The organism is Bordetella genomosp. 5, from assembly GCF_002261315.1.
Classification (GTDB): domain Bacteria; phylum Pseudomonadota; class Gammaproteobacteria; order Burkholderiales; family Burkholderiaceae_B; genus Bordetella.
The window spans coordinates 336,711-391,620 of sequence record NZ_NEVP01000006.1; the positions used below are offsets into that span (position 1 = coordinate 336,711).

The 54,910-nt window shown below is 69.0% G+C and carries 53 protein-coding genes (2 of these 53 only partly in view); 29 read left to right on the plus strand and 24 right to left on the minus strand.

Features of this window, described 5'->3' with window-relative positions; translation table 11 throughout:
• Both CAL25_RS10345 and CAL25_RS10350 read right to left on the minus strand, forming a co-directional pair.
• On the minus strand, positions 1–733 hold the 5' portion of the coding sequence (locus CAL25_RS10345; RefSeq protein ID WP_094799879.1) for a c-type cytochrome. Its footprint begins 107 nt before the window's first position; only the first 733 of its 840 coding nucleotides appear in the window; it begins with the start codon at positions 731–733; its stop codon lies beyond the left edge, outside the window.
• Positions 734–740: 7 nt separating this feature from the next.
• On the minus strand, positions 741–1,178 hold the full coding sequence (locus CAL25_RS10350) for a c-type cytochrome (RefSeq protein ID WP_249279018.1): 438 nt from the start codon (positions 1,176–1,178) through the stop codon (positions 741–743).
• 143 nt (positions 1,179–1,321) lie between these two features.
• On the opposite strand from CAL25_RS10350, the gene coxB reads away from it, so the two are divergent.
• From coxB to CAL25_RS10370, 4 genes are all read left to right on the plus strand, one after another.
• Complete coding sequence (gene coxB, locus CAL25_RS10355; protein ID WP_094799880.1) at positions 1,322–2,326, plus strand: cytochrome c oxidase subunit II; 1,005 nt, start codon at positions 1,322–1,324, stop codon at positions 2,324–2,326.
• A complete protein-coding gene (locus tag CAL25_RS10360) occupies positions 2,323–4,887 on the plus strand; it encodes a cbb3-type cytochrome c oxidase subunit I (RefSeq protein WP_249279019.1) in 2,565 nt (854 codons plus the stop codon). Before coxB ends, CAL25_RS10360 begins: the two co-directional genes overlap by 4 nt.
• Positions 4,888–4,889: 2 nt before the next feature.
• Positions 4,890–5,234: a hypothetical protein gene (locus tag CAL25_RS10365; protein ID WP_094799881.1), complete on the plus strand. Its 345-nt coding sequence runs from the start codon at positions 4,890–4,892 to the stop codon at positions 5,232–5,234.
• A 73-nt stretch (positions 5,235–5,307) separates the two neighbouring features.
• Entirely contained in the window at positions 5,308–5,937 is a 630-nt protein-coding gene (locus CAL25_RS10370; protein ID WP_094799882.1) for an NAD(P)H-binding protein, read from the plus strand.
• Positions 5,938–5,941: 4 nt separating this feature from the next.
• On the opposite strand, the gene CAL25_RS10375 is transcribed toward CAL25_RS10370, so the two are convergent.
• Positions 5,942–7,102, minus strand: coding sequence for a cystathionine beta-lyase (locus tag CAL25_RS10375; protein WP_094799883.1), 1,161 nt, complete (start codon positions 7,100–7,102; stop codon positions 5,942–5,944).
• A gap of 92 nt (positions 7,103–7,194) precedes the next feature.
• Here CAL25_RS10375 and CAL25_RS10380 point away from each other — a divergent pair, with 92 nt between their 5' ends.
• The 8 genes from CAL25_RS10380 (at position 7,195) to CAL25_RS10415 (ending at position 16,201) form a co-directional block, all read left to right on the plus strand.
• Positions 7,195–7,680: an Lrp/AsnC family transcriptional regulator gene (locus tag CAL25_RS10380; protein WP_094799884.1), complete on the plus strand. Its 486-nt coding sequence runs from the start codon at positions 7,195–7,197 to the stop codon at positions 7,678–7,680.
• Between the two features lie 125 nt (positions 7,681–7,805).
• Positions 7,806–10,088, plus strand: coding sequence for a molybdopterin-dependent oxidoreductase (locus CAL25_RS10385; protein WP_094800233.1), 2,283 nt, complete (start codon positions 7,806–7,808; stop codon positions 10,086–10,088).
• A 191-nt stretch (positions 10,089–10,279) separates the two neighbouring features.
• Positions 10,280–11,767: an ABC transporter substrate-binding protein gene (locus tag CAL25_RS10390; protein WP_094799885.1), complete on the plus strand. Its 1,488-nt coding sequence runs from the start codon at positions 10,280–10,282 to the stop codon at positions 11,765–11,767.
• Positions 11,754–12,701, plus strand: coding sequence for an ABC transporter permease (locus CAL25_RS10395; RefSeq protein WP_249279020.1), 948 nt, complete (start codon positions 11,754–11,756; stop codon positions 12,699–12,701). The genes CAL25_RS10390 and CAL25_RS10395 overlap by 14 nt, the downstream gene beginning before the upstream one ends.
• Positions 12,698–13,633, plus strand: a complete 936-nt coding sequence (locus tag CAL25_RS10400; RefSeq protein WP_094799886.1) for an ABC transporter permease — start codon at positions 12,698–12,700, stop codon at positions 13,631–13,633. The genes CAL25_RS10395 and CAL25_RS10400 overlap by 4 nt, the downstream gene beginning before the upstream one ends.
• Entirely contained in the window at positions 13,630–14,652 is a 1,023-nt protein-coding gene (locus tag CAL25_RS10405; RefSeq protein WP_094799887.1) for an ABC transporter ATP-binding protein, read from the plus strand. Before CAL25_RS10400 ends, CAL25_RS10405 begins: the two co-directional genes overlap by 4 nt.
• A complete protein-coding gene (locus CAL25_RS10410) occupies positions 14,649–15,650 on the plus strand; it encodes an ABC transporter ATP-binding protein (protein ID WP_170948459.1) in 1,002 nt (333 codons plus the stop codon). The genes CAL25_RS10405 and CAL25_RS10410 overlap by 4 nt, the downstream gene beginning before the upstream one ends.
• A gap of 83 nt (positions 15,651–15,733) precedes the next feature.
• Positions 15,734–16,201 carry a YybH family protein gene (locus CAL25_RS10415; protein ID WP_094799889.1) on the plus strand — a complete coding sequence of 156 codons (468 nt, stop codon included), beginning with the start codon at positions 15,734–15,736 and terminating at the stop codon, positions 16,199–16,201.
• A gap of 81 nt (positions 16,202–16,282) precedes the next feature.
• On the opposite strand, the gene CAL25_RS10420 is transcribed toward CAL25_RS10415, so the two are convergent.
• From CAL25_RS10420 to CAL25_RS10430, 3 genes are all read right to left on the minus strand, one after another.
• Complete coding sequence (locus CAL25_RS10420; protein WP_094799890.1) at positions 16,283–17,269, minus strand: alpha/beta hydrolase; 987 nt, start codon at positions 17,267–17,269, stop codon at positions 16,283–16,285.
• Between the two features lie 114 nt (positions 17,270–17,383).
• Positions 17,384–18,049 (minus strand): lysozyme inhibitor LprI family protein, encoded by a 666-nt coding sequence (locus CAL25_RS10425; protein ID WP_094799891.1) that lies wholly within the window; start codon positions 18,047–18,049, stop codon positions 17,384–17,386.
• Entirely contained in the window at positions 18,046–19,275 is a 1,230-nt protein-coding gene (locus CAL25_RS10430; RefSeq protein WP_094799892.1) for an SMI1/KNR4 family protein, read from the minus strand. Before CAL25_RS10430 ends, CAL25_RS10425 begins: the two co-directional genes overlap by 4 nt.
• Before the next feature lie 123 nt (positions 19,276–19,398).
• On the opposite strand from CAL25_RS10430, the gene CAL25_RS10435 reads away from it, so the two are divergent.
• The 4 genes from CAL25_RS10435 to mobB all read left to right on the plus strand — a co-directional run bounded on the left by CAL25_RS10435 (position 19,399) and on the right by mobB (position 23,093).
• Positions 19,399–20,601 carry a putative sulfate/molybdate transporter gene (locus CAL25_RS10435; protein ID WP_094800236.1) on the plus strand — a complete coding sequence of 401 codons (1,203 nt, stop codon included), beginning with the start codon at positions 19,399–19,401 and terminating at the stop codon, positions 20,599–20,601.
• Between the two features lie 84 nt (positions 20,602–20,685).
• Entirely contained in the window at positions 20,686–21,279 is a 594-nt protein-coding gene (gene mobA / locus CAL25_RS10440) for a molybdenum cofactor guanylyltransferase MobA (protein ID WP_094799893.1), read from the plus strand.
• Positions 21,276–22,556 (plus strand): molybdopterin molybdotransferase MoeA, encoded by a 1,281-nt coding sequence (gene moeA / locus CAL25_RS10445; RefSeq protein WP_094799894.1) that lies wholly within the window; start codon positions 21,276–21,278, stop codon positions 22,554–22,556. Before mobA ends, moeA begins: the two co-directional genes overlap by 4 nt.
• Before the next feature lie 12 nt (positions 22,557–22,568).
• Entirely contained in the window at positions 22,569–23,093 is a 525-nt protein-coding gene (gene mobB, locus CAL25_RS10450; RefSeq protein ID WP_094799895.1) for a molybdopterin-guanine dinucleotide biosynthesis protein B, read from the plus strand.
• Between the two features lie 141 nt (positions 23,094–23,234).
• On the opposite strand, the gene CAL25_RS10455 is transcribed toward mobB, so the two are convergent.
• Genes CAL25_RS10455 through CAL25_RS10465 form a run of 3 tightly spaced genes read right to left on the minus strand, consistent with a single transcriptional unit; the run spans position 23,235 to position 25,491 of the window.
• The gene (locus CAL25_RS10455) at positions 23,235–24,053 is read right to left on the minus strand and encodes an extracellular solute-binding protein (protein WP_094799896.1); all 819 of its coding nucleotides are present in this window, start codon (positions 24,051–24,053) and stop codon (positions 23,235–23,237) included.
• Positions 24,050–24,751: an ATP-binding cassette domain-containing protein gene (locus CAL25_RS10460; protein ID WP_094799897.1), complete on the minus strand. Its 702-nt coding sequence runs from the start codon at positions 24,749–24,751 to the stop codon at positions 24,050–24,052. Before CAL25_RS10460 ends, CAL25_RS10455 begins: the two co-directional genes overlap by 4 nt.
• Positions 24,748–25,491, minus strand: coding sequence for an ABC transporter permease (locus tag CAL25_RS10465; protein ID WP_094799898.1), 744 nt, complete (start codon positions 25,489–25,491; stop codon positions 24,748–24,750). The genes CAL25_RS10460 and CAL25_RS10465 overlap by 4 nt, the downstream gene beginning before the upstream one ends.
• A gap of 293 nt (positions 25,492–25,784) precedes the next feature.
• On the opposite strand from CAL25_RS10465, the gene CAL25_RS10470 reads away from it, so the two are divergent.
• Positions 25,785–26,906, plus strand: a complete 1,122-nt coding sequence (locus tag CAL25_RS10470) for a substrate-binding domain-containing protein (RefSeq protein WP_094799899.1) — start codon at positions 25,785–25,787, stop codon at positions 26,904–26,906.
• 87 nt (positions 26,907–26,993) lie between these two features.
• Here CAL25_RS10470 and CAL25_RS10475 read toward each other — a convergent pair whose 3' ends face one another.
• From CAL25_RS10475 to CAL25_RS10530, 12 genes are all read right to left on the minus strand, one after another.
• Positions 26,994–27,392 (minus strand): hypothetical protein, encoded by a 399-nt coding sequence (locus tag CAL25_RS10475; protein WP_094799900.1) that lies wholly within the window; start codon positions 27,390–27,392, stop codon positions 26,994–26,996.
• A gap of 19 nt (positions 27,393–27,411) precedes the next feature.
• On the minus strand, positions 27,412–28,572 hold the full coding sequence (locus tag CAL25_RS10480; RefSeq protein WP_094799901.1) for a formate dehydrogenase subunit gamma: 1,161 nt from the start codon (positions 28,570–28,572) through the stop codon (positions 27,412–27,414).
• A 13-nt stretch (positions 28,573–28,585) separates the two neighbouring features.
• The gene (locus CAL25_RS10485; protein ID WP_094799902.1) at positions 28,586–28,810 is read right to left on the minus strand and encodes a hypothetical protein; all 225 of its coding nucleotides are present in this window, start codon (positions 28,808–28,810) and stop codon (positions 28,586–28,588) included.
• Positions 28,807–29,442 (minus strand): formate dehydrogenase FDH3 subunit beta, encoded by a 636-nt coding sequence (gene fdh3B / locus CAL25_RS10490; RefSeq protein WP_094799903.1) that lies wholly within the window; start codon positions 29,440–29,442, stop codon positions 28,807–28,809. The genes CAL25_RS10485 and fdh3B overlap by 4 nt, the downstream gene beginning before the upstream one ends.
• A gap of 10 nt (positions 29,443–29,452) precedes the next feature.
• On the minus strand, positions 29,453–32,419 hold the full coding sequence (locus CAL25_RS10495; RefSeq protein ID WP_094799904.1) for a formate dehydrogenase subunit alpha: 2,967 nt from the start codon (positions 32,417–32,419) through the stop codon (positions 29,453–29,455).
• A gap of 17 nt (positions 32,420–32,436) precedes the next feature.
• Positions 32,437–32,640, minus strand: a complete 204-nt coding sequence (locus CAL25_RS10500) for a twin-arginine translocation signal domain-containing protein (RefSeq protein WP_094799905.1) — start codon at positions 32,638–32,640, stop codon at positions 32,437–32,439.
• Between the two features lie 157 nt (positions 32,641–32,797).
• Positions 32,798–33,427, minus strand: coding sequence for a TorD/DmsD family molecular chaperone (locus CAL25_RS10505; protein WP_094799906.1), 630 nt, complete (start codon positions 33,425–33,427; stop codon positions 32,798–32,800).
• Positions 33,424–35,520 (minus strand): 4Fe-4S binding protein, encoded by a 2,097-nt coding sequence (locus tag CAL25_RS10510; RefSeq protein ID WP_094799907.1) that lies wholly within the window; start codon positions 35,518–35,520, stop codon positions 33,424–33,426. Before CAL25_RS10510 ends, CAL25_RS10505 begins: the two co-directional genes overlap by 4 nt.
• Positions 35,521–35,531: 11 nt before the next feature.
• Positions 35,532–36,209 (minus strand): DUF3306 domain-containing protein, encoded by a 678-nt coding sequence (locus CAL25_RS10515; RefSeq protein ID WP_094799908.1) that lies wholly within the window; start codon positions 36,207–36,209, stop codon positions 35,532–35,534.
• Positions 36,206–36,793, minus strand: coding sequence for a DUF3305 domain-containing protein (locus tag CAL25_RS10520; RefSeq protein WP_432759236.1), 588 nt, complete (start codon positions 36,791–36,793; stop codon positions 36,206–36,208). The genes CAL25_RS10515 and CAL25_RS10520 overlap by 4 nt, the downstream gene beginning before the upstream one ends.
• Positions 36,794–36,801: 8 nt before the next feature.
• Positions 36,802–37,890: an iron-sulfur cluster carrier protein ApbC gene (gene apbC / locus CAL25_RS10525; RefSeq protein WP_094799909.1), complete on the minus strand. Its 1,089-nt coding sequence runs from the start codon at positions 37,888–37,890 to the stop codon at positions 36,802–36,804.
• Positions 37,891–38,051: 161 nt separating this feature from the next.
• The gene (locus tag CAL25_RS10530) at positions 38,052–39,266 is read right to left on the minus strand and encodes an MFS transporter (RefSeq protein ID WP_094799910.1); all 1,215 of its coding nucleotides are present in this window, start codon (positions 39,264–39,266) and stop codon (positions 38,052–38,054) included.
• Positions 39,267–39,447: 181 nt separating this feature from the next.
• Here CAL25_RS10530 and CAL25_RS10535 point away from each other — a divergent pair, with 181 nt between their 5' ends.
• Entirely contained in the window at positions 39,448–39,954 is a 507-nt protein-coding gene (locus CAL25_RS10535; RefSeq protein ID WP_094799911.1) for a ferritin-like domain-containing protein, read from the plus strand.
• Positions 39,955–40,223: 269 nt separating this feature from the next.
• Here CAL25_RS10535 and CAL25_RS10540 read toward each other — a convergent pair whose 3' ends face one another.
• Together CAL25_RS10540 and CAL25_RS24380 are read right to left on the minus strand one after the other, a co-directional pair.
• Positions 40,224–40,592: a DUF1488 family protein gene (locus CAL25_RS10540; protein ID WP_094799912.1), complete on the minus strand. Its 369-nt coding sequence runs from the start codon at positions 40,590–40,592 to the stop codon at positions 40,224–40,226.
• Positions 40,593–40,669: 77 nt separating this feature from the next.
• Positions 40,670–41,683: a DUF2243 domain-containing protein gene (locus tag CAL25_RS24380; protein WP_141217913.1), complete on the minus strand. Its 1,014-nt coding sequence runs from the start codon at positions 41,681–41,683 to the stop codon at positions 40,670–40,672.
• A gap of 175 nt (positions 41,684–41,858) precedes the next feature.
• On the opposite strand from CAL25_RS24380, the gene CAL25_RS10550 reads away from it, so the two are divergent.
• The 11 genes from CAL25_RS10550 (at position 41,859) to CAL25_RS10600 (ending at position 54,788) form a co-directional block, all read left to right on the plus strand.
• Positions 41,859–44,603, plus strand: a complete 2,745-nt coding sequence (locus CAL25_RS10550; protein WP_094799913.1) for an ATP-binding cassette domain-containing protein — start codon at positions 41,859–41,861, stop codon at positions 44,601–44,603.
• A gap of 376 nt (positions 44,604–44,979) precedes the next feature.
• Positions 44,980–46,251: a glycosyltransferase gene (locus CAL25_RS10555; protein ID WP_094799914.1), complete on the plus strand. Its 1,272-nt coding sequence runs from the start codon at positions 44,980–44,982 to the stop codon at positions 46,249–46,251.
• Positions 46,252–46,262: 11 nt separating this feature from the next.
• Entirely contained in the window at positions 46,263–46,991 is a 729-nt protein-coding gene (locus CAL25_RS10560; protein WP_094799915.1) for an SDR family oxidoreductase, read from the plus strand.
• Positions 46,982–47,581 (plus strand): D-glycero-alpha-D-manno-heptose-1,7-bisphosphate 7-phosphatase, encoded by a 600-nt coding sequence (locus tag CAL25_RS10565; protein WP_094799916.1) that lies wholly within the window; start codon positions 46,982–46,984, stop codon positions 47,579–47,581. Before CAL25_RS10560 ends, CAL25_RS10565 begins: the two co-directional genes overlap by 10 nt.
• A complete protein-coding gene (locus CAL25_RS10570; protein ID WP_249279021.1) occupies positions 47,578–48,741 on the plus strand; it encodes a glycosyltransferase family 9 protein in 1,164 nt (387 codons plus the stop codon). The genes CAL25_RS10565 and CAL25_RS10570 overlap by 4 nt, the downstream gene beginning before the upstream one ends.
• A 9-nt stretch (positions 48,742–48,750) precedes the next feature.
• Positions 48,751–50,490 carry a carbamoyltransferase family protein gene (locus CAL25_RS10575; protein WP_094799917.1) on the plus strand — a complete coding sequence of 580 codons (1,740 nt, stop codon included), beginning with the start codon at positions 48,751–48,753 and terminating at the stop codon, positions 50,488–50,490.
• Positions 50,487–51,491 (plus strand): glycosyltransferase family 2 protein, encoded by a 1,005-nt coding sequence (locus tag CAL25_RS10580; protein ID WP_094799918.1) that lies wholly within the window; start codon positions 50,487–50,489, stop codon positions 51,489–51,491. Before CAL25_RS10575 ends, CAL25_RS10580 begins: the two co-directional genes overlap by 4 nt.
• Positions 51,488–52,549, plus strand: a complete 1,062-nt coding sequence (locus CAL25_RS10585; RefSeq protein ID WP_094799919.1) for a glycosyltransferase family 9 protein — start codon at positions 51,488–51,490, stop codon at positions 52,547–52,549. The genes CAL25_RS10580 and CAL25_RS10585 overlap by 4 nt, the downstream gene beginning before the upstream one ends.
• A complete protein-coding gene (locus CAL25_RS10590) occupies positions 52,546–53,535 on the plus strand; it encodes a glycosyltransferase family 4 protein (protein ID WP_094799920.1) in 990 nt (329 codons plus the stop codon). The genes CAL25_RS10585 and CAL25_RS10590 overlap by 4 nt, the downstream gene beginning before the upstream one ends.
• A complete protein-coding gene (locus CAL25_RS10595; RefSeq protein ID WP_094799921.1) occupies positions 53,532–54,509 on the plus strand; it encodes a UDP-glucuronic acid decarboxylase family protein in 978 nt (325 codons plus the stop codon). The genes CAL25_RS10590 and CAL25_RS10595 overlap by 4 nt, the downstream gene beginning before the upstream one ends.
• A gap of 12 nt (positions 54,510–54,521) precedes the next feature.
• A complete protein-coding gene (locus CAL25_RS10600) occupies positions 54,522–54,788 on the plus strand; it encodes a DUF1488 family protein (protein WP_094799922.1) in 267 nt (88 codons plus the stop codon).
• Between the two features lie 47 nt (positions 54,789–54,835).
• Here CAL25_RS10600 and CAL25_RS24320 read toward each other — a convergent pair whose 3' ends face one another.
• A protein-coding gene (locus CAL25_RS24320; RefSeq protein ID WP_212590893.1) for a hypothetical protein crosses the window boundary here: on the minus strand, positions 54,836–54,910 show its 3' end. 675 nt of this gene lie beyond the right edge of the window; the window shows 75 of its 750 coding nt (coding positions 676–750); the start codon falls outside the window, past its right edge; its stop codon occupies positions 54,836–54,838.

Genomic DNA, 54,910 nt, shown 5'->3' on the forward strand with positions numbered 1-54,910 from the left:
GCAGCCACGCCGCCATGGTCTCGGGGGTGTTCGGCAGCGTACCGGCAATCAACGGCCGGTTGGCCATGCCCGCCAGCGACGGCCCGACGTCGTACTGCGCGCCGACCACGCCCGGGATCGCATGACAGGTGGCGCACAGATATTGATGCATGGCGTCCCGGCCGGCGCGCAGATCGGCGGGCCGCTCCGCGGGCGGGTCGGCCGCCGGCACCGACCTGGCGGCGCGCGCCTGCTTGCGGTAGTCCGCCGGCGAGAGCTCGGGCAGCGTGCCCATGAAAGCCACCACGTCCCAGATCTGCTCGTCCTCGAGCCGGTACCGCCAGGCCGGCATGCCGGTCATCTTGATGCCGTTGCGGATGACCCAGAACATTTCCGGTGCCGGCCAGGTGCGCGGCGTCTGGGCCAGCGCGGCCGGCGCCGGATTCAAACCGAGCGCGAACGGCTGCGGCGCCACGCCCGGCGCACCGTGGCACTGAACGCAATGCTGTTGATACAGGGCCAGCCCGCGTTGTACCCGGCCGGGATCATCGAGCGGCGGGGCTTCGATGCCGGCGGCGCGGATGGTGATGGCCCGCTTCAAGGCCACATCGAGCACGCGGTGCACCGGCGCGGTGTGCTGGCCGGTGGCGCTGATGTCGTAGACGCCGAAATAAATGGCGGCGGCGCCGCCCAGGCCGGCGAGCAGGCCGGCGCTGGCGAGCGTGAGCAGAACGATGCGCAGAGTCTTGGACATGGGCGCCTCAGTCCTGTGCCAGCAGGTAGGCGGCGATGTCGGCGGCATCGCGCCGGTCCAGGCCGTGGGAGGGCATCGCGGTCCGCGGGTCGATGGCCGGCGGGTCGATCAACCAGCGCACGAGGTTGTCGGGCGTGTTGGGCAGCTTGCCGCCGATGTAGGTTCGCTGAGACAGGCCCTCGAGCGTGGGGCCGACCTGCGCCGTGGGCGACCGCAGGCCGGGCACGCTGTGACAGGCGGCGCAGCCCAGCTCGGCGATGCGCGCGCGGCCGCGGGTCGCGTCGGCGGCGGGCAGGGCGCTGGCCGACGGGGCGGCAGCCAGGGGTTCGGCCGGATCGCCACAACCGGCCAGGGCCAGCAACAGTGCCGGCAGCAGCCCGAGGCGCGCCGGCGGCGAGGGTCGACGGAGAGCCCGAAGGCCGCCGGAGCGAGGACTGACAGGCACGAAGCGGAATCCTTTGAGGCGTGGCGCGGGTTGGCGGGCCGGCGCGGCCCGGGGAGCTCGCGCGGTCGGGGCTGGAACGCCACGTGCTGATGAGCGCGCCAACCTGTCTGATCCCAGCCAGCAAGCCGCATGCCAAAGGAGAAATGACTATCGCCCCGCCGCTTGTGCGTTCCTGTCCCTGGCTGGCCTCGATACCGGCCACCGTATGGGCCACCGATGTCCGGGCCAACGACCAGTCCGCGCTCGCGCCGAAGGGCGAGGCCGCCGCCCGCATCGCCGAGTTGGCCTGGGTGATGACGATCGGCGCCACGCTCATCTTTCTGCTGGTGGCCGTGCTGCTGTGTCTGGCCATCTGGGGCCCGGCCGCGGTACGCCGCAGGATCCGGCATCGCGCGCTGATCATCGGCGCCGGCGTGGCGTTTCCCACGGTCGTGCTGACCGCGCTGCTGGTCTACACCCTCGGGCCCGACCTGCATGAGCCCGGCGAGGAGGACACGCTCCACGTGGAAGTCACCGGCGAAATGTGGTGGTGGCGCGTGCGCTATCACGACGCGCGGGGCGGCCTGTTGTTCGAGACGGCCAACGACATCCGTATTCCTGCCGGCGTGCCCGTGGTGTTTACCCTGAAGGCGGCCGACGTGATTCACAGCTTCTGGGTGCCCAGCCTGGGCGGCAAACGCGACATGGTGCCGGGCCACGTGAACCGGCTGCGGCTGCGTGCCGACGCGCCGGGGGTCTATCAGGGCCAGTGCGCCGAGTACTGCGGGGCCCAGCACGCACGCATGCGGCTGGAGGTGCACGCGCTCGAAGCGGGCGCCTTCGAGGCGTGGATCCATGCACAACAGCGGCCGGCACGCGAGCCCGATACCGCGCTGCTGCGCCAGGGCCGCGAGCGCTTCCTGGTCTCGTGCGCCGAGTGCCACACCGTGCGCGGCACGGCGGCGGCGGGCACCTCCGGCCCGGATCTGACCCATCTGGCCGACCGCCGCACGCTCGGCGCCGGTCTGCTGCCCAACAATATCGGCACGCTCGCCGGCTGGATCGCCGCGAGCCAACAGCTCAAGCCCGGCAACTTCATGCCGTCCTTCGACACCTTCAGCGGCGCGGAGCTGCGCGCCCTGGCCGCCTACCTGGACAGTCTCGAGTGACCTCTATCCCTCAGAATCACGCCGCGCACGCCGCGCACGCCGCGCACGGCCAGCTGCCCGATCCGGCGCCCCGGCCGGACGGCGAGTACGAGCAACTGGCCCGCGTCTGGGCGCGGCCCAAGGGTTGGCGGATCTTCTCCGACGTCAACAACACCACCATCGGCTTGCTGTACATCGGCACGGCGCTGCTGTTTTTCATCCTGGCCGGCATTCTCGCGCTGCTGATGCGGGCGCAGCTGGCGCTGCCCGATAGCGGCCTGATCGGCCACGAGCTCTACAACCAGCTCTTCACCATGCACGGCACGGTGATGATGTTTCTGTTCGCCGTCCCGGCCGTCGAGGCGGTGGCCGTGCTGTTGCTGCCCAATATGCTCGGGGCCCGCGATCTGCCGTTCCCGCGGCTGTCCGCCTATGCCTATTGGGCCTATGCGATCGGCGGGCTGGTGTTCTTCTGCAGCCTGTTCGTCGGCCTCGCGCCGGACGGCGGCTGGTTCATGTACCCGCCGCTCACCAGCTCGACGTATTCTCCGGCGGTCAACGCGGACCTCTGGCTGCTGGGCATCGGCTTCATCGAGATTTCGGCCATCGCCGGCGCGATCGAGCTGGCGGTCGGCATCCTGCGCACCCGCGCGCCGGGCATGACGCTCGAGAAGATGCCGATCTACGCCTGGGTCATGCTGGTGTTCTGCGGCATGGTGCTCATCGCCTTTCCCGCGGTGATCGTGGCCACGCTGCTGCTGGAAATGGAGCGCGCCTTCGGCATGCCGTTCTTCATGGTGGAGAAGGGCGGCGACCCGCTGTTGTGGCAGCATCTGTTCTGGTTCTTCGGCCATCCCGAGGTTTACATCATCTTCCTGCCGGCGGCGGGCATGGTGTCGATGATGATCCCCGCGCTTGCCGGGGTGCCGCTGGTCGGCTACCGGCTGGTGGTGATGGCGGTCGTGGGCACGGGCTTCGTGAGCTTCGGTCTCTGGGTGCATCACATGTTCGCGACCGGGATTCCCGCGCTGTCGCTGAGCTTCGCCTCGGCGGCGAGCATGGCGGTGGCGGTGCCGACCGCGATTCAGGTGTTCGCGTGGATCGCGACGCTGGCGGCGGCCACGCGCCTGCGCCCGATCAAGACGCCCATGCTGTTCATTCTGGGCTTCTTCTTCGTGTTCGTGATGGGCGGGCTGACGGGGGTGATGGTCGCCGTCATTCCGTTCGATCTACAGGCCCACGACAGCTATTTCGTGGTCGCGCATCTGCACTATGTGCTGTTCGGCGGCATGGTGCTGCCGCTGTTCGCGGCCTTCTATTACTGGACGCCCTTCGTGAGCCGCCGCGCGCTGTCCGAGCGCATGGGCCGTTGGGCGTTCTGGCTGATGTTCATCGGCTTCAACGTCAGCTTCTTCCCGATGCATTTCACCGGGCTGGCCGGCATGCCGCGGCGCGTCTACACCTACGCGGAGAGCCAGGGCTGGACGGAACTCAATCTGGTGTCGACCGGCGGCGCGGTGCTGATCGCGGCCGGCGTGCTGGTGTTCCTGATCGACCTCGCGCGCAACTTCCGCCCGTCGGTCGATGACAATGCCGGCAATGTATGGGGCGCGGGCACGCTGGAGTGGCTGCCCAATGGCCAGTATGGTGTGCGCAGCGTGCCGGTGGTGCGCAGCCGCGAACCGCTGTGGGATCAGCCGGGGCTGGCCGAGGAGGTCGAAGCCGGCCGCTACTATCTGCCCGGCGCGCCGACGGGCCGACGCGCCACGCTGGTGACCAGCGCGGTCGATGCGCGGCCGGAGTATGTGCTCGAGTTGCCGGGGCCCGGCTGGAAGCCCATGCTCGCCGCGATCGGCACGGCCGGCTTCTTCCTGCTGCTGACCTTCAAACTCATCGTGCCGGCGGCGCTGTTCGGCCTGCTGGCGATCGTCATGATCTGGGCCTGGGTCTGGCGCGCCGAGCCCGGGCCGGACGGGCGGGTGGTGGATGTCGGGGGCGGTCTGCGTCTGCCGGTTTCGTGCACCGGGCCGCGCTCCCATGCCTGGTGGGCGATGGTGATGCTGCTGGTCGTGTGCGCCAGCATTTTCGGCGCGTTGATCTTCACCTATCTCTTTCTGTGGACGACCTCGCCGCCCGGATGGGCCGATCTGGCGCGCCTGCCCGGCGGCTGGCGGCCGTGGCTGGCCGGCGGCCTCGCGCTCGCCTGCTGCGCCTTGCTCGAGTGGGCCGGCGCACGCTTGCGGCGCGGCGCACAGACCGGCGTGCGGATCGGCGTGCCGCTGGCGGCGCTGTGCCTGGGCCTGTCGGCCGGGGTGGAAGTCGAGGGCCATTGGCGCGCCGGGCTGCGTCCGCAGGACTCGGCGTATGCCGCCGCCGTCTATGCGCTGGCGGGCGTCCAGGCCGTGTTCGCGGGCATCACCGCGATGATGGCGGCGTTCGCCGTGGCGCGCTCCTGGGCCGGCGTGCTCACCGAGGGCCGGCGCGCCAGCTTCGACAGCCTGCGGCTTTATGCCGCGTACAGCGCGGCCCAGGCCATCGTGGCGCTGACGCTGGTGCACGGCTTTGCGCGGTGGGTGGGCTGACCATGGCTTGGTCCTCCTCTACCCGCGCCACCCTGGCCACGCTGTTCGCGCCCACGCTGTGGTTCGTGCATTTCCTTGCGGTGTACATCATCAATGCGCTGGGTTGCGCGCGGGGGCAGTGGCAGACGCCCTGGCTCGGCCTGCCCGCGTCGTCGTGGATCATCGTGGTGGTCAGCGTGCTCTCGCTGGCGGCGATCGCACTCGTCTGGTATCGGCAATCGACGCGCGGACCGCAAGAGGGCAGCCTTCGGTTCCTGCTGTGGCTGACCGGCGCGCTGTCGCTCCTGTCCGCACTGGCGATTGTGTGGGAGACAATACCGGTATTGATGGTGCCGGCATGCGGCTGATGGCACGTAACGGTGTGCGCCGCGGCGCCCTGCGCCACTTGGGCCCGCGGCAAGACATTCAGAGGGGCGCGATATGAAACTGTTGTTGGTCGGGGCGACCGGCCTGGTCGGCAGCCACGTACTGCGCCTGGCGCTTGCCGATACGCGCATCGACGCGGTGGTGGCGCCGGTGAGAAGGGCGCTGCCCGAGCATCCCAAGCTCGATGCGCCGCGGATCGACTACGACCACCTGCCCGCGACGGCGGCGTGGTGGCGCGCCGACGCCGTCATCTGCACGCTGGGCACGACGATCAAAAAAGCCGGGTCGCAGGCGGCGTTTCGCCGGGTCGATCACGACTACGCGCTCGAGGTCGCCCGCCACGCGCACGACGCCGGCACGCCCGTCTATGCGCTCAACTCCGCCATGGGCGCGGATCCGGATTCACGCTTTTTTTACAACCGGGTCAAGGGCGAGCTGGAAGCAGATCTCGCGCGCGTCGGCTTCCGTTCGCTCACGTATGTGCGCCCCGGCCTGATCGGCGGCCACCGCAAGGAGCCGCGCCTGGGCGAACGGCTGGGTCTGGCGGTGCTGGGGGCGCTGGGGCCCGTGCTGCCCCGGCGCTACCGGATCAATCCCGCCGAGCGTATCGCGGCGGCGCTGCTGGACGCGGCCGTCTCGCCACGCCCGGGCGTGCACGTCGTCGGGTCCGACCGCCTGGTCTGAGCCCTCAGCCGCCGTCGAGGCCGGCCAAGGCCTGCCGCAGGTCGTCGATCAACTCCTGGGTCTGCTCCAGGCCGATGTTCAGGCGCACCAGCCGCCCGGCGTAATCGCGGTTCGGCCGCGCGAGCTCGGGATACGACAAGGCCAGGCTCGTCACGCCACCCCAGCTCATGCCGATCTTGAACAGCTGCAAGGCGTCGATGAACGCGGCGACCGCGGCCTTGTCGTAGGCGTCGCGGAACAGGATGGAGAACACGCTGGCCGACCCGGTGAAGTCGCGCTTCCAGACCGCGTGGCCGGGGCAGTCGGGCAGGGCGGGGTGATACACCGCCTCGATCTGCGGCTGCTCCGCCAGCCAGCGGGCGATTTCCAGCGTGGCGCGCTCGAGGTGATCCAGACGCAGCGCCAGTGTCTGCAACCCGCGCAACGCCAGGCTGCAATCATCGGGCGAGGCGGCCATGCCCAGCTGCTGGTGCGTGTCGCCCACCCGTGTCTTGAGGTCCGCGTCGCGCACCGACACCGTGCCCAGCAGCAGGTCGCTGTGGCCGCCCACATACTTGGTCAGCGCCTGGATGCTGATGTCCACGCCGTGCGCGAAGGCGTCGAACAGCACGCCGGCCGCATAGGTGTTGTCGAGCGCGACCGTCACACCCCGGGCGCGGGCCGCGGCGCAGATCGCGGGCACGTCCTGGATCTCCATCGTGACCGACCCCGGGCTCTCGGTCCAGATCAGCGCCGTCTCCGGGCGGATCAGTGCGTCGATGCCGGCCCCGATCAGCGGATCGTAGGCTTCGATCGTGACGTCGAAGCGGGCGAGCAGGCCGCGCGCGAGCTTGAGGTTGGGCCCATAGGCACTGTAGGGCACCAGCACATGGCAGCCCGGTTTGCACACGGACAGATAGACGAGCGCGATGGCGGCCTGCCCACCGGGCACCACGAAGGTGTGATGCGCGCCTTCGAGCTGCGCGATGCGGGCGCCGAGTTCCAGGGTCGTGGGCGTGCCGTACACCCCGTAGGTATAGCCATGCTGGTCCTGGCGCCAGCCGTCGCGCACGTCGGCCTGGCGCTCGAACAGTACCGTCGATGCCCGGTGCGTGGGCACCGTAAGCGAGGCGAAGCCCTTGGGGGCGAGGGATTGAGGCTGGACGAGTCGCGTGCGCCAATGCATGTGAGGCTCCATGAACGAGGTGCCCGTAATTTATTGCGCCCGGCGCGATAAGTGGATGCGATCTGTCCGATTCATATGAGAAAATTTCTCGCATGAAACCGGCCAATCTGCCTGACGACTTCGACCTGGCCCTGCTGGCCGCCTTGCAGCAGGACAACCAGCTGCCGCTGCGCGTGCTGGCCGAGCGCGTGCATCTGTCGACCGCGTCGGTCCAGCGGCGGCTGCTGCGTCTGCGCCAGGCCGGCTTCATCCAGGCCGACGCGAGCGTGATCGACCCCGAAAAGCTCGGTCAGGTCATCACCCTGATCGTCGAGGTGCACGCCGACCGCACGCAGTCGGCCGACCTCGACCGCATGAAGCAGGATTTCTCGGGGCCGCAGATTCAGCAGTGCTACTACGTGACCGGCGAGGCCGACTTCCTGCTGGTGCTCACCGTGCCGAGCATGACCGTGTTCCAGGCGCTCGCCCAGCGGCTGTTCCACGACAACCCGAACGTAAAGTGGTTTCGGACCATCGTGGTGCTGGAGCGCGTGAAGGCGACCCTGCATGTGCCGCTGCCGGGTCGCGCGCCGGGCTGAACACCGACCCGGGACGGCTGCACAGCGCCGGCCTTCCAGCGCCGAATGGGCGCTGAGGACTTTTCCTTTATGCTGCGGCAAAAGCCCGGGCGTTCCCGTTGTTCCGCAAGGTCGGTCTCTCATTCATGTCACGTCTACGCAGTCCCTCGCTCGCGCACTGGGGCGCCTTTACCGCCGTCACCGAGAACGGCCGCCTGGTGGCCTGCGAGCCGTTCGGGCCCGACCCCGAGCCCTCGGCCATGCTGGCCTCGATTCCGGAGATGGTGCATTCGCCGCTGCGCATCCGGCGCCCGGCCGTGCGCAAGGGCTGGCTCGACGGCAATCGCGAGCGCGAAAACGACGAATACATCGAGGTGTCGTGGGAGCGCGCGCTGGCGCTGGTCGCCGACGAGCTCGCCCGCGTGCGCGCCGCCCATGGCCCGGCCGGTATTTTCGGCGGATCCTACGGCTGGTCGTCCGCCGGCCGCGTGCATCACGCGCGCAGCCTGATCCGGCGCTTCCTGTTTCAGGGCGGCGGCTGCGTCGACCAGATCGGCAACTACAGCTGGGGCGCGGCTCAGTTTCTGCTGCCGCACGTCATCGGCGGCACCAGTCCGGTCAGCGGGGACGTCACCGACTGGGACAGCGTGCTCGGCAATACGCGCCTGATCGTGGCCTTCGGCGGCATTCCGGTAAAGAACAGCCAGGTCACATCGGGCGGCGCAGGCCTGCACAACCTGTCGGGCTGGCTGCAGGAGGCGCAGGCGCGCGGCATCCGACTGGTCGCGATCACGCCCACGCGCGCCGACATTCCCGAAGGCAGCAATGCCGATTGGATCGCCATCCGTCCCAACACCGATACCGCGCTCATGCTCGCGATGGCGCACACGCTGATCGCCGAGGGGCGGCATGACGCGGCGTTCGTGGCCACGCATTGCACGGGCTTCGAACGCTGGGCCGCCTATCTGCGCGGCGAGACCGACGGTCAGGCCAAGAACGCGGCGTGGGCCGCGGCCATCACCGGCGTCCCGGCGGACACGATCCGGGCGCTGGCGCGCGATTTGGCAACGCAGCGCAGCCTGCTCACCGCCGCCTGGTCTTTGCAGCGGGCGCAGTACGGCGAGCAACCCTATTGGGCAATGATCGCACTGGCCGCGCTGGTAGGGCAGATCGGCTTGCCAGGCGGGGGTTTCGCCTTCGGGCACGCCTCGCTCAACGGCGTGGGCCAGCCGCGCCGCCTCGTGCCGGGACCGGAAGTGCCGGTGCCGCGCAACCCGGCACAGCTCGCCATTCCGGTCGCGCGCATTACCGACATGCTGCTGGCGCCTGGCGCCGAGTACGAATTCAACGGCGAGCACCATGCCTATCCCGATATCAAGCTTATCTATTGGGCGGGCGGCAACCCCTTCCATCACCACCAGGATCAGAATCGCCTTCGCAGCGCCTGGCGCACGCCCGAGACGGTGATCGTGCATGAGTCGTGGTGGACGCCGCTCGCGCGCCGCGCCGACATCGTGCTGCCCGTCACCACGCCGCTCGAGCGCGCCGACGTCGGCGGTTCGTCCCGCGATCCCTACGTGTTCGCCATGCATCCGGCCATTGCGCCGCAGGGTGAGGCGCGCAACGACTTCGACATCTTCGCCGAGCTGGCGCGGCGGGCGGGCTTTTACGAGGCCTATACCGCCGGGCGCGACATCGATGGCTGGTGCCGCCATGTGTACGAAGGGATGCGCGGCGGCTGCGCCGAGCGCGGCGTGACCCTGCCGCCCTTCGATGAATTCTGGGCGCGGGGCTACGCCGAGGTGCCGCCGCCCGAGCGCCCCTATGTGCTGTATGAAAACTTTCGCCAGGATCCCGCGGCGCACCGGCTGCGCACGCCATCGGGCCGCATCGAGCTCTACTCGGAGGTGGTCGCCGGCTTCGGTTACGACGATTGCCCGGGGCACCCGGCCTGGCTCGCGCCCACGGAGTGGCTGGGCGCACCCGCGGCGCGCGACTGGCCGCTGCATCTGCTGACCAACCAGCCACGCACCCGGCTGCACAGCCAGCTGGACCCCGCGTCGCTGTCGCGTGCGGGCAAGGTCGCGGGTCACGAGCCAGTGGCGCTCAATCCCGACGACGCGGCCGAGCGCGGCATTCGCGCGGGCGATGTGGTGCGCCTCTACAACGCCCGCGGCGCCTGCCTGGCCGGCGCGGTGCTCGACCCCGGCCTGCTGCGCGGCGTCGTCATCATGGCCACCGGTGCATGGTCCGATCCCGACGGCGATCTCGACCGTCACGGCAATCCCAACACGCTGACCGCCGACGTCGGCACCTCGCGGCTCACGCAGGGGCCGAGCGCCCAGACCGCGCTGGTGCAGGCGGAACGCTACGCCGGACCGGCGGTGGGCCATCGTGCCTGGGAAGCGCCCGTGCTGCGACCGGCCTGAGACCCGCGCGGGGCGGTGCTCTGCGCTGAACGGTCCAGTCTGCATACAGCGCGACGCCGACGGCGCGTCAAGTATTTCCGTGACATATCTATAGAACGGCACGTTCTCATTTCACGCGGCAAACTGCGCTCTCCTTAATAACGACACCGACATGCGCGCGAGACGCGTCTGTCCAGCCGCCGGGAGTGCGCATGCGCTTTACACAATATCTGGTCCTGTCCGCTTCCATTCTGGGCGCCGTCCATGCCGGTGCTTCCCAGGCCGCCGACATCACGCTCGCGCTCGGCACCGAGCCGTCCACGCTCGACCCGCAGACCGCGCAGGATGGTTCGGAGCGCGCGGTGTCGCGCAACATTTTCGAAACGCTGCTCACGCGCACGCCGAAGGGCGAGCTCGTGCCGCATCTGGCCACCGCGCTGCCGCGCGCCATCGATGCCGCGACCTGGGAAGTGACGCTGCGCCCGAACCTGAAGTTCAGCGATGGCCAGCCGCTGGACGCCGCGGCCGTGGCCGCGAGCATCAACCGCATCGTCGACCCCAAGACCGCCTCGCGCCAGCGCCCGTTCTTCCTGGGTATCAAGCAGGCCGAAGCGGTGGATGCGACGACCGTGCGCGTGCATACGAACGGCGCCGATCCGGCCTTGCCGGCGCGTCTGTCCTGGCTGACCATCGTGTCGCCGGGCGCGGCCGCCGATGGCAGCCTGGGCCAGAAGCCCGTGGGCAGCGGCCCGTACGTGCTGACCGAATGGTCCAAGGGCAACCGCATCGTCCTGAGCAAGAACCCGAACTACTGGAATCCCGCGGCGGTCGGCAATGTCGACCGCGCGACGTACCGCTTCGTGGCCGAGCCGGGCACGCGCCTGTCGGGCCTGCGCGCCGGCGATTTCGATTTCATCACCAACGTGCTGCCCGAAGACACCAAGCGTGTGGCCAAGGCCGTGACGCTGCAGGGCACCGATCTGCCGTTCGTGTCGCTGAACGCGCTCAAAGGGCTGACCACCGATGTGCGCGTGCGCCAGGCCCTGAACTACGCCGTCGACAAGGAGGCGCTGGCCAAGGATCTCTACGGTGGTTACGCCGCGGTCTCGCGCGGTCAGCTGCTGGCCCCGGGCTGGTTCGGCTACGACGCCTCGATCGAACCGTATCCGTACGACCCGAAGCGCGCCACCGAACTGCTGAAGGCCGCCGGCGCGCATGGCAAGACCATCGATCTGTACGCGCCGTCGGGCCGCTGGCTCAAGGACAAGGAGCTGGCCGAGACCATCGCCGCCTGTTGGGAAGCCGCCGGCCTGAAAGTGAATTTCCGCGTGCTGGCCTGGGCCGAGTATCTCGATGCGCTCAACAAGAACCGCGTGCCAACCGAAGCGCAGATCAGCAGCAGTCACTCCAATCAGCTGCTGGACGCGGACCGCACGCTCAGCGCCTACTACGCCGAGGGCGGCGTGGCCGCGGCCAACGACAACGCCGAGCTCAAGGGCCTGATCGACCAGGCCCGCCAGGAGGCCGACCCGGCCAAGCGCCAGGCGCTGTACACCAAGGCACTCAAGATCGGCCGCGACCAGGCGTATCTCGTCTTCCTGCTCGAGGGCGGCGAAATTTTCGGCTTGTCCAAGCGCGTGGACTTCGCGCCGCGCGTCGATGGCCTGATTCCGCTCAAGGACTTCCGTGTCACCGACTGATCGTGGCGGGCGCGGCCTGCCGCGCTTTTTGGTCGCCCGCCTGATGCAGGGCCTGCTGGTGGTGGCCGGCGTGACCACCATCGTGTTCATCGTGACGCGTCTGATCGGGGATCCGGTGCAGGCGATGCTGCCGGTCGACGCGTCGGCGCAGGACCGCGCGGTGCTGGCGCAGGCGCTCGGCATGGACGGCTCCCTCTGGCAGCAGTATCTGCACTATGTGCGTGATATCGCCACGTTCGACTTCGGCAACTCCAGCTGGCAGCAGCGACCGGCCATGGACATCGTGCTCGAGCGCCTGCCGGGCACGCTGACACTGTGCGCGGGCGCGCTCGGGCTGGCCATGCTGGCCGGCGTGCCACTGGGCGTGATCGCCGCGCTGCGGCCGGGCCAGTGGGCCGACCGGATCTCGGTGGTGCTGAGCCTGAGTGGCCTGTCGCTGCCGCAGTTCTGGCTGGGCCTGCTGCTCATCCTGCTGTTCGCGGTCACGCTGAACTGGCTGCCGTCGTCGGGCGCCGACGCCCCGGGCAGCGCGGTGCTGCCCATCCTGACGCTCGCGCTGCCGGCGCTGGGCCGCATCGCGATGATGCTGCGCTCCGCGCTGATCGACGAACTCAACTCGCTCTACATCCGTACGGCGCGCGCCAAGGGTCTGCGCGGGCGCCGCATCGTGCTTGTGCATGCGTTGCGCAATGCCGCGGTGCCCACCGTGGCGCTGCTGGGATGGGAGTTCGCCGCAATGCTGGCCGGTCATACCGTGGTGGTCGAAACCGTGTTCGCCTGGCCCGGTCTGGGCCAGACAGCGGTGCAGGCCATCGAGCGGCAGGACCTGGTCCTGCTGCAGGCAGTCGTGTTCTTCATTGCCTTTCTGATCGTGATCATCAACTTCTGCCTCGACATCGTCTACCGGCTGCTCGACCGGAGAATCGCGGTATGAACGCGCACCCCTGGGAAACGCCGCTCGCCGCCGTCGGGCCGCGCCTGCGCGGCTGGGGCGGCTTGTCCGACCGTCAGCGTGGCTGGGCGCTGGCCGCGCTGCTGCTGCTCGCGCTCGCCGCGGTCGCGCTGCTCCTGCCCTGGCTGGCGCCTTACGACCCCGCCGCGATCAAGCTGTCGGCCAGGCTGCGCCCGCCGGCCTGGGAAGAGCGGGGCACGCTGGCCAATCTGCTGGGCACCGATAATCTGGGCCGCGATGTTCTGAGCCGCGTGCTGCATGGCGCGCGCCTGTCGATTCTGATCGGCGCCGCGGTCGTGGCCATCTCGGCGAGCTTCGGCGTGCTGGTCGGCCTGGTGGCCGGCTTCGCCGGTGGGCGTGTCGACACCGTCCTGATGCGCTGGGTCGATGTTCATGTCGCGTTTCCGGGCCTGCTGTTGTCGCTGGTGATCCTCGTGATCCTGGGGCCGGGCCCGGGCACGGTGATTCTCGCGCTCGCGCTCAACGGCTGGATGGTCTACGCGCGCCAGATCCGCAGCGTGGTGCTGTCGGTGCGCCAACTGCCCTATATCGAAAGCGCGGAGATGGCGGGCGCGCGTCCCGCACGCATTCTGCTGCGTCATGTATTGCCGAATCTGGCGGCACCGCTCATCACGCTGATGGTGCTGGAGTTCGCGCGTGTGGTGCTCGCGGAAGCCGCGCTGTCGTTCCTGGGCGTGGGCGTGCAGCCGCCCGGAGTCTCGTGGGGACTGGACGTGGCGAACGGCCGCAACTATCTCACCAGCGCCTGGTGGCTGGCGACGTTCCCGGGGTTGTCGATCGCCCTGACCGTGCTGGCTGTGAATCTGGCGGCCAGCCGCCTGCGTCTGGCGCTGGATCCGCGCGAGCGCGAAAAGGAATTCGCGCGCAAGCTGCTGGGCAAGGAGCGCAAATGAACGCGCCATCGCATGAGGTGTATGTGGCCGCTGCCACGCCGCCGCTCCTGAGCGTGCGGGAGCTGAGCGTCGAATTTCTGACCCGCCACGGCAGCGTGCAGGCGGTGGACGCGGTGTCGTTCGACCTGCGCGCCGGCGAGACGCTGGCCCTGGTGGGAGAGAGCGGCTCGGGCAAGAGCGCCTGTGCGCTGGCGCTGATGGGGCTGCTCACACTGCCCGGCCGCGTCGCGGGTGGACAGGTGCTGTTCGAGGGGCAGGACCTGCTCTCGGCGCCGCCCGGCGTGCTCGAAGACCTTCGGGGCAAGCGCATCGCCATGGTGTTCCAGGACCCGATGAGCGCACTCAACCCCTTGCTCACGATCGGCACACAGATCGACGAGGTGCTGGTTCGGCACACCGCGCTGGATGCCGCTGCGCGCCGCGCCCGCATCGTCGAGTTGCTGAGCCAGGTGGGCATTCCGAAACCGGCCGAACGGCTCGCGCGGCTGCCGCACGAGTTCTCGGGCGGCCAGCGCCAGCGCATTCTGATCGCGATGGCGCTGGCCTGCGACCCGGCCGTGTTGATCGCCGACGAGCCCACGACGGCGCTCGACGTGACGATCCAGGCGCAGATCCTGGCGCTGCTCGCCGAACTGAAGTCGCGCCTGGGCCTCGCATTGCTGCTGGTGACACACGATCTCGGCGTGGTCGCGCAGGTCGCTGATCGTGTGGCCGTGATGTATGCCGGGCGGCTGGTCGAGCTCGCCGGCGCCGACGCCTTGTTCGCGGCTCCCGCGCATCCGTACACCGCCGGCCTGCTGCGCGCGACGCCGCGACTGACCGACAATCGCCACCGCATGACGGCCATCGAGGGCACGCCGCCCGATCTGCGGCAGCGCCGGTCCTGGTGCGATTTCGCGCCACGCTGCCCCGCGGCCGACGCCGCCTGCGGACGGCGCCCGCCGCTCGGCGAGGTCGCGCCCGGCCGGCTGGCCGCGTGCGTGCGCCCCTGGACGCCGGCCAGGAACGACGAAGCATGAACGCACCCCAACCTTTGCTGCAGGTGAACGACCTGCGTGTGCATTACCCCGTGCGGTCGGCCGGCTGGTTCGGCAAGCCTGTGCTGGCACGCGCCGTGGACGGGGTGTCGCTGACGCTGAACCGTGGCGAGACCCTCGGCCTGGTCGGTGAGTCGGGCTCGGGCAAGACCACGCTCGGCCGCGCCGTGCTGCGGCGCACGCCGCTCACCTCGGGCAGCATCCGGTTCGATGGCGCGGACATCACGCAGGCCGGGGCCGCGCGGCTGCGCGAGCTGCGCCGCCACATGCAACTGGTATTCCAGGACCCCTCCACCAGCCTCAATCCGCGGCACACGGTGTTCGACGCGATCGCCGAGCCGCTCATCGTGCACGGCTGGCGCGAGGGCAGGGCCGCGCTCGAGGCACGGGTCGCGGCGCTGATCGCGCAGGTGGGGCTGCCGGCCGATAGCGCCCAGCGCTATCCGCACGCGTTTTCGGGCGGGCAGCGCCAGCGTATCGGTATCGCCCGCGCGCTGGCGATCCAGCCCGAGCTGATCGTGGCCGACGAGCCCGTGTCGGCGCTCGACGTGTCGGTGCGGGCGCAGATCATCAATCTGTTCCAGGACCTGCAACAGGCGCTTGGCCTGTCGTTTCTGCTCATCGCGCATGATCTGGCGGTGGTGCGGCACGTGTCGCACCGGATCGCGATCATGTACGCGGGGCAGATCGTCGAGACCGGCGCCCGCGACGACGTATACGAGCGCGCGCAGCATCCGTACACGCGCGGCCTGCTGGCGGCCGTGCCCGAACCCGAGCGGGGCGCCGCCGCGCGCCGGACGTTCCCGGTGGCACTGGGCGAACCACCCAGCCCCATGTCGCCGCCCACCGGCTGCCGCTATCACCCGCGCTGTCCATTCGCCACGCAGCGATGTCAGGACGAGGTGCCGCCGTTGGCGCAGGTGGCGCCTGGCCATGCCGTGGCCTGCTGGTATCCCGGCATTTCGGTCCGGCCCGCCTAGCGCGTCAACCCGGATTGCCAACCCCGCACGATACGTCTTCAATCGACGCATACCCGCGTTCAACCCCTAACGGAGATACTTCCATGACCGTAAAAGCCCTGGCCCCCGTCGACCCCGCCGATAGCGCGGCGGTGCGCGCCTGGTTCAAAGAACTGTCCGATCACGTGCAGGCCGTCGACTACGCCGCCGCCCGTCATCTGTTCGCCGAGGATTTCGTGGCGTTCGGCACCTACACCGATTTCGTGTACGGCCGCGATCACGCCGAAAAGAACCAATGGCGCAACGTCTGGTTCTCGATCGACAAGTTCCTGTGGCGCCTGGACGATGTGCAGACCTTCGTGTCGCCCGACCGCCTGTTCGCGGTGGGCGCGGCGGTGTGGGATTCGATCGGCTATCACCCGGATGGCAAGGCCTTCGACCGCCTGGGCCGCGCGACCGTGTCGTTCGCACGCGAGAAGGTCGGCGATCCCTGGGTCGCGACGCACACCCATATGTCGCTGTTCCGCGATACGCCGAGCGTGTCGCACGGCAACAAGCCCGTGGCAAGCTGAACGCAGCGAGCTGAACGCAGCGGGCAGAATGTAGACAGGGCGCCGCGGCGCCCTGTTTTTTTGCGTACCGGGCCGTGGCGTTCAGGCCAGATGCCGGCGCAGATGGGCCACGAGATCGTCGCGTGCCTCGCGCGCCTGCGCCAGGATGCGCGTCATGCCGATGAAACTGTGCGGCACGCCCGGGTAGACCTTGACCCACGGCGTGGCGCCGCTGTCTTCGAGGCGTTCGGCCAGGTCCAGCGTGTCGTCCAGCAGCGGATCGAGCTCGGCGGCCTGCAGCGCCAGCGGCGGCAGATCGTCGATGTCGGCGTACAGCGGCGCCACGCCCGGATCCTGCAGCTGGGCTTCGTCAGTGACGTACTGGCGCCAGAACCAGTCCAGCTTGTCCGTCGACAGGCCAAAGCGGCCATCGCCGAGCGCGCGCTGGGCGTGGGTGTCCGGTCGGGCCGACAACATGCCATAGATGATGGCGGCGGTGCGGATCAACGGTTGGCCGGCATCGCGCAGCCGTACCAGGGCCGCCAGGGTCAGGTTGCCACCGGCGGACTCTCCGCCCAGGGCCAGCCGGCTGGCGTCGAGGCCCAGCGTGCCGGCTTGCTCGTGCAGCCAGCGCACCGCGCCCACCACCTGGTCGAGCGCGGCCGGATAGCGCGCCTCGGGCGACAACGCATAGGACAGGCCGGCCGTCACGATACCCGCCTGCGCGGCGATCTCGCGTTTCCAGCGGTCCAGCGTGTCGAGGTCGCCGCTGGCGAAGCCGCCACCATGCAGGTGCAGATAGAGCGGCAGCCCGCCGGCGGGGGCCGTCACGCCTTCAGGGTAATAAAGACGCAGGACAGCCGGCACGGGCAGGTGATCGAGGCGGTGCTCGACCACGCGTGCGACCGGCGGCGCCGGTTCGGTCAGCCATCGTTGATAGGCGTGTGCCTGTTCGCGTACCGCGGCGATCGGCGTGGTGAGCACATTGGGCGTTCCCACGCCCGCCTGGCGCGCTTCGGCCTGCGCGGCCTGCACCTCAGGGGCGAGGGATTGAACGGGTGCCGATTCGGCGGGGGCTGCGTCGCTCATCGTGAATCCTGCTGCAAAGGGGGACACCGGACCGGTGATCCGAACCCGCCAGTATGGTGGGCCCGTTTCCCGGAGCCAAATAACTTTTGCGCATGCCGATCCAACCGGCGCCGGCTACTTCACCGGAAAGTACGTGCCGGCCAGCCGGCCGTTGTGGCCGCAATAGGGCGGACCATAGCTGTCCGGACCCGAGTTCGTTTCTTCGACCACGAGCGCCGCGCCGGCGCGCTTGAAGGTCAGGACCCAGCCTTCGTTCTCGGGGTCTTCGAACACCAGGGCATCGCCCTCGGCGCGCAGCGGCCCCTTGGTCTGGCAGAGCCAGCGCGCGTTGTGCGGTTGCGCCGACGAGGCCTCGTGTTGCCAGGTGCCGTCGGCGTTCTTCTTGATGGTCACCAAACCGGGCAGGTTGCCCCACACGCCGGCCGCATCCTTGCGTGGGCGGTGATCGAGCGCGCGAAAAAACGCCTTGCGCCAGCGCAGCTGTTCGGCGAGCTCCTCGGCGCCGGTCTCCTTGTTGAAGGGCCGCGCATAGGCCTCGTCGCGAGTCCCGATGAAGTAACGCTGGTCGGCGGTGAGCGCCTTGGCGGTCGTGTCGTCGAAGGTCTTGCGCGCCTCGCCGTACAGGCGTGCGATGTTGGCATCCGCCGTGGCCATGGCCGGATCGGCGCAGATGGCCTTCTCGACGGCGCTCTTGGCCTTGGCGCAATCGAACGAGGGCGCCGCCTGAGCGGCGAGGGCGGTCATGCACAGGGCGAACGCGGGGAGGAAGCGGAATGTCATGCCGTGAATGTCTTCAGGTTGTCGAGGCGCTCGGCCAGACCGGCTTCGCCCAGGTAGTGGCTGAGTTTACCGGTGCGCACGCGGCGCAGGCTTTCCTTGTAGTCGGCCGCCAGCGCCGTGCGCGCCTCCTCGAACGACGCGCTGATGCCCGGGCCCGCGGCCTGCGCCACCAGGCGGGCCGACTCGGGACTGCCGCAGGCCACGCACTTGGCCATGGCAAGGCCATCGGGCGTCGCGCCCCGGTCCAGCAACAGCGCGACCAGCGCGGGGTCCGGTTGTCTGTCGACGTGCGTGAGCGCGTCGGCCGGCACCGGCGCGCCGGCCTCGATCAGTGCACGCGCCGCCGCCTCCGCATGGCCCACCAGGGCCACGTCGGCGGGCGTGGCGCTGCCGCGCAACGGCGCATCGAAGCGCATGCCGAGCGCCGCGAGCTGCCGCACCAGGGCGGCGTCGTCCTGCGCGATGGCGTGCGCCAGCGCGAGCGAGGCCAGGTGGGGCTCGCGCAGCAGGGTGCCGTCGGCCAGCGGGGCACGCCAATCCAGCATGGCGCGCCTGTAGAACGCCACCAGCTTGTCCGCCAGCGCCTGCGGCAGACCGGCGGACTCGACGCGCTCGTCGAGATACTCGAGCAGGAACACCCCCGGGCTGTCGAGATTGGTTTCGGGGTCTGCTTCGAGGCTCAGCGCGGCGAACGCGCCGTCCAGGTCGCCGGCGAAGGTGACGACGGCATCCTGCTGCAGCGTGTGAGTCCAGCCCGGCAGGCCGCGCTTCCAGGCCACGACGCTGCCGTACTGCGGGCCGGGCGCGACCACGACGTAGATGCGGTCGCAGTATTCGAAGCCGCCAATCGGCAGGTAGCGCAGCTTGCCGTCCCATTCGGTGCCGCTCTCTTCGGCCGCTTCTTCGGCGCACTCCTGCTCGTGCTCGATCCAGCCCTGGAGATCGCGATAGTGCTCGCTGCCGTCGTAGAACAGCTCCGACCAGCTCAAGGCTTCTTCGTTGCCATCCATGGTGGCGCGCAGGTCGTAGGCCAGCTCGCCACCGGCGGTCTTGCGCCATAGCGCGAGGAGGGCCGGCGGCAGCGGGGCGGCGCACAGCGCTTCGATCTCGTCGATGCGGGCCTGCGACAGCGCGGGCTGCACGCCGTACAGGACGCGTCCGGCGTGGACCACGATGCCGTGTTCGCGCAGCGCATGGAGTTCGTCGGGGGTAAACGTGTCGCTCATGATGCTTCTCTGAGATATCTGACCCCGGCCGATTCTACCCGCGCGTCAGGTCAGGCCGGGTCTTCTACAATGCGCTCTCCGGGCTGCCGCCTCACCGGCGCGCCCTTGTTCCTGGACGCAACCATGGCCGATTCCGGCAACGGCGGCGCCGGCTCGCACGAGCCGCACGCCGACGATCCGACGCTCAACCGCCCGCCGCGCAATCGCTACGATCGCATGGAGTGGGCGGGCGCGTTCGGCGACCTCGGCACCCTGATCCCGTTCGTGGCCGCGTACATAGGCGTGCTCGGCATGGATCCGCTCGGGGTGCTGTTCGCCTTCGGCGTCGCCATGCTGGTCTGCGGTCTGGTGTATCGCACGCCCATCCCCGTGCAACCCATGAAGGCGATCGGCGCGGTGGCCTCGATCCAGGCCGTGCAGACGGCCGTGGTCACGCCGGGCGCGGTGCACGTGGCCGCGCTGGCCACCGGCCTGACCTGGCTGGTGCTCGGCGCCAGCGGGGCGATGCGCCACGTGGCGCGCTGGGTGCCGCCGTCCGTGGTCGCCGCCATCATGCTGGGTCTGGGCGTGGGCTTCATGTTGCAGGGCATCAAGATGATGCAGGGCGATCTGGTGCTTGCCGTGCTGGCCGGCGTGCTCACACTCAGCCTGATCGGCAACCGGCGCATGCCGGCCATGTTCGCGGTGCTGGTGTTCGGCGCGGCGGTCGGCGCCTGGCGCCAGCCCGAGCTGCTGAGCCGGCTGGCGGCGATGCCGATCGCGTTTCGTCTGCCCACGGTCGAGCTGAGCGGCCTGAGCTGGAACGAGGTCTTCGTGGGGGTGGTGCTGCTGGCGCTGCCGCAGATTCCGCTCACGCTGGGCAACGCCATCCTGGCCATCACCCAGGAAAACAACCGCCTCTTTCCGGCGCGCCCGGTGTCCGCCGGGCGCATGTCGGTGTCGACCGGCCTCATGAACCTGTTCTCGGGCGTGGCGGGCGGCGTGCCGATGTGCCATGGCGCGGGCGGCATGGCGGGCCACGTGGCCTTCGGCGCGCGCACGGGCGGCTCGGTCGTGATCCTCGGCACCATCCTGCTGGCGCTGGCGCTGTTCTTCAGCGGCGCGGTGACGACCCTGTTCGCGCTGTTTCCGCCCGCGGTGCTTGGCGTGCTGCTCTTCGTGACCGGTCTGCAACTCGCGGTGGGCACCGGCCCCTTGCCGGGCGAGCGCGCAGAGCGTGTCGTGGTGCTGGCCTGTGCCGCCGTCTGCATCTGGAACGTGGCCGCGGGGTTTCTGGTGGGGCTTGCGCTGCATCACGCGGCGCGGCGTGGCTGGCTGCGCCTCTGAGCCGCGCGGGCAGGGCGGGCGGGGTGACCCGGTATACTGCCCCCATCACCGCGCGCGCGTGCGCGCCAGCCCCAAACCGATCCGATGATAGATAAAAACCAAATCACTGGCCTGATCCTGGCAGGTGGCCGGGGCAGCCGCATGGGCAACGTCGACAAGGGCCTGCAGAATTTTCAGGGCATCCCGATGGCGATGCATGCGCTGCTCAGACTCGGCCCGCAGGTAGGCGCCATCATGATCAACGCCAACCGCAATCTGGGCGCCTACGAATCGATGGGCGTGCCGGTCTGGCCCGACGCCACCGGCGATTTCGCCGGCCCGCTGGCGGGCGTGGCGGCCGGCCTGGAGCGCTGCGAGACCGACTACCTGGTCACCGTGCCCTGCGACACGCCGCTGTTTCCGCTCGATCTGGTCGAGCGCCTGGCCGCGGCACTGGAAGAGGCCGGCGCCGAGATCGCGATGGTGGTCACGCCCGACGGCGACGGCGTGCGCACCCAGCCCGTGTTCATGCTGATGCGCGCCTCGCTGCTCGACGGCCTGCTCGTGTTCCTCCACGCCGGGCAGGGCAAGGTCGAGCGCTGGGCCGACAGCCACGCCTGCGTCCAGGTCATGTTCGACGACGTGCGCGCCTTCACGGGCGCCAACACCCTCACCGAATTGCATCAGCTCCAATCATGAGTACCACGCTTCCCCCCAGCCTCGCGGCCATCGCATCCTGTGTCAACGGCTACGATCCCGACGCGCTGCCGATCGATCAGGCGCGCGAGTTCATCGACCGCCTGGTCCCGCGCCTGCAGACCACCGAAAGCGTGCCGTTGCGCAGCGCACTGGGCCGGGTGCTGGCGCGCGATATCGTCTCGGGCATCGACGTGCCCGCGCACGACAACTCCGCGATGGATGGCTATGCCCTCTACGGCACCGACCTGCGCGCCGACGGCGACACGGTGCTGCAGGTCGTGGGCAGCGGCCTGGCGGGCGAGGCGTTCCACGGCACGGTTCAGCCGGGCCAGTGCGTGCGCATCATGACGGGCGCGGTCATGCCCGCGGGCCTGGACACCGTGATCCCCCAGGAGTTCGTGCGTCAGCAGGGCGACGACATCGCCATTCCGGCCGGCGTGCTGCGCGCCGGCGATAACCGCCGTCTGGCGGGCGAGGATCTCGCGCGGGGCGAGCCCGCGCTGTCGGCGGGCCGCGTGCTGCGTCCGGCCGACATCGGCATGCTGGCGTCGCTGGGCCAGGGCGAGGTGCCCGTGCGGCGCCGCCTGCGCGTGGCGTTCTTCTCCACCGGCAGCGAGCTGCGCTCGATCGGCGAGACGCTCGACGAAGGCTGCGTCTACGACAGCAACCGCTACACCCTCTGGTGCATGCTGCAACGCCTGGGCGTCGACGTGATCGACATGGGCGTGGTGCACGACGACGAGGCCGCGCTGCGCGAGGCCTTCGGCCGTGCCGCCGCCGACGCCGACGTGGTGATCACCTCCGGCGGCGTGAGCGTGGGCGAGGCCGATTACACCAAGAAGGTCATGGCCGACCTGGGCGATGTGCTGTTCTGGAAGATCGCGATGCGACCCGGCCGGCCCATGGCCATCGGCCGCATCGGCGAGGCGATCCTGTTCGGCCTGCCCGGCAACCCGGTGGCCGTGATGGTCACGTTCTATGCGCTGGTGCGCGACGCGCTGCTCGCCATGAGCGGTGCCACGCCGCAGGTGCTGCCGCTGCTGCGCTGCGTGTCGCCCCGGCCGATCCGCAAGAAGCCGGGCCGCACCGAGTTTCAGCGCGCCATCGTGTCGCGCGCGGACGACGGCAACTGGCATGTGTCGGTCACCGGCTCGCAGGGCTCGGGCATCCTGCGCAGCATGAGCCAGGCCAACGGCCTGCTCGTGCTCGGGCACGACAAGGGCAACATCGAGGCCGGCGAGCTGGTGGATGTGCTGCCGTTCGACGGTCTGCTGTAAGGCGGTGCGCTGATGACCCGAGTGATCGGTTTTGCCGGCTGGAGCGGCGCGGGCAAGACCCAGCTGCTGACCGCCCTGATTCCGGTGCTGAAAGCGCGTGGACAGTCCGTGTCCACCCTCAAGCACGCCCACCATACCTTCGATATCGATGTGCCCGGCAAGGATTCGTACCGCCACCGCGAGGCGGGCGCGAGCGAGGTGCTGATCGCGTCGGCGTCGCGCTGGGCATTGATGCATGAGCTCAACGGCGCGCCGGAGCCCGAGCTGCCCGAACTGCTGGCCCACATGAGTCCGGTGGATCTGGTGCTGATCGAGGGGTTCAAGCGCAATCCGCACATCAAGATCGAGGTGCATCGCGCGGCCAATGGCAAGCCCTGGCTGTATCCCGACGATCCCAGCATCGGCGCGATCGCCAGCGACGTGGCGCCGCCCGCGGGCTGTGCGCTGCCGTGGGTGGGACTGAACGATTACGCCGGCATCGCGGACCTGGTGCAGGCCCATGCGTGGCCGCTTGCGCAGGTGACGCGGCCGGCCTGACGGCGGAAGGGCTGACGGCGGGAAGACTGACGGCGGCCGCCACACCCTCAAGCCGCCGCGGAAGCGGGCGGCACGGCTGCCGCCGGACCGCCACCCGCCGGATCGACGGCCGCCGGTTCGCCGGCCGCCCGCCTCACTGCATCACTTCTGTGCGTTCGGGAAGAACAGTTGCTGGCCGTTGATCTTGTAGCTGGCGATCGTGTCCTGACCGGCCTTCGAGGTCACCCAATCCACGAACTTCTGCGCGGCGGCCGACTTCACGTGCGCGTGCTTGGCGGGATCGACCACCATCACGCCGTACTGGTTGAAGAGGCGCTTGTCGCCCTCGACCAGCACCTTCAGGTCGCCCGGATTCTTGAAGCTGAGCCACGTGCCGCGGTCGGACAGGACGTAGCCATTGGTGGACGACGCCATGTTGAGCGCCGGGCCCATGCCGCAGCCGCATTCCTTGTAGCCGGAACCCTTGTTCTCGACGCCCGCCTGCTTCCAGTAGCGCAGTTCGGCGGCGTGCGTGCCGCTCTTGTCGCCGCGCGAGATGAAGGGCGCGTTGGCCGCCGCCAGCTTGTTGAGCGCGGCCACGATGTCGTTGCCCTGCGCCTTCGCGGGGTCCTTGGCCGGTCCGATCAGCACGAAGTCGTTGTACATGACCGGGTAGCGCTTCTGCGCATAGCCCTCGGACACGAATTTCTCTTCGGCCGCCTGGTCGTGCACGAACACGACATCGGCGTCGCCGCGGCGGGCCGTGTCGAGCGCCTGGCCGGTGCCTTGCGCCACGACCTTGATGTCGATGCCGCTGTCTTTCTTGAAGGCGGGCAACAGATGCGCGAACAGGCCGGACTGCTCGGTCGAGGTGGTGGACGCCATCGTGATCGTCTCCGCACGCGCGGTCGATGCCAGGCCCAGCAGGGCGGCCAGACAGGTGAGGGCGGCGCCGCGGCGCAGGGTCTTGTGCAGAGTCATAAGATGCGTTCTCCCTTGAGGAACAGGCTGGCGGTCTCGGGTAGCGGACCGTTGAAAAAGTCGTGCACGGCGAGGTCGGCCAGGATGCGGCCGCCGTCCAGATACACGACGCGGTCGGCCAGGCGCTGGACCTGGCCGAGATTGTGGCTGGCGAAAATCATGGTGGCGCGCGGCTGGGCCTCGGCGCCGAAGTCCTGCATCAGGCGCTCGACCTCGCGCTTGGCGTGCGGATCGAGACTGGCGGTGGGCTCGTCGAGCAGCAGGGCATCGGGCGCCAGCGCCCAGGCGCGGGCGAGGGCCAGGCGCTGCTTCTGGCCGCCCGACAGGCCGCGCGCGTTGCGTCCGGCGAGCTCGGCGAGTTCGACACGCTCCAGCGCCTGGGCCGCGCGCGCACGGGTGGCACGCCAGGGCGTGCCGCGCAGCCAGAGCCCGAGCCGCACGTTGTTGAGCACCGATGTGCGCAGCATGTAGGGATGCTGGAACACCATGGCCTGGCGCGCGGCCGGCAGGCATCGCGCCACACCGGCGCTGGGGCGGGCGAGCCCGTTGAGCACGCGCAGCAGCGTGCTCTTGCCGCTGCCATTGGCGCCGACCAGCGCGATCCGCTCGCCGGCGCGGATGCTGAGGTCCACCCCGCGCAGCGCCTGCACGGCGCCGTAGCGCACCTGCGCCGCCTCGAGTTCGAACAGCACCGTCATGGCGCTTCGGGCGCCAGCGTGGCGATCCCGCGCAGACCGGCGTCGCGGCGTTCGCGCCAGCGCCGCACCTGCGCGCCCAGCACGTTGAGCAACAGCACGACGGCGAGCAGCACGATGCCGAGCGCCATCGCCATGGGCAGATCGCCCTTGCTGGTTTCCAGCGCGATGGCCGTCGTCATCACGCGCGTATAGCCATCGATGTTGCCGCCCACCACCATCACCGCACCCACCTCCGAGACGGCACGGCCGAAGGCCGCGATCACGATCGTGATCAGCGCGAAGCGCTCGTCCCAGAGCAGCAGCAGGCTGCGCGCGAACGCGCCCGCGCCGAGCGAGCGCAGTTGTTCGCCGTGGCCGCTCTCGGCATCGCCCACGGACTGGCGCACCAGCGCCGTGACGAACGGCAGCACCAGGATGGTCTGCGCCAGCACCATGGCCTTGAACGAAAACAGCCAGCCCAGAAAGCCCAGCGGGCCCGAATGCGACAGCAGCAGATACACGATCAGGCCGACCACGACGGAGGGCAGGGCGAGCGAGGTGTTCAGCAGGGTATGAACGATGGACTGCCCGCGAAAGCGCGCCACGCCCAGCCATGCGCCCGCGACCATGCCCAGGGCACAGGCGAGCGCACAGGCCGTCACGCTCACGGCGAGCGAACGGCCCACGATGGACAGCAGCAGCGGATCGAAGCTCGTGATGAGCCGCAGCGCGGTCAGAATGCTTTCGGAAAATGTATTCATAGGGGTTTGCCAGTACGCGCGAGGGTATCGCATGGCGTGGCGGGCGGCCATATGAACTAATTTGCATAGCGTGCCGTGACGGGGGGCGCTAAGCTTTACGGCAGCTGTCGGCAAGGCCCCGCCCACCGCCGGGCCGCCCCAAGGTGGGCGCGCCCCCTCGGGGGGCAGCAAGCCGAAGGCGCAGCGTGGGGGTAAACACCCTGCAGCAAGCCGAAGGCGCAGCGTGGGGGCAAACACCCTGCAGCAAGCCGAAGGCGCAGCGTGGGGGCAAACACTCTGGCATACTCGCCGCCGTGCATCGAATCGAATTGAACTATCTGCTGGGCGCCGACGACGCGCGGCCGGCCCTGATCCGTAACGCGCTGATGGACCTGCTGGTCGCGGTGCGCGAGCACGGGTCCATCTCGTCCGCGGCCAAGGCCCTGGGGATGTCGTATCGGCACGTCTGGGGCGAGCTCAAGCGCTGGGAGCAGATCCTCGGGCGCACGCTGATCGTCTGGGACAAGGGCCAGCCGGCGCGGCTCAATGAGTTCGGCGAGAAGCTGCTGTGGGCCGAGCGCCAGGCCCAGGCGCGGCTCGCGCCGCAGATCAGCGCGCTGCATGCCGAGCTCGAGCGCACCTTCGCCGTGGCCTTCGACAACGCCGCGCACGTGGTGCCGCTCTACGCCAGTCATGACGACGCGCTGGCCGCATTGCAGGAGCATGCGGTCGACCTGGCCAAGCTGCACCTCGACGTCTCGTATGTGGGCAGCCTCGACGCCATCAGCGCGCTCAATGAAGGCCGTTGCGTGATGGCGGGCTTCCATACCCGGCAGCAGCCCGTGCCGGGGTCGCGCAGCGAGCGCGCCTACAAGCCGCTGCTGCAACCCGGTCAGCACAAGATCATCGGCTTCGCCCAGCGCCAGCAGGGCCTGATCGTGCCGCGCGGCAACCCGCGCGGGCTGCGCACGCTGCAGGATCTGCTGCAGCCCGGCCTGCGCTACGTGAACCGTGGCCTCGGCACGGGTACGCGTGTGCTGTTCGACGAGTTGCTCGAAGAGGCCGGCATCGATGGCGGCGCCATCACCGGCTACACGCGCACCGAGCCCTCGCACAAGGCCGTGGCCCACGCCGTGGCGTCCGGCAGCGCCGACGCGGGCCTGGGCATCGCCTCCACGGCGGTACACGAGCGGCTGGACTTCGTGCCGCTCATTACCGAAAACTACTTCCTGGTGTGCCTCAAATCCACGCTGGAGCTGCCCGCCACGCAAGCCTTGCTCGCGCTGCTGCAGGGCGACGCCTGGCAGGAGCGGCTCGCCCGCATGCCGGGCTACACGCCCGTGCGCAGTGGTGAGGTGCTGTCCTTGAGCCGCATGCTGCCCTGGTGGGACTTTCCCGACAAAGCCGACAAGCCCGGCCGCCGGGCCGCGGGGTAACGACGGCTTCAATGAAACGAGCCCGGCACCATGGCCGGGCTCGTTTCATTGCGCCACGCGCCGGCGAACCGGCGCGGTGACACGGCCTTACTTCGTCTGCGCTTCGGGCTTCTGCTCGGACTGCGGCTGAGCCTGCGGCGTGGCGTTGTTGGGCGGCTGAGTGGCATTGCCTGCCGGCGAATGCGCGCCGCCGGTTTCGAGCGGCTTTTCCTCGGGCTTCACATAGGCGAAGGGGCCGGGGTCCGTGCAGCCGGCGGTCGGCACCGGCGGACGCGTGGTCTTGCCGTTGGCCTTGGCCTGCTCGTAATACACGGAGGCCACGCGATCCTGCGCTTCGCACAGCTGGAACGCATCGACCTTGGCGGCCCAGGCCGCCTTGGCGGAGGCTTCGTCCGCGCGGGCCTTGGCTTCGGGCGTGGGCGCGGGCAGCTTGGCAAACGCCGGCGCCGCGGCCATCACGAAAAGCATTGCGACGATCTTCTTCATGCTGACTCCTGGTTCTGCATCAGGCGCCGGCCGGCCGCGTCGGGCTGGTCTTGGCATTTTTATCGGGGGTGCGCTGGGCCGGGATCTTGCCGTCCTTGATGTCGTCGTACCAGTACTCGTGGTGCTCACGCGCCCAGGTCTCGTCGACATAGCCGGTTTTCATGGCCTTGAACGCGCCTTGCATGCCGATGGTGCCCAGGTATATATGGCCCATGATCATGCAGGTCATGAGGAGCACGGCGACGCCGTGGATCATGTGTGCGATCTGCATGTTGCCGCGGGTGTAGCTCAGGCCCGGCACGACCATGTCGAGGAACAGGCCCGAAAACACCGAGATCAGGCCCAGGAACAGCATGCCGCCCCAGAACATGATCTTCTCGCCCGCGTTGAAGCGGTGCGAGGGCACATGATCGCCGGTCAGCAGGCCGCCGCCTTTCTTGAGCCACAGCAGATCGTAGCGGCGCGGGATGTTGTCCTTGAAGAAGGTGATCAGCACGACCACGAGCGACACGGCGAAAACCGGCCCGACGAAGTTGTGCACCGTCTTCAGCACCCAGGTCATCCAGCCGAACAGGGCGCTGCCCATGATCGGCAACAGGAAGAACTTGCCGAACGCCATCACGATGCCGGACAGCGCCAGGATCACGAAGGCCGCGGCGTTGACCCAATGGGCGGCACGCTCGAAGTACGTGAAGCGCTCGATGCGCCGGCCGGTGGGCTTGTCGTGCAGCTTGATCGAACCCTTGCCGAAATAGAACAGCAGGATCGCGACGAGCGCGATCAGCAGCAGGCCGCCGCCATAAGGAATGATCCAGTGGTTGCGCACCTGACGCCAGGCTTCGCCCGCCGTGGTGTAGTCGGAACCCGGGTACTGCACGAAACGCTGGATCAGGATGCCGGCTTCGGGCGCCTGGCTCTTGGGCAGGCTGGAGTAGCCCGGCTCGCCCGAGTTGACCTGACGCCAGAACGGCGCGTTGTTGCCCGGCTGGACCTTGGCGCGCTCGGCGTTGGTCTGCTCGGTATAGCCCGGCAGCTGATTGGCGTCGGGCTTGACCTCGAAGATATTGGTGCTCTGGATGTGGCCCAGGCCGCCGCCCGGAGGCGGCGAGGCGTTCTGAGCCGCCGCGGGCGCGAGGGCCGCGGTGCTGATCACCAGTGCTGCGAAGAGTGACCGTATCATGGCGAACTCCCGGTCAATACACTTTCGTGTATTCGTTCTGGCCGCGCTGGGCGCGGGTTTTCAGCTCTTGCTGCCAACTGTTCTTGTCGCCCGGCTTCCAGCCCGAGGCCATGAAGTTGCTGCCCGTGCCGTCGTACAGCGGCTTGCCGCCGACGTCGGTGTGCTGCATCTTCTGGGGCTGCTCGGTGCAGGCCGTGAGCGCCAGGACCCCCGCGAGAAGGACGAGGCGCGCGATCATGGCTTGGCCTTCGCGTCGGTGCCCTGCTGCGGCGGCTGGCCGGCCTGCTGCGAGCCGTAGGCGGTGCCCCAGCCCCAGACTTCGGCGCCCTTGCCACGATGCAGCACGCGGGTGCGGAAGATGTCGGCCACGACGTCGCCGTCGCCGGCGAGCAGGGCCTTGGTCGAGCACATCTCGGCACAGGCGGGCAGCTTGCCTTCGGCAAGGCGGTTGCGGCCGTACTTCTCGAACTCTTCGGCGCTGCCGTGCGCTTCCGGGCCGCCGGCGCAGAACGTGCACTTGTCCATCTTGCCGCGCACGCCGAAGTTGCCCTGCGAGGGGAACTGCGGGGCGCCGAACGGACAGGCGTACGAGCAGTAGCCACAGCCGATACAGGTGTCCTTGTTGTGCAGGACCACGCCTTCATCGGTGCGGTAGAAGCAGTTCACGGGACACACGGCCATACAGGGCGCGTCGCTGCAGTGCATGCAGGCCACCGAGATGGACTTCTCGCCGGGCACGCCGTCATTGAGCGTGACCACGCGGCGGCGGTTCACGCCCCACGGCACTTCGTGTTCGTTCTTGCAGGCGGTGACGCAGCTATTGCACTCGATACACCGTTCTGCATCACAGACAAATTTCATGCGAGCCATTGCGCTCTCCTTAAGCTCTTTCGATGTTGCAGATGGTGGTCTTGGTTTCTTGCATCATGGTCACCGAGTCGTAGCCATAGGTGGTGCCGGTGTTGATGGCTTCACCACGGACGATCGGGGCCGCGCCCTCGGGGTAGTGCGAGAGCAGATCCTTGCCCTGCCAGTGACCCGAGAAGTGGAACGGCATGAAGGCGGTATCGACGCCCACGCGCTCGGTCACGAGCGCCTGCACGTTCATCCGCGCGCCGGTCGGCGTGAGCACCCAGCAGCGATCGCCGCTGCGGATGCCGCGGTCGGCGGCCGCCTTGGGGTTGATCTCGACGAACATCTCCTGCTGCAGTTCGGCCAGCCAGGGGTTCGAGCGGGTTTCCTCGCCACCGCCCTCGTACTCGACCAGACGGCCGGACGTGAGGATGATCGGGAACTTCTCGTACATCTTGTCGGCGACGTTCTTTTTCTGCAGCGAGGTGTAGACCGTGGGCAGACGCCAGAAGGTCTTGATGTCGCTCTGAGCCGGATACTTCTCGACCATGTCCGGGCGCGTGCCGTAGATCGGCTCGCGATGCTGCGGAATCGGATCCGGGAAGTTCCAGACGACGGCGCGCGCCTTGGCATTGCCGAAGGGGTGGCAGCCGTGCTCTTTCATGACGACGCGGATGATGCCGCCCGACGAATCGGTCTTCCAGTTCTTGCCTTCGGCCGCCTTCTTTTCGTCGGCGGTCAGGTCGTCCCACCAGCCCAGCTTCTTGAGCAGCACGTGGTCGAACTCGGGATAGCCGGTGGTGAGATCGGCGCCCTTGGAGTGGGAGCCGTCTTCGGCCAGCAGGCTGACGCCATTGCGCTCGACGCCGAAGTTGGCGCGGAAGTTGCCGCCGCCATCCATCACGTGCAGGCTGGTGTCGTACAGATTCGCGGTGCCCGGATGCTTGAGCGACGGGTTGCCCCAGCACGGCCACGGCAGGCCGAAGTAATCGCCGGTGAGGTCGTAGCCGGTCTCGGGATCCTTGCCGCCCTTGGCGCGCAGGGTCTTCACGTCGAATACATGCATGTTGCGCATGTGGGCCTTCAGGCGCTCGGGGCTCTGGCCCGTGTAGCCGATCGTCCAGACGCAGGCGTTGATCTCGCGCAGGATGTCTTCGATGGAGGGCTCTTCCATGCCGCCCTTGGCCTTCTCCATCTTGTAGTTCTTGACCAGCTCTTTGCCGAAGCCCAGCTTCTCGGCCATCTGGTACATGATCATGTGATCGGTACGGCTTTCCCAGAGCGGCTCGATCACCTGCTCGCGCCATTGCAGCGAGCGGTTCGAGGCCGTACAGGAGCCACGCGTTTCGAACTGCGTGGCGGCCGGCAGCAGGTACACCGCACGGTTGGGGTTCAGCTCTTCGGGCTTGCCCGGCATGGCCGCCATCGCCGCGGTGGCCGACGGGTAGGGGTCCACCACGACCAGCAGGTCGAGCTTGTCCATGGCGCGCTTCATCTCCAGACCACGGGTCTGGGAGTTGGGCGCGTGACCCCAATAGAACACCGCGCGCAGGTTGGTTTCCTGGTCGATGAGGTCGGGGTTTTCGAGGACGCCGTCGATCCAGCGCGACACCGTGATGCCCGGCTTGGTCATCATGGCGGGGGAGGCGTAGCGGCTCTTGATCCAGTCGTAGTCGACGCCCCAGGCGCGCGCGAAGTGGCGCCACGAGCCTTCGGCCAGGCCGTAGTAGCCGGGCAGCGAGTCGGGGTTGGGACCGACGTCGGTCGCGCCCTGGACGTTGTCGTGGCCACGGAAGATGTTGGTGCCGCCGCCCGAACGCCCGACATTGCCGAGCGCGAGCTGCAGAATACAGGAGGCACGCACGATGGCGTTGCCGATCGTGTGCTGGGTCTGGCCCATGCACCACACGATCGTGCCGGGGCGGTTTTCGTTGAGCGTCTTGGCCACATTGAAGACGGTGGCTTCGTCGACGCCACAGGCCTCTTCGACCTTCTCGGGCGTCCACTTGGCCAGCACTTCGGCCTTGACGTCGTCCATGCCGTAGACGCGGGCCTGCAGGTAGGCCTGGTCTTCCCAGCCGTTTTTGAAGATGTGATACAGCACGCCGAACAGGAACGGAATGTCGGTACCCGAACGGATGCGCACGTACTTGTCGGCCTTGGCGGCGGTGCGCGTGAAGCGCGGGTCGACCACGATCACCTTGCAGCCGGTTTCCTTGGCGTGCAGCAGGTGCAGCATCGACACCGGGTGGGCCTCGGCCGCATTCGAACCGATATACAGCGCCACCTTGGCGTTCTGCATGTCGTTGTACGAATTGGTCATGGCGCCGTAGCCCCACGTGTTGGCCACGCCGGCCACCGTCGTGGAGTGACAGATGCGCGCCTGGTGGTCGCAGTTGTTGCTGCCCCAGTAGCTCACGAACTTGCGCATCAGATACGCCTGTTCGTTGTTGTGCTTGGACGAACCGATGAAGTACACGGAGTCGGGACCGCTTTCCTTGCGCAGGGCGATCATGCGATCGGTGATTTCCTGCAGGGCGGTGTCCCAGCTGATGCGCTGGTACTTGCCGTTGACCAGCTTCATCGGATAGCGCAGGCGGTGCTCGCCGTGGCCGTGTTCGCGCAGCGCCGCGCCCTTGGCGCAGTGGGCGCCGAGGTTGATCGGCGAATCGAACACGGGCTCCTGGCGCACCCAGACGCCGTTCTCGACGACGGCGTCGACGGCACAGCCCACCGAACAGTGACTACAGACCGTGCGGCGCACGGTGAGCTTGGTATTGCCCACCGCGACCTTGCCGTCGGCGGCCTCGGCGCGCTTGACGAGCGCGAGCTGGGTGGCGGCGAGACCGGCGCCCACGCCCAGGCCGGAGCGGCGCAGGAACGTGCGCCGGTCCATCGTGGGCAGGGCCTGGGACATGCCGCGGCGCAGGCTGCGGATGAAATGCGAATCGGCGGCGCTGTCGGCGGCGCCACCGGTTTTTTTGGTGAGCAGCATAGGTCTCGCTCCGCGAATTAAACGAGAGTGGTCTTGTAGTAGCGCTTGACGTGCTCGCTCACGCGATAGCCGCCACCACGCTCGGGAGCGGGCTGCGCTTGCGGCGCGGCGGGCGCGGTCTGCACGCCCGGCAGGACGACGGCACCCACGGCGGCGGCGCCGACGGCGGCCGAACCGGCAAAGAATTTGCGGCGTGTACGGTCGATGGGGTGATCGGACATGGTCGTCTCCTGGGCAGCTAGGTATGAAAAACTTTGCATAATGTACCTCGCGGCAGAAGAGTGCGGCAACCGTCCCTATTCTCGGAAGCAAGTTGCAGCGCAGCAATCCGCGCGGTTTGTAAATGAAAAAAGTGTGCTTTTTCCGGTGCTTACGGTGTCAGCCGAGCATGTCGAAGCCCTGGGCCTCGACGGTGACGAAGGCTTGCGTGAAGGCGGCAACCGCGCCGTAAAAGCGCGCCGCCGGGTGGGCGATGATCACGTCGGCCATGTCGCCCGTCCAGGGCTGCAGGTGGGCCGCGAAGAAGCTGCGCTGTTGCGTCAGGTTGGCCACCGCCGCGTCGTCGCCCGCGATCAGATAGCGCATCACCTCGCACAGATAGGCGATGTGATCCTCGGTTTCGGGCATGGCCGGATCGCGGGCCAGGCCCAGCGCGGCCAGGTCGTCGCGCAGGCCCACCAGCGGCTTCTCGTTGAGAAAGCCGGTGAGGTAGTGCGAGCCGAACAGATAGATCTCGGGCTTGCCCACGCCGCCGAACAGCGCCTCGTACTCAGTGGCGATGGCCGCGTCGGTGCCGGCCTTGGCCTGTTCGACCAGGGCCTGCCACGGCGCCTCCAGAAAGCCGCCCGCCATCGGCGCTTCGGGCGCGGCCGCGCGCACGGCGGCCAGCAGCTCGGGCGAGGGCGGGGCGTAATACAGCTGGGCCAGCAGCCCGTAGATTTCGGCGCGCGCGACTTCTTCGTCGAAGCCGGCGGGAGAGAGGTCGGCGAGGGAAACGGAAGCGCTCATAGTTGGGTGATCTTGGTTTCGTTCTCGGACGAGTACATATCGATGACGCGGCAATCGCCGCACATCTTCAGGCGCTCGAGAGCGGCGCCCTGGAACATGGCGTGGCCGGCCAGCCGGCCCACCATGGCGTCGATGGCCTTGGCGGTGCCGAAGGGCTTGCTGCAGCGCACACAATGGAATGGCTGAGTCTCATTCACGACCACCGCCTCCTTGCGCTGCGGCGTGAGCAACAGGCGCGGCACCAGCTCGATCGCCGACTCCGGACAGGTGGTGGTGCACAGGCCGCACTGAACGCAGTTCTTCTCGAGGAAGCGCAACTGCGGCGACTGCGGATTGTCGAGCAGCGCGCCCGAGGGGCAGGCGCTGACGCAACTCATGCAGAGCGTACAGGTGTCGCGGTTGACGCGCACGCCGCCCAGCGGCGAACCCTGGCCGGGCACCCCCGCGGGCAGCGCGATCGCCTCCGGCAAGCCGGCCGGCGCCTGCGCGATCAGGTGTTCGAGCGCGAGCTCCAGCGTGCTGCGCTTCTCGGGCGCGAGGGCGTGGCGCGCGGCGGTACGAGGCGCCTGCGGCACCTCGGCCACGAGCGCGAGCAATTGCGCGTCGAGGCTCGCGGTGTCGGTCGCCCGGCGCAGGTGCAGATGCCGGCCCGCATAGCCCAGGCCGTTGAGCAGGGTCTGTGCGATGTCGAGCTGGGCGTCGAGCCCGGCCAGATATTGCGGCGCCTCTTCGTCGGTGGTCAGCACCACGACCTGCGTGGCGCCGTAAGCCACGGCGGAGAGCCACAGATCCGGGCCCAGGCTGGCCGTATGCCAGAGCGGCACCGGAATGACGTTGGCCGGCACGCCGTGCGCGCGCTTGAGCTGGGCCTGGCGGCCGAGGTCTTCGATCAAGGCCTGGCCGTGCTCCTGGCTGTGCAGCAGCAGGACCGCGTCGCGGCCGCCTGCCTTGGCGTAGGTCGAGAGCAGCGTGCGCAGGCGCGCGCCCTGGTCGGGGTTGCGCGGATAGCTGTAGGTGAGCGCGCCGGTCGGGCACACGGTCGTACAGGCGCCACAGCCCACGCACAGATTCGGATTGACCTTGATCTGCTGGCCGCGCACGTCGCTCGAAATGGCCTGGGCCGAACAGATCTCGACACAGGCGTTGCAGCCCACGGTGGCGTTGCGGCTGTGGGCGCAGAGCTTCTGCTTGTAGTCGAAGAACTTGGGCTTCTCGAACTCGCCGACCATGTCGCGCAGGCGCATCAGCACGCCGGGATTGACGCCGTCCCAGCGGAAATAGCCCTGCGGCGGCGCGTGCTGCGTGAAGAGCGGCTGGGTGCCGAGATCCAGAATCAGGTCGAAGGTTTCGGCGAAGCTTTCGGGCGAGCGGCTGAAATCGATGGCGCCCGCCACGGTACAGGACGCCGCGCAGTCGCGGTGATTGCCGCACTTGGCGCGGTCGAGCTGGTAGTCCAGCCCGATCGCGCCTTCGGTACAGGCGGTGATACAGGCGTTGCAGCGGGTGCACAGATCCAGGTCGATGGGGTTGTCCTGCGTCCACTGCACCTCGAAGGCGCCGAGCCAGCCGGTGGTGCCGGTGAGGCGGCCCGCGAGCGTGGGAAAGCGCCGGTTCTGCGCGCCGCCATGCTGTCCCGGGCCTTGCGAGAACAGGGTGACGTTGAGCACGTCGTCCAGCAGCGCACCCGCCTGTTCGGCGCGGTCGAGCGGACCGACGATGAGCAGGCGGCCCGCGCTCTTGTAGCTGACCACGGCCACCGGATCGGGCTCGGGCAGATGCGCGGCGGCCAGCAGCGCGGCGAGCTTGGGCATGGCCTGGTCGGCATCGCGGCTCCAACCACCGGTCTCGCGAATGTTCACGAACTTGACCGGGGCGACGGCGCCCTCGGTCGCGGCGCCCAGCTCGCCGAACAGGCGCTTTTCCTGGGTACAGGCGACGACGACGTCGCTATCGCCGCGCACGGCCTGCTGGAAGGCGCCCGCTTCGCGGCGGCACAGGGTGGAATGGCGCGTGAGCGTTTCGCCCAATGCCTCGCCCAGCGCCTCGGGCGCGAGCGGCATCGTGCGATTGCAGTCGCAGATCAGTGTCGTCATGGTACGGCTCGTCAGTGCTTGTGTTTCCGGGCTGCGGCCTCGGCCACGGCCGGATCGCAGTCTTGCGGATCTGTGCCCGCTGGGGTGTGGCGTTCGTCGGCGGCCGCGACGGGCGTGCCGATCGCGGCCTGATGCATCGCGTCGTCGGGCGCGGCCAGGCTCTCGCCGGCGGGCGCCACCGGGTCGGCGGCGGGTTCGTTCAGTACGGCGCCGGCGGCGCAACGCGCTTCGTCTTCGAAGAATCCGAACACCTTCGACACCGCCATTTTACGCAGCATGGATTCGGGCAGCGGGGCCTGCTGCGAATAGTCGTCGATGTAGATGTCCAGGCCGTCCATCACGTTGTAGTGCGGATCGGTGAACAGCTTCTTCAGCGCGGCGTTTTTCACTTCCGGGCTGACTTCGCGCGCCACGAACGCGCTGTAGTCGGAATCGGCCGTGAGCGCGCGCACATCGTCGAGCGTGGGCAGCGCGGGCGCGGCGGTATCGCCGGCGGGCGCACGCACCGCGTCGGGCGCAGCCGGCGCCGAGACCTTGTCGGCAGGCGCCGGGGCGGTCTGCGCGGTGTCGGCGTCGGGCGGCACATCGGCCGCGGCCGGATCGTCGGCGGGGCGCGCCGGCTCCTGGCGCGCCTCGATCTTGCGGCGCGACCAGCGCTGCAGGAAACCGGAGGGCGGCGTATCGCTCATGACTGCCCCTGGCCGCCGCCGAACTTCTTGATCGTGCTCACCGAAGCCGGATTGCCGAAACGATCCTGCAGCGATTGGAAGCTGGCGGGACGGCGCCGGCGCTTGGGCTCCGGCACATAGTGCTGGGCGATGAATGCGCGCAGCCAGGCCACGATGGGCTCGGGCGCGGGGATCTGTTCCACGGTTTCCTGCGCGTCGAGCCAGCGGCCGGCGTCGTGGTAGCTCAGCGTGACGATCTCGGGCCGCGCGAGCGGCTCGTCGGCGATGGCGGCTTCTTCTTCCATGCGCCACAGCACGAACCAGCACGGCGCGGGCGCATCGGCGTTCAGCAGATAGCCCTCGGCGTCGTCCTTGAACAGCCGCACCGTGTAGCCGGGGTGCAGCCAGCGCTGCTGGTTGTCATCGTGATAGAGCAGGCGCGGCTGCGTGCCGAAGCCGCCTTCGTCGACCACCACGTCTTCCAGCACCCAGCGCCACTCCTGCCAGCGCGCCATCGCGCCGGTGATGCGCTCCTTGCGCATCAGCACGGCGACGTCCAGCGTGATGGGCACGTCGGGCAGAGGGGGGGCGGCGGGCGTGTCCATGGCCGGCTTCACGCGCGCTTGATCGAGATCGATGAAAACGCCGAGGAGTAGTCCTTGCCCATGTCGGCCACCGACACCGCCACCTGGCGTGCCAGCGACTTGTACAGACTGGCCACTTCGCCATCGGGATCGGACACCACCGACGGGCGGCCGCTGTCGGCCTGCATGCGGATATCGATGTCGAGGGGCAGGGCGCCGAGATAGGCCAGGCCGTAGTCGGCCGCCATCTTCTTGCCGCCGCCTTCGCCGAAGATATGTTCGACATGGCCGCATTGGGTACAGACATGCACGGCCATGTTTTCGACCACGCCCAGCACCGGCACGCCGACCTTCTCGAACATCTTCACGCCCTTGCGCGCATCGAGCAGCGCGATGTCTTGCGGCGTGGTCACGACCACGGCGCCGGTGAGCGGCACCTTCTGGCTCAGCGTGAGGTGGATGTCGCCGGTGCCCGGCGGCATGTCGATGATGAGGTAGTCGAGATTCTTCCAGTTGGTCTGACGCAGCAGTTGCTCGAGTGCCTGCACGGCCATCGGGCCGCGCCAGATCATGGCTTCGTCGGCGTCCACCAGGAAGCCGATCGACATGACCTGCACGCCGTAGTTCTCGAGCGGCTCCATCGTGTCGCCGTCTTCGCTCTGCGGCCGGCCTTCGATGCCCATCATGAGCGAGAGGCTGGGACCATAGATATCGGCGTCGAGGATGCCGACGCGCGCGCCTTCGGCAGCGAGTGCCAGCGCCAGGTTGACGGCCGTGGTGCTCTTGCCCACGCCACCCTTGCCGGAGGCGACGGCGATCACGTTCTTGATATTGGGCAGCAGCGCCACGCCGCGCTGCACGGAGTGGCTCGTGATCACGCTCTGGACGTTGACGGACACGTTCTGCACGCCGGCAACGGTCTTGGCGGCGCCGATCAGCGCGCGGCGCAGCGCCGGAATCTGGCTCTTGGCGGGATAGCCGAGCTCGACGTCGAACGACACGTCGCCGTCGCCGCTGATGTCCAGGTTCTTGATCGCGCGGGTCGTGACGAAGTCTTTGCCGGTGTTGGGATCGACACAGGCTTGGAGTGCTTTGAGAAGGGTATCGGAGGCGACCATCGGGGTCTTACGCTAGAGAAATCGGGATGGCGCGGCCTGGGCGGAAGGGCCCGGGAGCGCCCGGACGAGTCATGTTATCAGACGTGACGACGCCGCCCCGGGCAATGGCCTTGGGGTACGTAGGGGTAATACCCCTGCGGCTGTCAGGGTAATGAGAACCGTTATTGTGCTGCCGCGGCGGCGCGCACCCGCACGCGCAGCCACCACGTCAAACCCAGGTTCAGGATGGCCAGCAGGGTCAGCACGATGAGCGTGCCCTGGCTACCCGCGTGGGTGATCAGCAGGCCGCAAGCCAGCGGAGTCAGGGCCTGGCACAGCAGCGACGAGCGCGCCAGGCGGCCCATGACCGGCGCGAGGTCGGAGGCGGGCAGCAGGGACAGCGGCAGGGTGCCGCGCACCAGCGCCCGCAGGCCGTTACCGATGCCGTAGCAGACGATGCCGACGGCCGCGGCCTGCGGGCTGACCAGGATCAGTGTCAGGCCCAGCGCCACGAAGGCGGCCGAGATCACCGCCATCCAGATGGGATGCAGGCGCTTCATCGACAAGGTGATCACGCGCATGGCGACCATGCTCGGGCCGATCAGCGCGCCCAACGCGATCGCCGAGGCCAGCGAGTGCCCCGCGCCCTGCAGCAGCACGATGATCTGGACGGACACCGCGGTCATGAGAATCGCCGCGACCGAGAACACCCACGACAGCAGCAGATAGGTGCTGCGCGGCAGCGCCGCGCCGGTCGCGCCGGTGGACGCAGGCGTCGCCGACGGGGCCGCCGCCGACGCGTCGCGGCCGGTGTCCGGCGGCAGGCCTTTGAGGTAGAGCGGCGTGGCGCAGAGCGCGAGTACGGCGGCGTAGACGAAGCAGGTGCCGCGCCAGCCCAGGGGTTCGACGATCCACGCGAGGATGGGCCAGACCACGGTGGTGGCGAAGCCCGCGATGAGCGTGACGGCGTTGATCATCGAGCGCGCGCGCTGGCCGTACTGGATGCCGAGGGTGGCGAAGAGCGGGTCGTAGAGACCGCCGGCCATGCCGGCGCCGATCAGGCACCAGCCGGCGATGAAGAGCGCGAGGTTCGGCGCGGCCCCGACCACGGCAAGGCCGGCCGCCACGATCCAGCACGAGCCGATCAACAGGCGGCGGCCCTGCCGGCGCGCGATGAACACATTGGCGCGCGGCGACAGCAGGCCGGAGATCAGCACGCTGACCGTCAGCGCGCCATAGATCCAGGTCATGGACCAGCCGGTGTCGCGGTGGATCGGATCGGCAAGCACCGAGAGCAGAAAGAACGATCCGCCCCAGATCAGGATCTGGGCAATGCCCAGCAGAAAGCTCGCACGGAACGGCACGCGCGTGGAGGTAGGGGCCTGGGGGGGATTCATGACGACAGCGTGGAAGACGGCAACGAAGGCGAGAGTCTACGCCTGCCGCGGGAAGCGGGCCAGCCGCGTCGCGTCCCGCAGCCGGGCGCGGTGCACGGACTTGTATCCGGGAACGCTGGTTGCGTGAGCAACGATATCGGCGGCACGTCGATTTTTTTACCTTTCATTCAGGAGATAAGTCATGGCTGCAAAAACCCTGCAAGACCTGTTCATCCACGAACTCTCGGACATCTACAGCGCCGAGAAGCAGTTGACGCGCGCCTTGCCCAAGATGGCGCGTGCCGCCACCGACGAAAAGCTGGCCGAAGCCTTCACGCTGCATCTGGAGGAAACCCGTGGCCAGATCGAGCGCATCGACAAGATGGTGGAAGGCAGCGACCTGCGCCTGAAACGCGTCAAGTGCATGGCGATGGAAGGGCTGGTCGAAGAGGCCAAGGAAATTCTCGAAGAAGTCGAGAAGGGCCCGGTGCTCGATGCGGCGCTGATCGCCGCCGCGCAAAAGGTGGAGCATTATGAAATCGCCAGCTATGGCACGCTGTGCACCTTCGCCAAGCAACTGGGCGAAACCGAAGCGCTGAAGCTGCTGAAGGAAACGCTGGCCGAAGAGAAGGCTACCGACGAGAAGCTCAGCATGCTCGCGCTGTCTCAGGCCAACGCCGAGGCGGCAAATGCGGGCAAGGCCAAGTAAAACTTGCCATCACCCGCCGGCCCTCTGGCAGGGTCGGCACGGTGAGATCGGCAAGGGGCACGGCGACGCGGCCCCGGGGAGATGCTCCTGGTGGAGAGGACCCCGGGGCCGCGGCGCGTCTGGGCACCGGGGCCGGCTGCCGCCGTTGTCGCGCACCGATAAAAAAACCCGCCGGGATCGCCGGCGGGCCACTCGCTATGCAACGAATTAGTGAAGGGCGCTGCGGCCGCACGGCGCCTGCGCAAGGGGCCGCGTGACGGCAGAGGTGGTCAGGGGCGCGCTGCCGCGGCAGACGCGCCACCGCCGTGCTGCGCCAGCGCGGCATCGGTGACCAGCACACCGCCGTCCAGCGTACTAGGCGCCATTTCCGACGCGATCGCATGCAGCCGCGCGTAGTGCTGGCGATACGCTTGCAGCAGGCTGGCCTCGTTGGGCTCGGCGCCCAAGCCTTCGACCATGGCCTTGTTCGACACGGCCACACGCACGGGCGTGGCGCCGCCCAGCAGGGTGAAGCGGACGCAGGCGCCATCGACATGCGCGTCCGGGTCGGCCGCGTCGACGCGGGGCGACGGATCGCCCGCGCCAGGTACCGGGCGCGGGGTCGCGCGGGAAGATTGGGCGGAAGAAGTCAGGGGCATGGTCGATCTCCTGCTGAGCGGGGGATGCACGCTGCGAGCAATCGTCGTGCCCGCAACGCGTTCCCGGCCTGTCGGCGCTAAGCCGGCGCGCGGGGCCTGGCGCCCGCGACATCGGCCGACAGCCACCGGCTGCAGCCGCCGGGCAGCGTCGCGCCGCTCACGTAGAGCGCGCCGGCGCCATAGAGCGAAAGCCGGTCCGCGAAGCCCAGGCCGGTCAGCACCCAGACTTCGCCGGCGGGATCCGACCACAACACGCGGCCGTCGCCTTCCGGCAGACGCGCGATCAGGGCTGCGGGCCCCTGGCCAGGTCTCAGCGTGACCACGGTGGTATCCAGGTCTTGCCGGGGCGGGAACAGATTCAGGCCGGCCGCGCCCAGTGTCGCCAGCGTGAGCACGGCGATGGCCATGGACCGCGCGAGCGAAGGCGGCCGCACGGCGTGGGACGCGTGCGCCTGCGCCGGCATGAAGGTCATTCGGGGACCCTGTGCGGCACTCGCCGCGCCGCCGGCCGACGAGACGGGCCGCAGCGGCGCGGCGCCGCTCTGCGAACCGCCGCGCGTGTCGCGATGATCGCCGGGGCCGCCGGTGCCGCCGCCCGAGCCGGGAGGCCGCGCCCGCGAGCGGCGCGCCATCCGCCAGCCGAGCCAGATCGGCGCGAGCCCGAACAGCACGAGCCAGATCAGGTCCCACATGAGCGGCACCTCGCTGTCCATGCGGACCCGATGGATGCCGGTGATCCAATGCGAGACGAGCGCATCGATCACGTGCCACGCGCCGAAGCCGGTCCAGAACGCCGGCCAGGGCGTGCCGGTCGCCGGGCCGAGCGTGCGGGCGCGGTACAGCTGCCACAGCCCCAACGCGGCGATCACGTACATGAGCGCATGAAAAATGCCGTCCATCGTGATCTGGAACCGGAGGCTGGAGAACATGCCCCCGCTCACGCCCGACAGCAGGTGATGCCATTGCAGGATCTGATGCAACAGGATGCCGTCGAAGAAGCCCCCCATCGCGAAACCGAGCAGTCCGCCCGCGCGGCGCAGGCGATGGTCTTGCGGGGCCGCGGTGGCGGGCCAGACGTGAGACGAGGTCATGGTGGCGTCACTCAAGAAGGCGGTGCATGGGGGGAGTCCGCAGCCAGCAACCCGCATACCTGCGACCGACGCAACAGGGGCAGAGGAGGCAGGACGGGATAGGAACACAGGTTGCTGCGCCTGCCGCCGCATCCGCCATCGCGGCTTTGGAGCCTCCCATGAGTCTGGATACGTCATGACGACCCGGCAGCCCGGCGACAACGATTTCGCCCGCAAGGAGGTCACGCGCACCATTCTCGATGCGCTGTGGCGACGGCGCCGGCGCACGGCCATCGCGATCGCGCTGCTCATCGTGGCCAAGCTGCTGATGGTGCTGGTGCCGGTGCTGCTCAAACATGTGGTCGACCGGCTCAGCGCGCCCGGGATGCTGGTGCTGCCCGCGTTCCTCCTGTTGGGCTACGCCCTGATCCGCTTCGGCGGCAGCCTCTTCACCGAGCTGCGCGACGTGGTGTTCGTGCGCGTGGCGCAACAGGCCGTGGCCGATTTCACGGTCCGCATCTTCGACCAGCTGCAGCGGCTGGGCGCGCGCTTTCATGGCACGCGCCAGACCGGCAGTCTGGCCCGCGATGTGGAGCGCGGCACGGCCGGTCTGGGCTTTCTGCTGGGCACGGGGCTGTTCACGCTGCTGCCCACGCTGGTCGAGATCGTGTCCGTGGTGGCGATCCTGCTGGCCGGCTACAGCGCCTGGTTCGCGCTCATCGTCGCGCTCACCTTCGTCGCGTACTTCTCCTACACCGTGGTCATGGTGCGCAAACGCGTGCCCTACCAGCGCCAGTTGAACGAGCTGGATTCGCTCGCGAGCGGGCGCATCGTCGACAGCCTGTTGAACTACGAAGCCGTCAAGCTCAATGCCAACGAGGCGCTCGAGTCGGGCCGGCTGCGGGGGGTGCTCGACGATTGGGCCGGCGTCGGCATACGCAATCAGTACTCGCTGTCCCGCCTGCACGTGGGGCAGAGCGGCATCATCGCCTGCGGCGTGGCCGCCGTGATGCTGCTGGCCGGACAGGATGTGGTGGCCGGCCGGATGACGGTGGGCGACCTCGTGCTGGTGAACGCCTACATCATCCAGATCTGCCTGCCGCTGAACACGCTGGGCCTGATCTTCCGCCAGGCGAAAGAGGCCTTCGTCAACGCGGAGCGTGTGTGCGAGCTGCTGCGCCTGCCCACCGAGCAGGGCGAACAGGCCGGCCTGCCACCGCTGGCGCCGGGCGCGGGAGGCATCCGGTTCGAAGGGGTGGGGTTCGGCTACGACGCGGGCCGCCAGATCCTGTGGGATATCGATCTGGAAGTGCCGCCCGGTACGACGCTGGCCGTGGTGGGCGGCAGCGGTTCGGGCAAATCCACGCTGGCGCGCTTGCTGTTCCGCTTTCACGATCCGACCGTGGGGCGCGTCCTGCTAAACGGACAGGATCTGCGCACGGTCAGCCTGACGAGCATCCGGCGCGCGCTGGGCATCGTGCCGCAGGACACGCTGCTGTTCAATGACACGATCGCCTTCAACATCGGCTACAGCGATCCGGTCGCCACGCGCGAGCAGATCGTCCAGGCGGCACGGGCCGCCCGCGTTCACGATTTCATCGAAAGCCTGCCCGCCGGCTACGACACGCCGGTCGGCGAACGCGGGGTCAAGCTCTCGGGCGGCGAACGCCAACGCATCGCCATCGCACGGGTGATACTCAAGAACCCGTCGATCCTCGTCTTCGACGAGGCCACCTCGGCGCTCGACACGCGCACCGAGCGTGCGATCCAGGGTGAGCTGGAACGGATCTCGCGCGGTCGCACCACGCTCATCATCGCGCACCGGCTTTCCACGATCGTGCACGCGGAGCAGATCGTGGTGCTCGACCGGGGTCGCGTGGCCGAGCGCGGCCGGCACGACGAACTGCTGGCCCGGGACGGCCTGTATGCGCAGATGTGGGCGCTGCAGCGTCAGCAACACGCGCTGGAGGCGGCCGGCGAGCAGGAGACGCGCCAGCCCGTGCATCTTGCGGCGGTCGTAGCGGGCGTGCTCGATGCCGCGCGCGACCTGGCGCACGACAAGGGCGTGAACCTCTACACGCTGATCGGCCAGGAAGCCTCGCGCATCACCGGCGATCCCAGCGCGATCCAGCGCCTGGTGTGGGATCTGTGCATGCACGCCATCGCCGTCACGCCGGCCGGCGGGCGCGTGGAAATCCGGCTCGCCCGCGCGGGTGGCCTGGCCTCGCTGGCCGTGACGGACGGCCGCGAGACGACGCTGCACAGCGGCGCGACCGCCGGACCGGACGGCGCCACGCCGCTCGAGACCGGCTTGCCCGGCGCCGCGCCCGGCATTGCCGCCTTGCTGGTGCCCGATACGCTGCGTGAGGTGGCCGCGCTCGACCCGGCCGAGCTGGCCGCCCGCGCGCAACGGCAGGGGGGCATGTTCCACAGCCAGGTGTCGGCGGCGGGCGGTGTGACCTACGCCGTGGAATTTCCGTTGCGGGCGGTCGACAGCGCACCGGCGCGCGAGGAACTGGCGCCGTCGACGCTGCGGCATACGGACGTGATGGTGGTGGACGACCAGCCCGAAGCCCGGGAGATCGTCGGCGAGGTGCTGCGTGAACACGGCGCGAATGTCAGCGTTTACGCCGATGGCACCAGCGCACTGGCCGCGCTGGCCGCGATGCCCTCGGCCGCGTGGCCGCAAGTGCTGGTGTGCGATCTGTCGTTGGGCGACATGGACGGCTACGAGGTCGTCGGGCGCCTGCGGGCGCTCGAAGCCGAGCGCGGCGCCGCGCTGGCGCATCGGGTCGCGGCATTGGCCTTGTCGGGCCACGCCAGCCAGGAAGACCGCCTGCGCAGCCTGCTGGCGGGGTTTCAGGTGCATCTCGCCAAACCGGCCGACATCAATGAGCTGGTCGCCACCGTGGGCGCGCTGGTGCCGCTGCGCCGGGGCTGAGCGGGCGCGCGACGCTTTGCCGTTTCGCGCGCGCGGTACAGCGCCGCGGCGCGGTCCGGTCGACCGCGATTCGTTGCGCGCGAAACGTTTTCGGCGGGCGCCGTGATACCGGGATCAAGCGAGGGAGCAATCGCGGCATCAAGCGGGGGATCAAGCGCCCCTCGTCATTCTTACGCCCGTCCTGTAAGAAGTGCCTGATCCCCGTGGGTGCCGCGAAATCCGTCGCGCTGAGAAGCGCTTCTCAGCGGCCTCGACGGCACAGTGCTTGCGTTCCCGTCCCGCATCTGGAGAGCCTCGTCCGAAGCCTTGGCGGCGGCACCCGGAGACCCGCCACACCCGCTGTGGCCCCGAGTGGCCGTATCAAAGGAGCAGGGACATGAGAAGGATCGCCGTGATCAGTGAACACGCGTCGCCGCTTGCCGTCGCGGGCAGCGTGGACAGTGGTGGGCAGAACATTTATGTGGCGCAGATCGCGCGCCAGCTCGGTGCGTCGGGCGTGCATGTCGATGTGTTCACGCGCAAGGACAACCCCCTGCAGCCGGAGGTGGTGCACTGGCTGCCCAATGTCAACGTCATCCACGTTCCGGCCGGGCCGGCCTGCTATCTGCCCAAGGAAACGCTGCTGCCGCACATGGACGCCTTTTCGGCCTACCTGATGCGCTATGTGTCGCTGAGCCTGCATGGCTACGACGCCCTGCATGCGAACTTCTTCATGTCGGCGCACGCCGCGCTGCCCGTGGCTCAGGCGCACGGCATTCCTCTGGCGGTCACGTTTCACGCCTTGGGCAAGGTGCGCCGGCGTCACCAGCAGGAGGCCGACAAGTTTCCGGACAGCCGCTTCGACATCGAAGACGAGATCGTGCGGCATGCCGACCGCATCATCGCCGAATGTCCCGAGGACCGGCTCGATCTGCTCCAGCTCTACAGCGCCGATCCGCGCCGCATCGACATCGTGCCTTGCGGTTACGACGCCGCGGAAATGCGCCCGATGCCACAGGCTCAGGCGCGCGCCGAGCTCGGCTGGGCCGATGACGACTTCCGTCTGCTGCAGCTCGGCCGCATGGTGCCACGCAAGGGCGTTGACAACGTGATCCTGGGCCTTGCGAGGCTGCGCCAGGACCATGGCATCGCCGCCAGGCTGTGCGTGGTGGGCGGCAACAGCGATCTGCCGAACGAGCGCGCCACGCCGGAGATCGGCCGGCTGCGCCGCCTGGCCGAGGACGCCGGGGTGGGCCCGTGGGTGCAGTTCGAGGGACGGCGCGCGCGCGCGGACCTGGCGCGCTATTACTGCGCGAGCGACGTGTTCGTCACCACGCCCTGGTACGAGCCCTTCGGCATCACGCCGGTGGAGGCGATGGCTTGCGGGCGCCCGGTGGTGGGTTCGGACACCGGCGGCATCCGCACTACCGTGGTCGACGGGCGCACGGGCCTGCTCGTGCCGCCCAAGAATCCCGAGGCGCTGGCGGCCTGTCTGGCCCAGCTGGCGCGCGATCCGGCGCTGCGCCACCGCATGGGGCAGGCAGGACGCGAGCGCGCGCGGCGTCATTACACCTGGCGCCGCGTGGCGCGGGATCTGTTGAACGTGTACGGCCGGATGATCGCCGGACAACCCGCCACGCAGCCGCGCGCGGCACGCATCGCGGCGTGAAGGAGCGAACGATGAACGAGTGGGAGAGTCTGACGGACCGGGTCGTGCTGGTGACGGGCGGGGGCAGCGGCCTGGGCGCCGCGCTGTGCGAGATGCTGGCGGCCGACGGCGCGCGCGTGGCGATCGCCGACATCGATGGGCAGCGAGCCGCCATGCTGGCGGAGCGGCTGCGCGCGCAGGGCGCGGATGTGCTGCCGCTCGCGATGGACGTGGGGGTGTTGATCGATGTGCGGGACGGACTCGAGGCTGCCCATCGGCACTTCGGCCGGCTCGACGCCATCGTGAACAGCGCCGGCGTGGACGTGACGGCGCCCCTCGAAGGTCTCGATGCCGACGTGTGGGAGCGCGTGCTGCGCACCAACCTGACCGGTCCGTTCCTGATGGCCAAGTTCGCGCAGCCCTTACTGGTGCCGGGCGGTCATATCGTGAACATCGCGTCGACGGCCGCCCGCCGGGCCTGGCCGAATGCCAGCGTGTATCACGCCAGCAAGTGGGGCTTGATGGGCCTGTCGCATGCGCTGCATGCGGAGCTGCGCGGCGCCGGAATCAAGGTCAGCGCGGTCATCGCGGGCGGCATGCGCACGCCTTTCCTGCTCGATCGCTTTCCGGATATCGATGTCGACACACTGCAGGATCCCGCCAACGTGGCCCGCGCGGTGCGCTTCGTGTTGCTGCAGCCGCCCGAATCGGTGGTGCCGGAAGTGATGGTGCTGCCCATGAAGGAAACATCATGGCCCTGAGCCCGGCCATCTTCCTGGACAAGGACGGCACGCTGCTGGCCGACGTGCCCTACAACGTGGATCCGGCGCTGATGACGTTCGCGCCGGGCGCGCGGGCGGGCCTGCGGCGCCTGGCCTCGACGGGCCTGCCGCTGGTGGTGATCAGCAATCAGTCGGGGCTGGCGTATGGGCGTTTCGACGAGGCCCAGCTCGCGGCCATGGCGCAACGGCTGAAGCGGATGTTCAGCGATGCCGGCGCGCAGCTCGACGCGCTGTACTGGTGTCCGCATCACCCGGCCGGCAGCGTGTCGCGCTATGCCCGGCTGTGCGACTGCCGCAAGCCCGCCTGCGGCCTGCTGCGGCGGGCGGCGAAGGATCTGCGCCTGGATCTGTCCGCATCGTGGATGATCGGCGACATCCTCGATGACGTCGAGGCCGGGCGCCGGGCCGGCTGCGAGACCGTACTGTTGAATGTGGGCAACGAAACGATCTGGCGCGGCGGCCCGCTGCGCCGGCCCCGTATCGTGGTGCCCGATCTGCTGGCGGCCGCCGACGCGGTGCTGGCGCGGCTGGCGAGCCGCGGCGGGCTGCTCGACGGGGTGGCGGCATGAGCGCCGTCCTGTCGCGCGACGAGACCGGACACGAGATGGCGCCGCCTGTGCCGGACCCGCATGCCGCGCCGGGTGCCGCCGACTGGGCCGGCTGCCATCATCTGCTGTGCATACGGCTCGACAACATGGGCGACGTGCTGATGAGCACGCCGGCCATGCGGGCGCTGCGCGATGGCGGCAGGCGGCGCATTACGCTGCTGGCCTCGCCGTCGGGCGCGCAGCTCGCGCCGTTCGTGGCGGAGATCGATGCGACGGTCGTACACGAGGCGGCGTGGGTGAAGAACGGCTCTCGTGGACATCAGGGCGATCTCGACGCCATTGCGCGTATGCGTGCGCTCGGCGTGGATGGGGCGGTGATTTTCACCGTATACAGCCAGAGCGCCTTGCCGGCCGCGCTGCTGTGCCATCTGGCCGGGATTCCGCGCGTGCTGGCCTACAGCCGCGAGAACCCGTACCGCCTGATCTCTCATTGGCAGCGCGAGACGGAGCCGGAGTCCGGGACGCGGCACGAGGTGCAGCGCCAGTTGGATCTAGTGGCCGCCATCGGCGCGCGCTGCGACGATGTGGGGCTGTCCTTCAAGGTGCGCGAGATCGACCGCAGGGGTCTGCACGCCACCTTGCACGCCGCCGGTGTGACGGAGCGCTCGGGCTGGATCGCGGTGCACGCGGGCGCCACGGCAAGCTCGCGCCGCTATCCGGGCGCGCTGCTGGTGGAGGCGCTCACGCGTCTGCGGGGAGAGGGCCGCCGTGTGCTGCTGCTGGGCGGCAGCGAGGATCCGGCGCTCGCCGCGGCGCTGATGCGGGCGCGCGCGTTGTTGCCCGGTCTCATCGATCTGTCGGGCCAGCTCTCGCTGGGCGAACTGGGCGCGGCGCTCGAAGGGGCCAGCGTGTTCATCTGCAACAACAGCGGGCCGGCCCACATCGCGTCGGCGCTGCGGGTGCCGGTGGTGGACCTCTACGCGCTGACCAACCCCCAGCACACACCCTGGCAGACGCCGGCGCGCGTGCTCAATCACGATGTGCCCTGCAAGTACTGCTACCGCAGCGTGTGCCCACAGGGGCACCACGCCTGCCTCGCCGGGGTGGCGCCCGCGCGCGTGGCCGCGGCCGCGCACGAACTCTTGGATCTGCGCCGGCGCGCCCCGCGGGCCGCTGCATAGGAGACGACCATGTACACCCTAGGCATCAACGCCGCCTACCACGACTGCTCCGCCGCGCTGGTTCGCGATGGCGTCGTGCTCGCCGCGGCGGAAGAAGAGCGCTTCACGCGCGTCAAGCACGGCAAGCGGCCGGTGCCGTTCACCACCTGGCAACTGCCGTATCACGCGATCGATTACTGCCTGGCCGAAGCGGGCATCCGGCTGCGCGACGTGGACCACATCGTCTACTCCTACGATCCCCGGCTGCTGGGGCAGGGCGCGAGCCTGGCGCCCGAGATCGTGCTGCCGCTCGAACCGTCGCGGGCCGGCGTCGGTCCGGATGGCGCATCGCCCTGGGACCCGCTGTTCATCTCCTATCTGGTCAACGCGCCGCGTCAGCTGCTGGACGGCGCGCCCCATCACCTCAAGTCCCCGCGCTTCGACGACCTGACGCTGGACCACATCCAGTCCCGCTGGACCTATCTCGACCATCATCTGGCGCACGAAGCCAGCGCGTTCCTTGCCACGCCGCACCCGGAGTCCGCCGTGCTCACCATGGACGGGCGGGGCGAGCGCGTCGCGACCAGCTATGGCCATTTTCACGATGGCGAGTATGCGCGGCTCAAACAGATCGATCTGCCGCACTCGCTCGGCCTGCTTTACGAGGACGTCACGCGCTATCTCGGGTTCCTGCATTCTTCCGACGAATACAAGGTGATGGCGCTCGCGTCGTTCGGCACGCCCACCTATCGCAAGGAGTTTCGCGAGATCCTGCAGCTGGAAGAGGCGGGCGGCTATTCGCTCCAGCCGGCGCGTCTGGTCGAACGCTTCGGACCTGCGCGGCGGCGGGGCGCGACCTTCGATGAGCGGCACAAGAACATCGCCAGCTCGCTGCAGTATGTCTTGGAGGAAACCGCGCTGCACATGGTGCAATGGCTGCACGAGCAGACCGGCGCGCGGGCCTTGAGCATGGCGGGCGGTGTGGCGCTCAACTGCGTCATGAACGCGCGGATCGCCCGCGATGGTCCGTTCGAGGATGTGTGGGTTCAGCCGGCCGCAGGCGATGCGGGCACGGCGCTGGGCGCGGCGCTCTATGTCGACTACCACCGGCGCGGCCAGGGCCGGGCGTGGACGATGGAGCATGCCTACCTCGGGCCCGCGTACGACGACGAGACCATCGAGCGCTTCCTCGATCAATCGCGGCTGGCCTACCGCAGGCTCGACGACGTGGCGGGCGAGACGGCTGCGCTGCTTGCGCAGCAGAAGATCATCGGCTGGTTCCAGGGGCGCATGGAGTTCGGCCCGCGCGCGTTGGGCTCGCGCTCGATCCTGGCCGCGCCGCTCGACAGCGCCATGCAGGCACGCCTCAATGGCCTGAAGGATCGCGAGGATTTTCGGCCGGTGGCGCCGGTCGTGATGGAAGAGCGGGCGGTGGAGTGGTTCGACGGGCGCGGCGCCGCGCGGATCTGTGCGCCGTTCATGCTGTTCGTGTACGACGTCCTGCCGCACCGCGCGCGGCAGATTCCCGCGGTCAGGCACATCGACGGCACGGCGCGGGTCCAGACGGTCCGGCGCGATCAGAACGAGCGCTATTACGACCTGCTCGCCGCCTTCGAAAAGCTGACAGGCGTGCCGGTGCTCGTGAACACGTCGTTCAACACCCGCGGCGAACCCGTCGTCTGCACGCCGCGCGATGCGGTCGAATCGTTCTGGAGCTCGCCGCTGGACGCGCTCGTGATCGGCTCCTACCTGGTCGAGAAGCCGCGATGAGGTCCGAAGCGGGCGGCGTGCTGGTGTCGGTGGTCGTGCCCACTTGCGGACGGCCCGAATTGCTCGGGCGCTGTCTCGCCGCGCTGGGCATGCAGCAGTTTCCGGGCGACATGTACGAGGTGATCGTGTGCGATGACGGCGCGTCCGCGGCGACCGAGGCGCAGGTGACCGGCGTCGCCCTGAGCTGGGACGGCCTGCCGGCGTTGCGCTATCTCGCCGTGCATGAAACCCGCGGCCCGGCCGGGGCCCGCAATGCGGGCTGGCGTGCGGCACGCGGCAGTCTGATCGCGTTTACCGACGACGACACCATTCCGGCGCCGGATTGGGTGGGGCAGGGCGTGCGTGCGCTGACGCCGGATGTGGCGGCGTTGAGCGGCGCGACCTCGATGCCCTTGCCCGATCCTCCCACCGATTACGAGCGTGACGCCAGCGGGCTGACGCGTTCCGAGTTCATCACCGCCAACTGCTTCGTGCGCCGCAGCGCGCTGCAACAGGTGGGCGGCTTCGACCCGCGTTTCACGATGGCCTGGCGCGAGGACTCCGATCTGCATTTCGCGCTGATCACCCAGGGCATGCGCGTGCTGCGCGCGCCGTTGGCGCGGGTCGAGCACCCGTATCGGCCGGTGCCGTTTCTCGGCGGGCTGCGCATGCAGAAGAAGGTGTTGTTCGATGGGCTGCTGTATCGCAAGCATCCCGATCTTTTCCGCACGCGCATCCGCAGCTCGCCGCCCTGGTTCTACTTCGTCACCTGCGCGGCGTTCGTCACGGCCCTTGCCCTGAGCGCGGCGGCGCTTGCCCGCATGCAGGGTCCGATGCCGGCCGCGTTCGCGTGGGTGGTGTGGCTGGCGCTGACCGGCATGTTCTTCGTCCGCCGGCTGCGCGGCACCGCCAGGCGGCCGCGCGACGTGCTGGACCTGCTCATCACCTCCGCCTGCATCCCCGTGCTCGCCACCTTCTGGCGCATCGTGGGAATACTGCGTTTCGGCCGGGTGTACCCATGAGGGCGCTGATCGACCCGGCCCGCCCGCCGCGCAGTATCGCGGTGTTCCGCGCCTTGCAGCTCGGTGACATGCTGTGCACCGTGCCGGCGCTGCGGGCGCTGCGGCGCGCCTGTCCGGACAGCCGCATCCTTCTGGTGGGACTCGCCGGCGCGCGCGGCTTTGTGAGCCGATTCTCCGCCTACGTGGACGAGCTGCTCGAGTTCCCTGGTGTCGCCGCGTTCCCGGAGCAGGCGCCGCGCGAGCACGAACTGCCCGCGTTCTATCGCCGGATGCGGGCGCTTCGGCCCGACGTCGCCTTGCAGATGCATGGCAGCGGGGGTGTTGCCAATGGCATCGTGGCGCGGTTCGGCGCGCGCCGCTGGGGCGGCTTCGTGCCCGAGGCCGCCGAGGAGAGCCGCGGCGCGCGCATGCTCTGGCCCGACACGCTGCCGGAGCCACAGCGCTATCTGCGCCTGTTGCGTCATGTGGGTGTGCCGGCCGAGGATGACCGGCTCGAGTTGCCGCTGAGCGCGGGCGACGAAGCGGAAGTGGACGCCTTGATGGAGCGCCATGATCTGCGCCGTGAGCGGCTCGTCCTGATGCATGTGGGCGCGCGGCTGCCGTCGCGCCGCTGGCCGGTGGCGCGTTATGCCGAGGTGGCGAACCGGCTGTGCAGCGAAGGCTGGCAGGTCGTGCTGACCGGCACGCAGGAAGAACGGCCCTTGCTGGACGCGCTGCGGGCCCTGACGGGCGCGCGGCTCGGCGACGTGGCAGGGCAGACATCGCTGGGGGGCCTGGCGGCGTTGGTGCGCCGCAGCCGGCTCCTCGTCTGCAACGATACCGGGATCTCGCATGTGGCGGCCGCGGTGGGCGCGCGCAGCGTCGTGATCGCGTCGGGCAGCGACGTGCGGCGCTGGGCGCCGCGCGATACGGAGCGCAATCCCGTCCTGGCGGCGGACATGCCGTGCCGGCCGTGCAGCGTGTTCGACTGTCCGATCGGGCATCCCTGCGCACTCGCCGTGACGGTGCCGATGGTCATGGCACAGGTGCGGCGCCAACTCGCGGAGCCGGCGCCATGACCGCCGCCGACGCGAACAGACAAACGGATCCGGCGCGGGCGCGCAGGCCGCTGCGCATCCTCACCTGGCATGTGCACGGCAACTACTTGTATTCGCTCTCGCATGTGCCGCATACCTTCGTGGTGCCCGGCACCATGGACGGCCGGCCCGGCTATGGCCCGCTGGGAAAGCGCATCCCGTGGGGTCCCAACCTGAGCCAGGTGGCGGCGGGCTCGCTGCGCGACGAGCGCTTCGATTGCGTCATCTATCAGCATGCGAACAATCTGCGGGATGCCGAGCGGCTGTTGACGCCGGAGCAACGGCGGCTGCCCAGCCTCTATCTCGAGCACAACCCGCCGGAGCCGCATCCGACCGATACGCGCCACCCGTTCCAGCATGCCCGCGGCATGCTCGTACACGTGACCCATTACAACGCGATCATGTGGGACAGCGGAGCCATGCCGGCGCGCGTCATCGAGCATGGCGTGCCGGCGCCCGCGGTCCGATATGGCGGTGAGTTCGCCCGCGGCATCGTGGTGGTGAACCACCTTGCCCGCCGCGGCCGGCGGATCGGCCTGGATCTGTTCGAGACGCTGCGCGCGCGCCATCCGCTGGACCTGATCGGCATGGGATCCGAAGCGCTGGGCGGGCTGGGCGAGATTCCGAATATGGAAGTGGCGGCCTTCATGGCCCGCTATCGCTATTTCTTCAGCCCGATTCGATATGCGAGCCTGGGCCTGTCGCTGGTGGAGGCCATGCTGTGCGGGCTGCCGGTGGTGGGCTTCGCCGCCACCGAGCTGCCGACGGTCATCGTCAATGGCCAGAGCGGCTACGTGGATACGCGGCCCGAGCGGCTCGGCGAGGCGATGGCCGCGCTCGAACACGACCCCGACCTGGCGCGCCGCTGGGGCGCGGCCGCCCGCCTGACCGCGCTCACGCGCTTCGGCATGGAGCGATTCGTGGCCGACTGGCTGCGCGCGCTGGACGATCTCATGGAGACATCATGACGGAACTGACTTCTGCGCCGGGCCTGGCGTTGGTAGCTGGCGGCGCGGGTTTCCTGGGTTCGCATCTGTGCGAACGGCTGCTGGCGCTGGACTGGCAGGTGGTGTGCCTGGACAACTTCCAGACCGGTCGGATGGAGAACATTGCCGGCCTGATGACGCATCCGCGCTTCACGCTGCGGCGGCAGGAGGTGGCACGGCCCGTCACCGACCTGCGGCCCGAGCGAATCTACAACCTTGCCTGTCCGGCATCGCCCGTGCACTACCAGGCCGACCCGATCGGCACGCTGCGCGCCTGCGTGCTCGGCTCGATGGCCTTGCTCGAACTGGCCGCCGAGAGCGGGGCACGCGTCTTGCAGGCGTCTACCAGCGAGGTGTACGGCGACCCGCTGGAGCATCCGCAGCGCGAGGGCTACTGGGGGCATGTGAACCCGGTGGGTCCTCGCTCCTGCTATGACGAGGGCAAGCGCTGCGCCGAGACGCTGTTCATGGAGTTTTCGCGCCAGCGCGGCGTGGTGGTGAAGATCGCGCGCATTTTCAACACCTACGGCCCCCGCATGGCGCCGGATGACGGGCGGGTTGTGTCCAACTTCATCGTGCAGGCGCTGTCGGGCAAGCCGCTCACGATTTACGGCGATGGCACGCAGACGCGCTCGTTTTGCTACGTCGACGATCTGATCGAAGGCCTGATCCGCCTCATGGAGAGCCCGCCCGAACTGGCGTCTCCAGTGAACCTCGGTAATCCTGCGGAGATGAGCATGATGGAGATGGCCACGATGATACGCACGCTCACCGGCGTGGACGCGCCGCTGGAGTACCGCGCGCTGCCGCAGGACGATCCGGTGCATCGGTGCCCGGACATCTCGCTGGCCAGGAGCACGCTGGGCTGGTCCCCGCGCGTGGCGCCCGCCGACGGCCTGGCGCGCACGGTTGCGCATTTCGCGGCGCTGCAGGCCGCGCCGATTTCTTCACCCTGACAGGAGGTAATGATGACCAAATTCACCAAAGACACGCAGGCCCATGTCGAGCAGGACAACGTGGTGTTTCGCATGGAAACCGCGGGGGTCGAACGCGAGTTCGAAATATCGGGCGATGTGCTGCGCCGCCATTTCGGGGCGGAGGATGGCAGCCCGACCGCCTTGCTGAGGGCATTCGAGGCGGGCGCCGATGAGCTGCGCGCGGCCGGCAAGCGCACGCAGTGGGTGCCGGCGGATGGCCGGATCGAGCTCGGCGCCGGAGATTTCGAGGAAAGGTAGCGCGAAGCTGGGGCGCGCGGCGAGCTGCCGCGCGCCCCTTGCCCCCGTCAGTTGTCACGTACCGGCGTGCCGTTGGGGCGCCGGATGGCCGCGTTGTTGGTCTCGGGCGCGCCCGGCAAGGT

Bases quoted from the DNA above. Each gene is read 5' to 3' on its own strand.
- CAL25_RS10515 (WP_094799908.1), bottom strand. From the start codon at position 36,209: ATGAGCGATACGCCGCCCTCCGGTTTCCTGCAGCGCTGGTCGCGCCGC.
- apbC (WP_094799909.1), bottom strand. From the start codon at position 37,890: ATGGTCGCCTCCGATACCCTTCTCAAAGCACTCCAAGCCTGTGTCGAT.
- CAL25_RS10495 (WP_094799904.1), bottom strand. From the start codon at position 32,419: ATGCTGCTCACCAAAAAAACCGGTGGCGCCGCCGACAGCGCCGCCGAT.
- CAL25_RS10565 (WP_094799916.1), top strand. From the start codon at position 46,982: ATGGCCCTGAGCCCGGCCATCTTCCTGGACAAGGACGGCACGCTGCTG.
- CAL25_RS10375 (WP_094799883.1), bottom strand. From the start codon at position 7,102: ATGCATTGGCGCACGCGACTCGTCCAGCCTCAATCCCTCGCCCCCAAG.
- moeA (WP_094799894.1), top strand. From the start codon at position 21,276: ATGAGTACCACGCTTCCCCCCAGCCTCGCGGCCATCGCATCCTGTGTC.
- CAL25_RS10435 (WP_094800236.1), top strand. From the start codon at position 19,399: ATGGCCGATTCCGGCAACGGCGGCGCCGGCTCGCACGAGCCGCACGCC.
- CAL25_RS10535 (WP_094799911.1), top strand. From the start codon at position 39,448: ATGGCTGCAAAAACCCTGCAAGACCTGTTCATCCACGAACTCTCGGAC.
- CAL25_RS10550 (WP_094799913.1), top strand. From the start codon at position 41,859: ATGACGACCCGGCAGCCCGGCGACAACGATTTCGCCCGCAAGGAGGTC.
- CAL25_RS10560 (WP_094799915.1), top strand. From the start codon at position 46,263: ATGAACGAGTGGGAGAGTCTGACGGACCGGGTCGTGCTGGTGACGGGC.
- CAL25_RS10505 (WP_094799906.1), bottom strand. From the start codon at position 33,427: ATGAGCGCTTCCGTTTCCCTCGCCGACCTCTCTCCCGCCGGCTTCGAC.
- CAL25_RS24380 (WP_141217913.1), bottom strand. From the start codon at position 41,683: ATGACCTCGTCTCACGTCTGGCCCGCCACCGCGGCCCCGCAAGACCAT.
- CAL25_RS10455 (WP_094799896.1), bottom strand. From the start codon at position 24,053: ATGACTCTGCACAAGACCCTGCGCCGCGGCGCCGCCCTCACCTGTCTG.
- CAL25_RS10405 (WP_094799887.1), top strand. From the start codon at position 13,630: ATGAACGCGCCATCGCATGAGGTGTATGTGGCCGCTGCCACGCCGCCG.
- CAL25_RS10420 (WP_094799890.1), bottom strand. From the start codon at position 17,269: ATGAGCGACGCAGCCCCCGCCGAATCGGCACCCGTTCAATCCCTCGCC.
- CAL25_RS10590 (WP_094799920.1), top strand. From the start codon at position 52,546: ATGACCGCCGCCGACGCGAACAGACAAACGGATCCGGCGCGGGCGCGC.
- CAL25_RS10460 (WP_094799897.1), bottom strand. From the start codon at position 24,751: ATGACGGTGCTGTTCGAACTCGAGGCGGCGCAGGTGCGCTACGGCGCC.
- CAL25_RS10585 (WP_094799919.1), top strand. From the start codon at position 51,488: ATGAGGGCGCTGATCGACCCGGCCCGCCCGCCGCGCAGTATCGCGGTG.
- CAL25_RS10520 (WP_432759236.1), bottom strand. From the start codon at position 36,793: ATGGACACGCCCGCCGCCCCCCCTCTGCCCGACGTGCCCATCACGCTG.
- CAL25_RS10600 (WP_094799922.1), top strand. From the start codon at position 54,522: ATGACCAAATTCACCAAAGACACGCAGGCCCATGTCGAGCAGGACAAC.
- CAL25_RS10370 (WP_094799882.1), top strand. From the start codon at position 5,308: ATGAAACTGTTGTTGGTCGGGGCGACCGGCCTGGTCGGCAGCCACGTA.
- CAL25_RS10385 (WP_094800233.1), top strand. From the start codon at position 7,806: ATGTCACGTCTACGCAGTCCCTCGCTCGCGCACTGGGGCGCCTTTACC.
- CAL25_RS10400 (WP_094799886.1), top strand. From the start codon at position 12,698: ATGAACGCGCACCCCTGGGAAACGCCGCTCGCCGCCGTCGGGCCGCGC.
- CAL25_RS10415 (WP_094799889.1), top strand. From the start codon at position 15,734: ATGACCGTAAAAGCCCTGGCCCCCGTCGACCCCGCCGATAGCGCGGCG.
- CAL25_RS10465 (WP_094799898.1), bottom strand. From the start codon at position 25,491: ATGAATACATTTTCCGAAAGCATTCTGACCGCGCTGCGGCTCATCACG.
- CAL25_RS10475 (WP_094799900.1), bottom strand. From the start codon at position 27,392: ATGAAGAAGATCGTCGCAATGCTTTTCGTGATGGCCGCGGCGCCGGCG.
- CAL25_RS10390 (WP_094799885.1), top strand. From the start codon at position 10,280: ATGCGCTTTACACAATATCTGGTCCTGTCCGCTTCCATTCTGGGCGCC.
- mobB (WP_094799895.1), top strand. From the start codon at position 22,569: ATGACCCGAGTGATCGGTTTTGCCGGCTGGAGCGGCGCGGGCAAGACC.
- CAL25_RS10575 (WP_094799917.1), top strand. From the start codon at position 48,751: ATGTACACCCTAGGCATCAACGCCGCCTACCACGACTGCTCCGCCGCG.
- CAL25_RS10485 (WP_094799902.1), bottom strand. From the start codon at position 28,810: ATGATCGCGCGCCTCGTCCTTCTCGCGGGGGTCCTGGCGCTCACGGCC.
- CAL25_RS10570 (WP_249279021.1), top strand. From the start codon at position 47,578: ATGAGCGCCGTCCTGTCGCGCGACGAGACCGGACACGAGATGGCGCCG.
- fdh3B (WP_094799903.1), bottom strand. From the start codon at position 29,442: ATGGCTCGCATGAAATTTGTCTGTGATGCAGAACGGTGTATCGAGTGC.
- CAL25_RS10530 (WP_094799910.1), bottom strand. From the start codon at position 39,266: ATGAATCCCCCCCAGGCCCCTACCTCCACGCGCGTGCCGTTCCGTGCG.
- CAL25_RS10365 (WP_094799881.1), top strand. From the start codon at position 4,890: ATGGCTTGGTCCTCCTCTACCCGCGCCACCCTGGCCACGCTGTTCGCG.
- CAL25_RS10510 (WP_094799907.1), bottom strand. From the start codon at position 35,520: ATGACGACACTGATCTGCGACTGCAATCGCACGATGCCGCTCGCGCCC.
- CAL25_RS10540 (WP_094799912.1), bottom strand. From the start codon at position 40,592: ATGCCCCTGACTTCTTCCGCCCAATCTTCCCGCGCGACCCCGCGCCCG.
- CAL25_RS10410 (WP_170948459.1), top strand. From the start codon at position 14,649: ATGAACGCACCCCAACCTTTGCTGCAGGTGAACGACCTGCGTGTGCAT.
- CAL25_RS10430 (WP_094799892.1), bottom strand. From the start codon at position 19,275: ATGAGCGACACGTTTACCCCCGACGAACTCCATGCGCTGCGCGAACAC.
- CAL25_RS10480 (WP_094799901.1), bottom strand. From the start codon at position 28,572: ATGATACGGTCACTCTTCGCAGCACTGGTGATCAGCACCGCGGCCCTC.
- CAL25_RS10555 (WP_094799914.1), top strand. From the start codon at position 44,980: ATGAGAAGGATCGCCGTGATCAGTGAACACGCGTCGCCGCTTGCCGTC.
- CAL25_RS10580 (WP_094799918.1), top strand. From the start codon at position 50,487: ATGAGGTCCGAAGCGGGCGGCGTGCTGGTGTCGGTGGTCGTGCCCACT.
- mobA (WP_094799893.1), top strand. From the start codon at position 20,686: ATGATAGATAAAAACCAAATCACTGGCCTGATCCTGGCAGGTGGCCGG.
- CAL25_RS10380 (WP_094799884.1), top strand. From the start codon at position 7,195: ATGAAACCGGCCAATCTGCCTGACGACTTCGACCTGGCCCTGCTGGCC.
- CAL25_RS10500 (WP_094799905.1), bottom strand. From the start codon at position 32,640: ATGTCCGATCACCCCATCGACCGTACACGCCGCAAATTCTTTGCCGGT.
- coxB (WP_094799880.1), top strand. From the start codon at position 1,322: ATGACTATCGCCCCGCCGCTTGTGCGTTCCTGTCCCTGGCTGGCCTCG.
- CAL25_RS10425 (WP_094799891.1), bottom strand. From the start codon at position 18,049: ATGACATTCCGCTTCCTCCCCGCGTTCGCCCTGTGCATGACCGCCCTC.
- CAL25_RS10595 (WP_094799921.1), top strand. From the start codon at position 53,532: ATGACGGAACTGACTTCTGCGCCGGGCCTGGCGTTGGTAGCTGGCGGC.